General features: G+C 69.8%; 53 protein-coding genes and 5 tRNA genes (1 of these 58 running past the window's edge). 18 read left to right on the top strand and 40 right to left on the bottom strand.

What is annotated here, in order from left to right; translation table 11 throughout:
- The 5 genes in view from F787_RS15425 to F787_RS0104235 are tightly spaced (at most 57 nt apart) and all read left to right on the top strand, a layout consistent with a single transcriptional unit that may run on beyond the window.
- Positions 1–125 carry the 3' end of a sterol desaturase family protein gene (locus F787_RS15425; protein ID WP_051246001.1) on the top strand. Its footprint begins 787 nt before the window's first position, so only the last 125 of its 912 coding nucleotides appear in the window; the start codon falls outside the window, past its left edge; its stop codon occupies positions 123–125.
- On the top strand, positions 125–1129 hold the full coding sequence (locus tag F787_RS15420) for a VTT domain-containing protein (RefSeq protein WP_051245999.1): 1005 nt from the start codon (positions 125–127) through the stop codon (positions 1127–1129). Before F787_RS15425 ends, F787_RS15420 begins: the two co-directional genes overlap by 1 nt.
- 18 nt (positions 1130–1147) lie before the next feature.
- Positions 1148–1870, top strand: a complete 723-nt coding sequence (locus F787_RS0104245; RefSeq protein WP_042805647.1) for a DUF1499 domain-containing protein — start codon at positions 1148–1150, stop codon at positions 1868–1870.
- A 57-nt stretch (positions 1871–1927) separates the two neighbouring features.
- Complete coding sequence (locus tag F787_RS0104240) at positions 1928–2656, top strand: TIGR04283 family arsenosugar biosynthesis glycosyltransferase (RefSeq protein WP_028491401.1); 729 nt, start codon at positions 1928–1930, stop codon at positions 2654–2656.
- Positions 2649–3284 carry a TIGR04282 family arsenosugar biosynthesis glycosyltransferase gene (locus F787_RS0104235; protein ID WP_028491400.1) on the top strand — a complete coding sequence of 212 codons (636 nt, stop codon included), beginning with the start codon at positions 2649–2651 and terminating at the stop codon, positions 3282–3284. Before F787_RS0104240 ends, F787_RS0104235 begins: the two co-directional genes overlap by 8 nt.
- A gap of 24 nt (positions 3285–3308) precedes the next feature.
- Here F787_RS0104235 and F787_RS0104230 read toward each other — a convergent pair whose 3' ends face one another.
- The 6 genes from F787_RS0104230 to F787_RS0104205 form a co-directional block, all read right to left on the bottom strand.
- On the bottom strand, positions 3309–3722 hold the full coding sequence (locus F787_RS0104230) for a DUF86 domain-containing protein (RefSeq protein ID WP_028491399.1): 414 nt from the start codon (positions 3720–3722) through the stop codon (positions 3309–3311).
- Positions 3709–4128, bottom strand: a complete 420-nt coding sequence (locus F787_RS0104225; RefSeq protein ID WP_018870330.1) for a nucleotidyltransferase domain-containing protein — start codon at positions 4126–4128, stop codon at positions 3709–3711. The genes F787_RS0104230 and F787_RS0104225 overlap by 14 nt, the downstream gene beginning before the upstream one ends.
- Before the next feature lie 194 nt (positions 4129–4322).
- A tRNA-Lys gene (locus F787_RS0104220) sits at positions 4323–4398 on the bottom strand.
- 27 nt (positions 4399–4425) lie between these two features.
- Positions 4426–4501: transfer RNA gene (locus F787_RS0104215), tRNA-His, on the bottom strand.
- Between the two features lie 43 nt (positions 4502–4544).
- Positions 4545–4621, bottom strand: a tRNA-Arg gene (locus F787_RS0104210).
- A 46-nt stretch (positions 4622–4667) separates the two neighbouring features.
- Positions 4668–4744, bottom strand: a tRNA-Pro gene (locus tag F787_RS0104205).
- A 175-nt stretch (positions 4745–4919) separates the two neighbouring features.
- On the opposite strand from F787_RS0104205, the gene folD reads away from it, so the two are divergent.
- Positions 4920–5783: a bifunctional methylenetetrahydrofolate dehydrogenase/methenyltetrahydrofolate cyclohydrolase FolD gene (folD, locus tag F787_RS0104200; RefSeq protein ID WP_018946862.1), complete on the top strand. Its 864-nt coding sequence runs from the start codon at positions 4920–4922 to the stop codon at positions 5781–5783.
- Positions 5784–5808: 25 nt separating this feature from the next.
- Here folD and gltX read toward each other — a convergent pair whose 3' ends face one another.
- A complete protein-coding gene (gene gltX, locus F787_RS0104195) occupies positions 5809–7251 on the bottom strand; it encodes a glutamate--tRNA ligase (RefSeq protein ID WP_028491398.1) in 1443 nt (480 codons plus the stop codon).
- Positions 7252–7724: 473 nt separating this feature from the next.
- On the opposite strand from gltX, the gene F787_RS0104190 reads away from it, so the two are divergent.
- Together F787_RS0104190 and F787_RS0104185 are read left to right on the top strand one after the other, a co-directional pair.
- Positions 7725–8237, top strand: coding sequence for a peptidylprolyl isomerase (locus tag F787_RS0104190; RefSeq protein ID WP_026300818.1), 513 nt, complete (start codon positions 7725–7727; stop codon positions 8235–8237).
- Positions 8238–8241: 4 nt separating this feature from the next.
- On the top strand, positions 8242–8997 hold the full coding sequence (locus F787_RS0104185; protein WP_028491397.1) for a UDP-2,3-diacylglucosamine diphosphatase: 756 nt from the start codon (positions 8242–8244) through the stop codon (positions 8995–8997).
- Positions 8998–9026: 29 nt separating this feature from the next.
- Here the strand turns inward: F787_RS0104185 and F787_RS0104180 are convergent, their stop codons facing one another.
- From F787_RS0104180 to rnr, 11 genes are all read right to left on the bottom strand, one after another.
- Positions 9027–9857, bottom strand: coding sequence for a ferritin-like domain-containing protein (locus F787_RS0104180; RefSeq protein WP_028491396.1), 831 nt, complete (start codon positions 9855–9857; stop codon positions 9027–9029).
- A gap of 19 nt (positions 9858–9876) precedes the next feature.
- On the bottom strand, positions 9877–12375 hold the full coding sequence (locus tag F787_RS0104175; RefSeq protein ID WP_028491395.1) for a heavy metal translocating P-type ATPase: 2499 nt from the start codon (positions 12373–12375) through the stop codon (positions 9877–9879).
- Positions 12376–12573: 198 nt separating this feature from the next.
- The gene (locus tag F787_RS0104170; RefSeq protein ID WP_018870337.1) at positions 12574–13767 is read right to left on the bottom strand and encodes an O-succinylhomoserine sulfhydrylase; all 1194 of its coding nucleotides are present in this window, start codon (positions 13765–13767) and stop codon (positions 12574–12576) included.
- Between the two features lie 55 nt (positions 13768–13822).
- Complete coding sequence (gene alr / locus F787_RS0104165; protein WP_028491394.1) at positions 13823–14929, bottom strand: alanine racemase; 1107 nt, start codon at positions 14927–14929, stop codon at positions 13823–13825.
- A 7-nt stretch (positions 14930–14936) separates the two neighbouring features.
- Complete coding sequence (locus F787_RS0104160; protein WP_231373393.1) at positions 14937–17546, bottom strand: replicative DNA helicase; 2610 nt, start codon at positions 17544–17546, stop codon at positions 14937–14939.
- A 94-nt stretch (positions 17547–17640) separates the two neighbouring features.
- Positions 17641–18090: a 50S ribosomal protein L9 gene (gene rplI / locus F787_RS0104155; protein ID WP_018870340.1), complete on the bottom strand. Its 450-nt coding sequence runs from the start codon at positions 18088–18090 to the stop codon at positions 17641–17643.
- Between the two features lie 94 nt (positions 18091–18184).
- Complete coding sequence (locus F787_RS0104150) at positions 18185–19123, bottom strand: hypothetical protein (RefSeq protein ID WP_018870341.1); 939 nt, start codon at positions 19121–19123, stop codon at positions 18185–18187.
- Positions 19124–19175: 52 nt separating this feature from the next.
- Positions 19176–19400, bottom strand: a complete 225-nt coding sequence (rpsR, locus tag F787_RS0104145) for a 30S ribosomal protein S18 (protein WP_018870342.1) — start codon at positions 19398–19400, stop codon at positions 19176–19178.
- A gap of 38 nt (positions 19401–19438) precedes the next feature.
- Positions 19439–19837, bottom strand: coding sequence for a 30S ribosomal protein S6 (gene rpsF, locus F787_RS0104140; RefSeq protein ID WP_018870343.1), 399 nt, complete (start codon positions 19835–19837; stop codon positions 19439–19441).
- A gap of 84 nt (positions 19838–19921) precedes the next feature.
- On the bottom strand, positions 19922–20704 hold the full coding sequence (rlmB, locus tag F787_RS0104135; RefSeq protein WP_018870344.1) for a 23S rRNA (guanosine(2251)-2'-O)-methyltransferase RlmB: 783 nt from the start codon (positions 20702–20704) through the stop codon (positions 19922–19924).
- Positions 20705–20786: 82 nt separating this feature from the next.
- Complete coding sequence (gene rnr, locus F787_RS0104130; protein WP_028491392.1) at positions 20787–23543, bottom strand: ribonuclease R; 2757 nt, start codon at positions 23541–23543, stop codon at positions 20787–20789.
- A 211-nt stretch (positions 23544–23754) separates the two neighbouring features.
- On the opposite strand from rnr, the gene F787_RS0104125 reads away from it, so the two are divergent.
- Positions 23755–23841: transfer RNA gene (locus F787_RS0104125), tRNA-Leu, on the top strand.
- A 140-nt stretch (positions 23842–23981) separates the two neighbouring features.
- Here the strand turns inward: F787_RS0104125 and F787_RS0104120 are convergent.
- The 12 genes from F787_RS0104120 to F787_RS0104065 all read right to left on the bottom strand — a co-directional run bounded on the left by F787_RS0104120 (position 23982) and on the right by F787_RS0104065 (position 38764).
- On the bottom strand, positions 23982–25277 hold the full coding sequence (locus tag F787_RS0104120; RefSeq protein ID WP_018870346.1) for an adenylosuccinate synthase: 1296 nt from the start codon (positions 25275–25277) through the stop codon (positions 23982–23984).
- Positions 25277–26467, bottom strand: coding sequence for an ATP phosphoribosyltransferase regulatory subunit (locus F787_RS0104115; RefSeq protein ID WP_028491391.1), 1191 nt, complete (start codon positions 26465–26467; stop codon positions 25277–25279). The genes F787_RS0104120 and F787_RS0104115 overlap by 1 nt, the downstream gene beginning before the upstream one ends.
- A gap of 129 nt (positions 26468–26596) precedes the next feature.
- Entirely contained in the window at positions 26597–27496 is a 900-nt protein-coding gene (gene hflC, locus F787_RS0104110) for a protease modulator HflC (RefSeq protein ID WP_019569614.1), read from the bottom strand.
- Positions 27496–28710, bottom strand: coding sequence for an FtsH protease activity modulator HflK (gene hflK, locus F787_RS0104105; RefSeq protein ID WP_019021772.1), 1215 nt, complete (start codon positions 28708–28710; stop codon positions 27496–27498). The genes hflC and hflK overlap by 1 nt, the downstream gene beginning before the upstream one ends.
- Before the next feature lie 175 nt (positions 28711–28885).
- Positions 28886–30319: an MBL fold metallo-hydrolase gene (locus F787_RS0104100; protein WP_028491390.1), complete on the bottom strand. Its 1434-nt coding sequence runs from the start codon at positions 30317–30319 to the stop codon at positions 28886–28888.
- Positions 30320–30480: 161 nt separating this feature from the next.
- Positions 30481–31854 (bottom strand): ribosome rescue GTPase HflX, encoded by a 1374-nt coding sequence (gene hflX / locus F787_RS0104095; RefSeq protein ID WP_028491389.1) that lies wholly within the window; start codon positions 31852–31854, stop codon positions 30481–30483.
- A gap of 53 nt (positions 31855–31907) precedes the next feature.
- Complete coding sequence (hfq, locus tag F787_RS0104090; RefSeq protein ID WP_018870352.1) at positions 31908–32171, bottom strand: RNA chaperone Hfq; 264 nt, start codon at positions 32169–32171, stop codon at positions 31908–31910.
- Positions 32172–32243: 72 nt separating this feature from the next.
- The gene (miaA, locus tag F787_RS0104085) at positions 32244–33179 is read right to left on the bottom strand and encodes a tRNA (adenosine(37)-N6)-dimethylallyltransferase MiaA (protein ID WP_028491388.1); all 936 of its coding nucleotides are present in this window, start codon (positions 33177–33179) and stop codon (positions 32244–32246) included.
- Positions 33179–35077, bottom strand: coding sequence for a DNA mismatch repair endonuclease MutL (gene mutL / locus F787_RS0104080; protein WP_028491387.1), 1899 nt, complete (start codon positions 35075–35077; stop codon positions 33179–33181). Before mutL ends, miaA begins: the two co-directional genes overlap by 1 nt.
- Positions 35078–35170: 93 nt before the next feature.
- Positions 35171–36577: an N-acetylmuramoyl-L-alanine amidase gene (locus F787_RS0104075; RefSeq protein WP_369773213.1), complete on the bottom strand. Its 1407-nt coding sequence runs from the start codon at positions 36575–36577 to the stop codon at positions 35171–35173.
- Positions 36578–36741: 164 nt separating this feature from the next.
- Entirely contained in the window at positions 36742–37242 is a 501-nt protein-coding gene (gene tsaE / locus F787_RS0104070; protein ID WP_051245997.1) for a tRNA (adenosine(37)-N6)-threonylcarbamoyltransferase complex ATPase subunit type 1 TsaE, read from the bottom strand.
- Positions 37232–38764, bottom strand: coding sequence for a bifunctional ADP-dependent NAD(P)H-hydrate dehydratase/NAD(P)H-hydrate epimerase (locus F787_RS0104065; protein WP_028491385.1), 1533 nt, complete (start codon positions 38762–38764; stop codon positions 37232–37234). Before F787_RS0104065 ends, tsaE begins: the two co-directional genes overlap by 11 nt.
- Between F787_RS0104065 and queG the strand changes: the two genes are divergently transcribed.
- Positions 38763–40010, top strand: a complete 1248-nt coding sequence (gene queG / locus F787_RS0104060; protein ID WP_028491384.1) for a tRNA epoxyqueuosine(34) reductase QueG — start codon at positions 38763–38765, stop codon at positions 40008–40010. The two genes, F787_RS0104065 and queG, sit on opposite strands and share 2 nt — an antisense overlap.
- On the opposite strand, the gene pgeF is transcribed toward queG, so the two are convergent.
- Together pgeF and rluD are read right to left on the bottom strand one after the other, a co-directional pair.
- The gene (gene pgeF / locus F787_RS0104055; protein ID WP_042805642.1) at positions 40007–40798 is read right to left on the bottom strand and encodes a peptidoglycan editing factor PgeF; all 792 of its coding nucleotides are present in this window, start codon (positions 40796–40798) and stop codon (positions 40007–40009) included. The two genes, queG and pgeF, sit on opposite strands and share 4 nt — an antisense overlap.
- Positions 40795–41757, bottom strand: a complete 963-nt coding sequence (gene rluD, locus F787_RS0104050) for a 23S rRNA pseudouridine(1911/1915/1917) synthase RluD (protein ID WP_028491382.1) — start codon at positions 41755–41757, stop codon at positions 40795–40797. The genes pgeF and rluD overlap by 4 nt, the downstream gene beginning before the upstream one ends.
- 30 nt (positions 41758–41787) lie before the next feature.
- Here rluD and F787_RS0104045 point away from each other — a divergent pair, with 30 nt between their 5' ends.
- Positions 41788–42690, top strand: a complete 903-nt coding sequence (locus F787_RS0104045; RefSeq protein WP_019591095.1) for an outer membrane protein assembly factor BamD — start codon at positions 41788–41790, stop codon at positions 42688–42690.
- Positions 42691–42718: 28 nt separating this feature from the next.
- On the opposite strand, the gene F787_RS0104040 is transcribed toward F787_RS0104045, so the two are convergent.
- The 4 genes from F787_RS0104040 to sucC all read right to left on the bottom strand — a co-directional run bounded on the left by F787_RS0104040 (position 42719) and on the right by sucC (position 46886).
- Positions 42719–43057, bottom strand: a complete 339-nt coding sequence (locus F787_RS0104040) for a P-II family nitrogen regulator (protein WP_018870362.1) — start codon at positions 43055–43057, stop codon at positions 42719–42721.
- 70 nt (positions 43058–43127) lie between these two features.
- The gene (locus tag F787_RS0104035; RefSeq protein WP_028491381.1) at positions 43128–44831 is read right to left on the bottom strand and encodes an NAD+ synthase; all 1704 of its coding nucleotides are present in this window, start codon (positions 44829–44831) and stop codon (positions 43128–43130) included.
- 16 nt (positions 44832–44847) lie between these two features.
- On the bottom strand, positions 44848–45729 hold the full coding sequence (gene sucD / locus F787_RS0104030; RefSeq protein ID WP_018935809.1) for a succinate--CoA ligase subunit alpha: 882 nt from the start codon (positions 45727–45729) through the stop codon (positions 44848–44850).
- Positions 45726–46886: an ADP-forming succinate--CoA ligase subunit beta gene (gene sucC / locus F787_RS0104025; protein ID WP_028491380.1), complete on the bottom strand. Its 1161-nt coding sequence runs from the start codon at positions 46884–46886 to the stop codon at positions 45726–45728. The genes sucD and sucC overlap by 4 nt, the downstream gene beginning before the upstream one ends.
- A gap of 112 nt (positions 46887–46998) precedes the next feature.
- Here sucC and F787_RS0104020 point away from each other — a divergent pair, with 112 nt between their 5' ends.
- A complete protein-coding gene (locus F787_RS0104020; protein WP_028491379.1) occupies positions 46999–47691 on the top strand; it encodes an HAD family phosphatase in 693 nt (230 codons plus the stop codon).
- Between the two features lie 25 nt (positions 47692–47716).
- Here the strand turns inward: F787_RS0104020 and F787_RS0104015 are convergent, their stop codons facing one another.
- Positions 47717–48169 carry a hypothetical protein gene (locus tag F787_RS0104015; RefSeq protein ID WP_018870367.1) on the bottom strand — a complete coding sequence of 151 codons (453 nt, stop codon included), beginning with the start codon at positions 48167–48169 and terminating at the stop codon, positions 47717–47719.
- Positions 48170–48245: 76 nt separating this feature from the next.
- Here F787_RS0104015 and thiD point away from each other — a divergent pair, with 76 nt between their 5' ends.
- From thiD to F787_RS0103990, 5 genes are all read left to right on the top strand, one after another.
- Positions 48246–49037: a bifunctional hydroxymethylpyrimidine kinase/phosphomethylpyrimidine kinase gene (gene thiD, locus F787_RS0104010; protein WP_028491378.1), complete on the top strand. Its 792-nt coding sequence runs from the start codon at positions 48246–48248 to the stop codon at positions 49035–49037.
- Positions 49030–49686: a thiamine phosphate synthase gene (gene thiE, locus F787_RS0104005; RefSeq protein ID WP_028491377.1), complete on the top strand. Its 657-nt coding sequence runs from the start codon at positions 49030–49032 to the stop codon at positions 49684–49686. The genes thiD and thiE overlap by 8 nt, the downstream gene beginning before the upstream one ends.
- 117 nt (positions 49687–49803) lie before the next feature.
- Positions 49804–51087 (top strand): glutamate-1-semialdehyde 2,1-aminomutase, encoded by a 1284-nt coding sequence (gene hemL, locus F787_RS0104000; protein ID WP_028491376.1) that lies wholly within the window; start codon positions 49804–49806, stop codon positions 51085–51087.
- Between the two features lie 27 nt (positions 51088–51114).
- A complete protein-coding gene (locus F787_RS0103995; protein WP_028491375.1) occupies positions 51115–51654 on the top strand; it encodes a hypothetical protein in 540 nt (179 codons plus the stop codon).
- A 22-nt stretch (positions 51655–51676) separates the two neighbouring features.
- The gene (locus F787_RS0103990) at positions 51677–52501 is read left to right on the top strand and encodes a sulfite exporter TauE/SafE family protein (RefSeq protein ID WP_081694078.1); all 825 of its coding nucleotides are present in this window, start codon (positions 51677–51679) and stop codon (positions 52499–52501) included.
- A 134-nt stretch (positions 52502–52635) separates the two neighbouring features.
- Here F787_RS0103990 and F787_RS0103985 read toward each other — a convergent pair whose 3' ends face one another.
- From F787_RS0103985 to F787_RS0103975, 3 genes are all read right to left on the bottom strand, one after another.
- Positions 52636–53541: a copper resistance D family protein gene (locus tag F787_RS0103985; protein WP_028491373.1), complete on the bottom strand. Its 906-nt coding sequence runs from the start codon at positions 53539–53541 to the stop codon at positions 52636–52638.
- 3 nt (positions 53542–53544) lie between these two features.
- Positions 53545–53913 carry a copper resistance CopC family protein gene (locus tag F787_RS0103980; RefSeq protein ID WP_028491372.1) on the bottom strand — a complete coding sequence of 123 codons (369 nt, stop codon included), beginning with the start codon at positions 53911–53913 and terminating at the stop codon, positions 53545–53547.
- A gap of 107 nt (positions 53914–54020) precedes the next feature.
- Complete coding sequence (locus F787_RS0103975; protein ID WP_028491371.1) at positions 54021–55436, bottom strand: multicopper oxidase family protein; 1416 nt, start codon at positions 55434–55436, stop codon at positions 54021–54023.
- Between the two features lie 14 nt (positions 55437–55450).
- Here F787_RS0103975 and F787_RS17310 point away from each other — a divergent pair.
- Positions 55451–55745: hypothetical protein (locus tag F787_RS17310; protein ID WP_304412510.1), on the top strand; the 295-nt coding region annotated here is incomplete at its 3' end.

The raw sequence follows: 55745 nt of genomic DNA, 5'->3' as shown, positions 1-55745 counted from the left end.
CGTTCGTTGGTCCCGCCGACAGCTACCCGCTGAACCGTCGCCCGGAAACTCCCGAGGAGGGCGAGGAGATGGTCCGTCGCGCCACCGCTGCGGAGCGTGCCCCCAACCCTCGCGAGGAGCAGTGATGCGAACCGGAACCTGGCTGCGCGTAATCGGGGGACTGGCCCTGGTGACGGCCATCGCCATCGCCATCCAGTTCCGCGAGCACCTGGACCCGGCCGCACTGGAGGCATGGATCGGCGGCTTCGGAGTGACCGCCCCGCTGGTGTTCATCGGGGTCTATGCCCTGGCCTCGATCCTGTTCCTGCCCGGAATGGTGATGACGCTGGCCGGCGGGGCGCTGTTCGGCCCGGTCTGGGGAACCCTGATCAACCTGGTCGGGGCCACCCTCGGGGCCACGCTGGCCTTTCTGATCGCCCGCTATCTGGGCGCCGACTGGGTCACCCGCCGGCTCGGCGGACGCATGAAGCAGGTGGTGTCCGGGGTGGAGGCCGAAGGCTGGCGCTTTGTCGCCTTCGTCCGCCTGGTGCCCCTGTTCCCCTACAACGTCCTGAACTACGCCCTGGGGCTGACCCGGATACGCCTGCTCGCCTATGCACTGGCGACCTTCATCTGCATGGCCCCGGGTGCGCTGGCCTACACCTACGTGGGCTATGCCGGGCGCCAGGCCATCGCGGGCGGCGAGGCCGCGATCCAGACCGGCCTGATCGCCCTCGGCCTGCTGGCTCTGGTGGCCTTCCTGCCACGGCTGGTCAAGCGTCTGCGCGGCCCCTCGGAATGGCTGACGGTCGCCGAACTCGCCGAGCGCCTGCGCGCCGACCACCCACCCCTGGTGGTGGACGTGCGCTCGCCGGAGGAATTCACCGGCGAACTGGGCCATATCGAGGGCGCGGTCAACATCCCCCTGGACCAGCTCGAGGACCGGCTCGGCCAATTGCCCGACGACCGGCCACTGGCCCTGGTCTGCCGCACCGACAAGCGCTCGAAGAATGCCGCACGCCTGCTGCGTGCGAATGGCTTCGGCGATGTCGCCGTGGTGCGCAAGGGCATGACCGCATGGGTTGAGGCCGAAGCCCCGGCCGAGGCGGGAGCGGCCACCGCGCCGCGACAGAACCACCGCACCACCTGAACTCCGGAGGATACCGACATGACATCCAGCAACCGCAACCCGATCTCCATTCTCGCCGTGGTCACCCTGCTGCTGGCGCTGGCCGCAGTGGCGACACTGATCACCGCAGCCGTCGGCACCCGCGCGGACTGGTGGCACTTCACCACCGGCCTGGACGTGGCCACCTGGGCCATCTACCTCGCGATCGCCGCAACCCTCGCGGGCCTCGGCGGGTTCTACACTGCCCGTCCCGCCGGCTGTCGCAGCGGCATCAGCCTCGTGATCGCCGGTCTGGTTCTGTCCGTCCCCCTGGTAGGGGCCGGCGCCCACTTCGAATATGCAGCCGGCGCCTACCCCCCGATCAACGACGTCACCACCGATCCGGACGACCCGCCCACGTTCTGGGAAGTCCCCGATCCGCAGACCTACCCGGGTGGCGAGACGGCCGAGCTGCAGCGCGAGGGGTACCCTGATCTGGGGCCGCTGTTGCTCGACCACGCCCCGGACACGGTGTTTGAACGCGCCGAGGTGCTGGCGGAAGAACGCGGCTGGGAGATCGTCTCGGCCATGAACGGCGAACTGGAGGCCATCGACACCACCTTCCTGTTCGGCTTCGAGGACTACGTGATGGTCCGTGTCCTGCCCGAAGGCGACGGGGCGCGCGTGGACATGCGTTCCTACTCGCGCCTGGGCCAGATCGACCGGGGCGTCAATGCCACGCGCATCCGATCCTTCCTGGACGACCTCGAACGCGCACTCTGAGCGCGCGCGTGGCGGGGCCTGATGCCTCGCCACGGCCTCCGGTCGTAGAATACCGACATGCATGCCACCCACTCGCGCGAACCAGCCGCCGCCGCGCCCGCGCTCAGCATCATCATCCCCGCCCTGAACGAGGCGGCCACCCTGCCGGCACTGCTCGCCGACCTGCAGGAATGGCCCGATTCCGAGCGCCTGGTGGTGGACGGCGGGTCACGCGACACCACTTCCGAGCATGCACGAGAGGGTGGCGTCACGATCCTGGATTCCGCCCCCGGCCGCGCCGTGCAGATGAACCTCGGGGCCCGCGCCGCGCGGGGAGAATGGCTGCTGTTCCTGCACGCGGATTCCCGCCTGCCGGATACGAGGGCAGCCCTTGATGCGATCCGCACGCTGCAGCAACAGGGCGGCACCTGGGGGTGTTTCCGGATCGCCCTGTCCGGGCGACACCCGGCGTTCCGCGTCATCGAGCGCATGATGAACCTGCGGGTCTGCAGCACCGGCATGGTCACCGGCGACCATGGACTCCTGGTCCGGGCCGATACCTTCCATGCCCTTGGCGGCTTTCCCGAAATCCCGTTGATGGAGGACCTGGCCCTCGCCCGGAAACTGCGTGCCGGAGTCGGTCGCCCGCACTGCCTTCCGGCACGTCTGGTCACCTCGTCACGGCGCTGGGAGGAAGGCGGGATCCTGCGCACCGTGTGGCTGATGTGGCGCCTGCGGCTGGCCTGGTGGGGCGGTGCCGACCCGACCACCCTGGCTGCGCGCTACCGCATTCACCGCGATGTCTGACTCCTGCCGTGTCGCAATCTTCGCGCGCACACCGGAACCCGGCCGGGTCAAGACCCGTCTGATCCCGGCCCTGGGCGCACGCGGGGCCTGCCAGCTGCACCAGCGCATGCTGACCCGGATCGCGGAGCAGGCTCGCACGGCATTTCCCGACGCAACCGTGGAGCTCTGGGCCACCCCGGACCCCGGGCACCCGTTCCTGCTGGAACTCGCCCGGCGCCTGGACCTCAAGCTGCGCCGCCAGGCGCCGCGCCACGGCCGGACCGATCACCTGGGCGAGCGCATGGCGGCAGCCCTGGCATCGGGCCCGTATCCGGCGATGGTGATCGGCAGCGATGCCCCGCAGCTCGATGCCGATCAACTGGCCCGGCTGGCCCGGGACCTGAAACGGCCCGACTGCGACACTACCCTCGTACCGGCGCTGGACGGAGGCTATGTCGCCCTGGCCACATCCGGTCCGGTGGCCCTGTTCGAGGGAATCGCATGGGGTACGGACGCGGTGCTGAAACAGACACTGGAGCGCGGCCGTCAGCAAGGAATTCGCATCCGGCTCGCACCGGCTCAGCCGGACATCGACCGGCCGGAGGACCTGCACCATTGCCCTGCCGATCTGTTACGGACCTCCGACTGAGCACACATGTGCAGGCATCGGCGCTCAGAGGAAACCCGCGAATGTCCGCTGCAGGGCACGGATGTCGGCGAGATCATTCTGGAGGACCCGGTACACCTGCCTGCGATCCAGCTGCATGTAGGCGTGGACCAGGATGTTTCGGAAACCGATCATCCGCAACCATTTTTCTTCCAGCGCACTGTCAATGTACCCGTGTTCGCGGAACAGACGGGGGATGTCCCGCCCCTGGTTCACCGAGCCCAGACCATTGTCCGCGATCACGTGGCTGCCCATGTCCAGCAGCGCCTCCAGCGCAAGCTGGAGGAAGCGCTCGGCGCTACCGTAATGCTCCGGTTCAGCGAGGAACTCCTCCTCGTCGTACCGTGCAATCCGCTCCAGGACGGCGAGGTTTTCCGAGATGGCCTCGAGTCGCCTGCGGATAACCTCAGGCCTGACCATCGAGCAGCCTTTCCTTCAGGGCCTCGCGCTGGACACGGAGGTAGGGTTCGAAATCGAAGTATTCACGCAACGCAAGCGAGTAGTAACTGCCCCGATCGAAGTCGGGCCCGGCATGCAACAGGCAGTTCGGCCGTACGGCCTCGAAACGCAATGCCGGATCCGCGCCATCGAGCAGCACCAGATCCACCGCATCCAGCCCTTCCCGCGCCAGATCCGTCAGGATGTCCAGGCGGCGCGGCTCGATCGCCCCGGCGGGGCCGACCAGCGCAAGATCGATGTCACTGCCCTCCCGCGCCCGACCCTCCGCACGAGAGCCGAACAGAAAGACCGCTTCCACTTCACGGTAGCGCGCGAATACCCTTTTCACCCGCTCGGCGATCGTCTCGATTGTCAGGGCAGCCGTCATTGATCGTGCTCCAAACCGGAGTATCCATCAATGTAGCACGGCGCGATCCGGGTCCGGGGCCGTACGCCGGCGGGTACGCGCGAGGGTGCATTCATGGCGCGGCCTCGCGGCCAGTGGCCGCCGGGGCGTTCACGTTCTCCCCGTCCGGGAGCTGCCAGACAGCTCGGGCCAGGATGCAGAAATAAAGACAAGGATGGTGGGCCGTGAAGGAATCGAACCTTCAACCAATGGATTAAGAGTCCACTGCTCTACCAATTGAGCTAACGGCCCCCGGTACGGACGAGTACAAACGAGGGATGGGGTGACCGATGGGACTCGAACCCACGACAACCGGAGTCACAATCCGGGACTCTACCAACTGAGCTACGGTCACCACCGTATTGTTTCACTGCTTCGGCCATTGCCGATCCGGGCTCTGGCGCGCCCGGCAGGACTCGAACCTGCAACCGCCGGCTTAGAAGGCCGGTGCTCTATCCGGTTGAGCTACGAGCGCGTTTGCCGCCGGGCATCCGGGTTGTTCCAGCCGGTTGCGTCCGCCATGGTCGGGGTAGAGGGATTTGAACCCCCGACATCCTGCTCCCAAAGCAGGCGCGCTACCAGACTGCGCTATACCCCGTCGAGCCGTTCCCGCAATGGGTCCTGCACAGCGAGTGCGAAATCGTAGCGCCGGGAGGCCCCCGGGTCAAGCCATGGCCCGCGTCGCAGCCCCCGGGGATCGTGTCCGACCTTCCTTGAGGCCCCGGCTGTGCCATGGGATCATCGCGTTCAGCCCTCCTGCCGGACGAGACCGAATGACAGCCCAGACCATCGACGGACGCGCCATCGCGCAGACCCACCGCGCCCGCATCGCCACCGAGATCGAATCCATGACCTCGCGCGATCTGCGCCCGCCGGGTCTCGCTGTGGTCCTGGTGGGGGCCGATCCGGCTTCGCAGGTGTACGTGCGCAACAAGCGCAAGGCCTGTGAACAGGTCGGCGTGGTCTCGCACTCCTACGACCTGCCGTCGGGCACGCCGCAGACCGATCTGCTGGCGCTGATCGACCAGCTCAACGCCGACCGCACCATCGACGGGATCCTGGTCCAGCTGCCGCTGCCGGAGCACATCGACCCGGAGACCATCATCGAGCGCATCTCCCCGGCCAAGGACGTGGACGGCTTCCACCCCTACAACGTCGGGCGGCTGGTGGCGCGCATCCCGCGCCTGCGGCCCTGCACGCCCTGGGGCGTCATCCAGCTGCTGCGGCATATCGAGGAGCCGTTCAAGGGGCGCACGGCCTGCATCATCGGCGCCTCCAACATAGTTGGCCGGCCAATGGCGCTGGAACTGCTGCTGGCCGGCGCCACGCCGACCATCTGTCACCGGTTCACCCCGGATACCGCGGCCATCGCCCGCCAGTCCGACATCCTGGTGGCGGCGGTTGGCAAGCCCGGGCTGGTCAAGGCCGACTGGGTCAAACCGGGGGCCACGGTCATCGACATCGGCATCAACCGGCGCGATGACGGCACGCTGTGCGGCGACGTGGAATTCGACGGCGCGGCGGAGCGCGCGGACTGGATCACCCCGGTCCCCGGCGGCGTGGGCCCGATGACGGTCGCCATGCTGCTGGACAACACCCTGCGGGCGCGCGCGTTCGGCACCCACGAGGCGGCCTGAACGGCCACCCCGCCGACCCGGCGGATCAGTCGGCGGCCGCGGCCGCCACGTCGCGCGCGGCCTGCAGCCGGACCCGGGTGCGCTCCGGGCCCAGATATTCGCGGATGCGCGGCAGCTCCGGCCCGAAGGTCTGCCCGGACAGCGCCGCGCGCAGCGGCATGAACAGGCCGCGCCCCTTGCGACCCGTGGCCGCCCCTGCCGCCTTCGCCACCTCGGGGAAGTCCGTACTGGTATCCAGCGCCTCCAGGGCGGCCTCGAACAGGGCCGGCCCGGCGCCCGCGATCTCGTCGCGGGCCGCGTCGCTCAGCGGCGCCGGATCCTCCGCAAAGGCCGCTACCCAGCACCGCGCATCTTCCACCGATGCGATGTTGTCGCGCGCCAGCGCGATCCAGGCCGCACGCGTCGCTTCCGGCAGCGGGTCCAGCACGCCCAGCCCCGCGAGATGCGCCTGCAGATCCGTGTCCGACAGCGCGCGCAGGGCCTCGGCCTGCCAGTGTTCCAGCTGGCGCGGGTCGTGGCGCGCGGCGGAATGGCCGATGCGCCCCGGGTCAAACCCCTGCGCCAGCCCCTCCAGCGACAGCAGCCCCTCCTCCTCGTAGCGATGACCCAGCCGCGCGAGGTGGTTGAGGATCGCCAGCGGCAGCACCCCGGCTTCGCGCAGCTCGCGGATGCTGGCCGAACCGTTGCGCTTGGACAGCGGGGCCCCGTCATCGCCGTTGACCAGCGGCAGGTGGTGATACCCGGGCGCCGGCAGTTCCAGCGCCTCCAGCAACAGCAACTGGCGCGGGGTATTGGCGATGTGATCCTCGCCGCGCACCACGTCGGTCACCCCCATCAGGGCATCGTCCACCGCGTTGGAGAAGAAGAACGCCGGCGTGCCGTCCGAACGCCGGATCACGAAGTCGCCGATCTCGTCGGTGCGAAACTTCACCGCGCCGCGCACTCCGTCCTCGAAGCGCACCGTACGCCCCAGCGGCACGCGGAAACGCAGGGTCGGGCGCTGCCCCTCGGCCTCGCGGCGTCGCGCCTCCTCCGGGTCCAGTCCGGCACAGGTGCCGGGGTAACGCGGCGGCTTGCCCTGGGCACGCATGCGCTTGCGCCCGCGCTCGAGTTCTTCCGGCGTGCAGAAACAGGGATACGCCAGACCGGCCTCGATCAGCCGGTCGTAGTAGGCCTGGTAGAGCCCCGTACGCTGTGACTGGGCATAGGGGCCGGCGTCGCCGGCGGCCGCGCCGTACCCCTCGTCCCAGTCCAGCCCCAGCCACTGCAGATCCTGCTGCAGCGCCTCGACGAACTCCGCACGCGAGCGTTCCGCATCGGTGTCCTCGATACGCAGCAGGAAATGCCCGCCGCGCGCCCGCGCCAGCAGGGCGCTGAACAGCGCGGTACGCAGATTGCCAAGGTGCAGAAGCCCGGTGGGACTGGGCGCGAAACGGGTGCGGGTCACGGTTGTCGTCATGGCGCGCATGGTAGCCGAGCGACCCCGGTGCGACCAGCACCACCCGTCTCGAGGGGCGCTCGCGCCAGGCCATTCGTGCCCCGGTCATCGCGAGTCGCTAACCCCTCGCCCTCGTCATCAGCGAGGAACCGCAGCTCTCCCCCCGTCATTGCGAGGAGCCGAAGGCGACGCGGCAATCGGCCGGGGCTGGCTTGCGCGCAGGATCAGGTGGCTGCGGATGGAGATCGCCACGTCGCTGCGCGACTCGCGATGACGAGGGCGAGGGCTTTGCGACTCGCGATGACGAGGGGGGAGAGCTTCGGGACTCGCGATGACGGGAGGCGGGCAGCGGGACGCGGGACGCGGGCCGACTGGAACCGGCGGGGGTCCCCGGTTACCATGCCGGCTCCTGATTCCGGAGTGTCGTCATGCCCCGTCCTGTTCCGCTGGCCGGCATCGCCGCGGCCCTCCTGATCCTCGTCCTCAGCTTTCCGGGAGCCCTCATGGCCGAATCCAGCCCCAAGGTCGCGCTTGAAACCACGCACGGCCGCATCGTCCTGCAACTCGACGCCGAAGCCGCGCCGGAGACCGTCGCCAACTTCCTGCAATACGTCGACGACGGCTTTTACGACGGCACGCTGTTCCATCGCGTGATCCCCGGCTTCATGGTCCAGGGCGGTGGCATGGACAAGGACATGCGCCAGAAGCCCACGCGCGACCCGATCCGCAACGAGGCGGACAACGGCCTGAAGAACAAGGTCGGCGCGGTCTCCATGGCCCGCACCCAGGACCCGCATTCGGCCACCGCGCAGTTCTTCATCAATGTCAACGACAACGACTTCCTCAACCACACCGCTCCCAACCCGCAGGGCTGGGGTTACACGGCGTTCGGGGAAGTGATCGAAGGCATGGACGTCGTGCGCACCATCGAGGGCGTGCCCACCGGCCGTTCCGGCATGCATCAGGACGTACCGCAGGAACCCGTGGTCCTGGAAAGCGCCCGCCGCGCCGACTGATCCCGTGAGCGAGACCTCGCCCGCCCTGGTCATCTCCGACCTGCACCTGGAGCGCGAACCCGGCCCGACGCTGAGCGCCGCGCTGACGTTCCTTGACGGCCCGGCGCGGGCCGCCTCGGCCCTGTACATCCTGGGCGACCTGTTCGAGTACTGGGTCGGCGACGACGCCTCGCATCCGGCGGCAGAGCAACTGGCGGCGGCGCTCTCCGCGCTGGAGGCGCCGGTCATGTTCATCCATGGCAACCGCGACTTCCTCGTGGGCCCGGACTACGCCGCCCGCGCCGGCATGACACTCGCCCCCGAGCCGCTGCACGCCACGCTGCCCTGCGGCCCGGCCCTCCTGATGCACGGCGACTCCCTGTGCACCGACGACAGCGAACACATGGCCTTTCGCCAGATGGTGCGCAGCGAGGCCTGGCAACGGGATTTCCTCGGCCAGCCACTGGAACAGCGCATCGCGCGGGCCGAAACCATGCGCGAGGCCAGCCGTCACAACGGGCAGATGAAGGCCGCCGCGATCACCGACGTGAATGGCGAAGCCGTGGCCGCGACCTTTCGCGACGGCGACGTGCCGCTGCTGATCCACGGACACACCCACCGCCCCGCGATCCACGACCTGGAGATCGCCGGCCAGCCGCGTCAGCGCTGCGTGCTGCCGGCCTGGGACGAGCACCCCGGCTTCCTGGAGCTCGGCCCGGAAGGCCCGGTCCTGCGCCAGCTGGACGAAACGCCCTACCCCGCACACCTGCTCCACGCCTGAGACTGTCGCGGGGTTACCCCGGGGCTGCTTCAGCGCCGACCCTGCTCCTCCAGCGCCCCCATCTCCGACTCGGTGAACCCCGCCGCCAGGCGGGCCTCGTGCGCGAACGGCGGGCGGACCCGCCCCGGCATGTGTTCGGCCAGCAGCTCGAGGAACAGCGGTTCGGGATCGAGCCCGCGTGCATCAGCCAGTGCGCGGAACCAGCGCGTGCCGATCGCCACGTGGGCGACCTCCTCGCGCTGGATGATCTCCAGCAGCGCCACGGTCGCGTGATCGCCCGCCGCCGTCAGGCGCTCGATCATGCCGGGCGTCACATCCAGCCCGCGCGCCTCCAGCACGCGCGGAACCAGCGCCATGCGCACCATCACGTCGTGGTCGGTCGCCAGCGCCGCCTCCCACAGGCCGTTATGGGCCGGCAGGTCGCCGTAGTCCGCACCCAGCTCGTGCAGGCGCGCCCGCAGCAGCCGGAAGTGCCGCGCCTCCTCCGCCGCGACCTGCAGCCAGTCGCTGACGAACGGCGCCGGCATGTCGCGAAAGCGATACACGGCATCCAGGGCCAGATTGATCGCGTTGAACTCGATATGCGCGACCGCGTGCACCAGCGCCACCCGCCCGGCCGTGGTGTGCAGCCCGCGCCGAGGAAGATCCTTCGGGTGCACCAGCACCGGCCGTTCCGGACGCCCGGGCACCTCCAACCGTTCCGGCCCGGAACTGGCGAGCGCCTTCAGCTCATCGGCCCACCAGGCGTCCATCAGCGCCAGCACGCGCTCGCACTTGGCCTCGGGATCGCTCTCGCGCAGCGCCGTTTCGGCCACACGGTAGAGATCGGGACCCCCGGGATTGTTGATCGGCTGACTCATGGCGGCCAAGGATACTCGTTCAGCGCTCGTCGGTCGGCATGCTGCGGCGCAGCAGGATGGAGTTGCCGATGACCGAGAGCGAGCTGGCGGTCATCGCGATCACCCCGATCATCGGGTGCAGCAGACCGACCGCGGCGATCGGGATCGCCGCGGAGTTGTAGCCCCACGCCCAGAACAGGTTCTGGACGATCTTGCGGAACGTCATACGCGAGAGCTGTACGGCCTCGACCACCCTGGTCAGCTCGCCGCGCACCAGGGTCACGTCGGCGGCCTCGATGGCCACGTCCGCCCCGGCCCCGATGGCGATGCCGACATTGGCCTGCTGCAGGGCCGGGGCATCGTTGATGCCGTCGCCCACCATCGCCACGTGGTCGCCGTACTCGGCCTGCAGTTCGCGGATCGCCTCGACCTTGCCCTCCGGCAGTACGCCGGCGCGGACCTCGTCGATCCCCACCTGCGCGGCCACCGCGTTGGCGGTACGCTCATTGTCGCCGGTGACCATCACGCAGCGGATGCCGAGGCTGTGCAACTTTTCGACGGCGGCCCGCGACTCCTCCTTGAGGGTGTCGGCGACCGCGACGATGCCGGCCGGTTGATCGCCGATGGCCACCAGCATCGCGGTCTTGCCGGCATCCTCGAGCCGCCGCAGCGATTCCAGCAGGCCGGACGGATCCACACCCTGCTCCTCCAGCAGCCGCTGGCTGCCGACCAGGATGCGTTCGTCACCCAGCCGCGCCTCCACTCCACGTGCGGTGTGCGATTGAAACCGGTCGACCTCGGCGACCGTCAGCCCCCGGTCGCGCGCGCCCTGCACGATGGCCTCGGCCAGCGGGTGCGCGGAGCCGGCCTCCACGGCCGCGGCCGCTTGCAGCACACGAGCGTCATCGAAGCCCTCGGCGGCGACCACGTCGGTCAGTGCCGGCTGCCCGCGGGTGAGGGTCCCGGTCTTGTCGAGCACGATCACGCGGATGTCCTTCAGCGTCTGGATCGCGGAGCCCGAGCGGACCAGCACCCCGCGCTCGGCCCCCATGCCGGAGCCGACCATCAGGGCGGTGGGTGTGGCCAGCCCCAGCGCGCAGGGGCAGGCGATGACCAGCACGGCGATGGCCGCGAGGATGGCCAGCACGATGGGCGGGCGCTCGGCGTCGACCCAGGGCAGGAAGCCCTCGCCCCAGATCAGGATCGGCTGCAGCGCCCCGGAGAACGCCAGCCAGGCCGCGAACGCCGCCAGCGCGATCACCAGCACCGCCGGCACGAAGCGCGCGGTGATGCGGTCCGCCAGCTCCTGCACCGGCACCCGCGAGCCCTGGGCCTCGTTCACCAGGCGGATCACCTGCGACAGGAAGGTGTCGGCCCCCACGCGGGTCGCGCGCACCTTCAGCCGGCCCTGCTGGTTCAGGGTCGCGCCGAGCACGGTATCGCCCTCGCCCTTGTCCACCGGCACCGACTCGCCGGTGGCGATGGATTCGTCCACCGTGCTCTCACCGGCGACCACCTCGCCATCGGTGGGGATCTTCTCGCCGGGGCGCACGATCATCACCTCGCCCACCTGCAGCGATTTCACCGGCACCTCGACCTCCTCGCCGTCGCGCTCGACCCGGGCCGTCTTCGCGCCCAGATCCAGCAGCTTGCGGATCGCGGAGGAGGCCTCGCCCTTGGCGCGGTACTCCAGGTACCGCCCGAGCATGTGGAAGGCCATGATGGTCGCGGCCATCTCGATGAACGAGGTCATCGGGTAGACGAAGCCGATCAGCCCCAGCAGGTAGGGCGGCAGCGAGCCCATGGAGATCAGCACGTCCATGTTCAGACTGCCGCTTTTCAGCGCGCGCCAGGACGAACGGTGGGTGGCCGCACCCCCGGCCATGAACACCACCGGGAAGGCCAGCACGGCGATGATCAGCAGATAGCCGGGGATCGGCTGCCAGAACATGTGGACCATCATCAGGACCATGATCGCGATGGTCGGGATCATCGCGATCCACAGCCGGCGCCAGGCCTGCTTCAGGTAGGCGGCGTCAATCTCGGCGTCGTCCGCCTCGCTGCCGGCCTCCTCGGTCTCCACCGCCGCCACGTCATAACCGGCGCCCTCGACCGCGGCGCGCAGGGCCTCGGCGTCGGGGCCTCCGGGACCGGTTTCCACGGTCACACGGTGGTCACCGATGTTGGTGCGCACCGCCTGGATGCCGTCCAGCTTCTCGATCGCACCGCGCACGATCCCCGCGCAGTGATCCGACCCCATGCCGGGCACCACCAGACGCACCGTACCCGTGGCGCCCGTTTCACCCTCGACCCGGGCGACGTCGTAGCCGGCCCCCTCCACGGCAGCCCGCAACCCCTGCGGGTCCACCTGCTCGGGGTCATATCCCACGGTCACCCGGTGGCGGGCGATATTGGTCCCCACCGAGGCCACGCCCGGGGTCTTCTCCAGCGCCGCGCGGACAATCCCCGCGCAGTGGTCCGACCCCATACCGGGGACGATCACCACTGCCTCACGCCACTGCGGGGACTCGTGCACCATCGGGTCGCTCCTGAGCGGTCACTGCACCACGTTTATCAAACCGGATGCCCCGGCCGCGCTCCTCCCCGTGTTGTAGTCCCCCGGCGGGCGAGTTGCCAACCGACTGACCACCCGCCATACCGGCTACCCCACGGCGACAACGAGCAGCCAGAGCCAGAATCGAGCTCGCCGCCATACCCCGGGGCGAGATGAATGGGGTCAGAGGGCGTCGAGCCCGCGGGCCAGGTCGCGCTGGATGTCGGCGACCGACTCCAGCCCCACCGCGACCCGCACCAGGGCCTCGGTGATGCCCTGGGCCTCGCGCTTGTCCGGGTCCACGCGACCGTGAGTAGTGGTGGCCGGATGGGTGATGGTGGTCTTGGCATCGCCCAGGTTCGCGGTGATCGACAGGAACCTCGTGGCGTCGATCACCGACCAGGCGGCCTCGCGCCCGCCGGCGACCTCGAAGCTCAGCACGCCGCCGAAGCCGCTTTGCTGGCGCTTCGCGATCGCATGCTGCGGGTGGGATTCGAGCCCCGGGTAATGCACCGCCGTGACCTTCGGGTGGGCCTGCAGCCACTGCGCCAGGGCCAGGGCATTGTCGCTGTGGGCACGCATGCGCAGGGCCAGGGTCTCCAGCCCCTTCAGGAACACCCAGGCGTTGAACGGCGACAGCGTCGGCCCGGCCGTGCGCAGGAAGCCGTAGACGTCCTTGCCGACGCGCTCGGCGTCGCCCACCACCGCGCCGCCCAGGCAGCGGCCCTGGCCGTCGAGGAACTTGGTCGCCGAGTGAATGATGAGGTCGGCCCCCAGATCCAGTGGACGCTGCAGGATCGGCGTACAGAAGCAGTTGTCCACCGCCAGCAGCGCGTCATGACGATGCGCGATCGCCGCCAGCGCGGCGATGTCCACCACCTCGCCGAGCGGGTTGGAGGGCGTCTCGCAGAAGTACAGCCGGGTGTTGGACTGGGTAGCGGCCTCCCAGGCCTCGAGGTTCGACAGCTCGACGTAGGTCACCTCCACGCCGAAGCGGGCGAGGTAGTTGTTGAACAGCACCGTGGTGGTGCCGAACACCGAGCGCGAGCAGACCACGTGATCGCCGGCCTTCAGCAGTCCCATCATGGTCGCCAGGATCGCGGACATGCCGGAGGCGGTGGCCACACAGGCCTCGCCTCCCTCCAGCGCCGCGAGCCGCTCCTGGAAGGTCCTCACCGTGGGGTTGGTGAAGCGCGAATAGATGTTGCCGGGGACCTCGCCCGAGAACCGGGCGGCGGCCTCCGCCGCGCTGTCGAACACGAAGCTGGAGGTCGGGAAGATCGCCTCGGAGTGTTCCTGCTCCGGGGTCCGACGGTAGCCATGGCGGATGGCGACGGTATCGGGGTCGTAGTCGGCGGGATCGAATTCTTCGTGCATCGGGGCTTCCTGGCTCGCGTGAACGGGCCAGTTTACGGATGCCCGCCGGCACTCGCTACGCTGGCCGCAGACGCCCGGCCACCCGCGTGAGCAGCTCGTAGCCGATCGTGCCGGCAGCACGCGCCACGCGCTCCACCGGCAGGCCCTCGCCCCACAGTGTCGCGAGATCGCCCACCCCGGCCGCGGGCACGCCGGAGAGATCCACCGCGAGCATGTCCATCGAGACCCGCCCGACCAGCGGGCAGAGCTGACCGCGTACCCGCACCGGCGTGCCGGTGGGGGCGTGGCGCGGGTAACCGTCCGCATAGCCCATGGCCACGATGCCAATGCGCTCGCCGCCATGCGCGGTCCAGGTGGCGCCGTAGCCCACCCCGTCACCGGGCGCCGGATGCTGGATCCCGATGATCGGGGCCTGCACGGTCATCACCGGGCGCAGGTCGGCATCCGGACCCTCAGGCGGCGCTTCCGTCGGAACCGAGGCCGGGTGACAGCCGTAGAGCATGATGCCCGGGCGGGCGCGGAAGACCTCGTCCGCCTCATGACCGGCCCCGCGCGCCCAGCCGGCGAACAGCGACGCCGAGTTGGCCACCGAACGCGCCCCGTCGCGCCCCGCGACGGCCGTGGCGAAGGCGGACAGTTGCGCGGCGTTGTGGTCATCCGCCGGCTCGTCGGCACAGGCCATGTGGGTCATCCAGTGCAGGCCGCGCCCGCCGTGACCGGCCGCCCGCAGGGCACGTTCCACGGCATCGGCTTGGGCCGGGGCGAATCCCAGTCGATTCATCCCGGTGTTGAGCTTGATCCAGACCTCGGGCAGGACCACGCTGGCGGCGTCCAGCGCATCCAGCTGCGCCGGAGCATGCACCGCCGGCTGCAGCGCGAGCTCCGCACAACGGCGAAAGCCGGCGGCGTCCCGCCCGCCCTGCAGCACCAGCAGCGGGCCATCGAATCCGCTCCGCCGCAGGACCTCGGCCTCCTCCACCGCGGACACGGCCAGCCCGTCGGCCACTTCGCCCAGTGACTGCGCCGCCCACTCGAGACCATGGCCATAGCCCTCCGCCTTGATCACGGGCCACATCGCGGTCTCCGGGGCGAGCCCGCGGGCCACCTCCAGGTTGTGGCGCAGGGCTCCGGAATCGAGCTGGATGCTGGCCGCCCGTTGCATGTCGTGACTAGCCCTCCGGGCCCACCTCGCCGTACACGTCCGGGGCGTAGTTCTCGAAGCGGGTGAACTGGCCACGGAAGGTCAGCCGCACGGTGCCGATCGGCCCGTTACGCTGCTTGCCGATGATGATCTCGGCGGTGCCCTTGTCCGGCGATTCTTCGTTATAGACCTCGTCGCGATAAACGAACGCGATGATGTCTGCATCCTGTTCAATCGCTCCCGAGTTGTGGCTAACGATGCCGTCCGCCAGCCAGCAGGCATTTCCGGGGACGGTCAGGTCGAAGACCTCTTCCTCCCCCTCCTCCTCGACGGACACCACCCGATCCCAGAACAGATCGTCGGAGGCCAGTTCGTCCAGCCAGGGATCGTCAAGGATCTCGGCATAACTCGACAGGGTCTGGCGCGACGGAGCAAAGCCGAAATGGGCGTTGCCACCGTACGCAGTGCCCCGGGAGGCCGCCATGTGGCGATGGCTGACCCCCTGTTGCCACATCCGTTGGCGAACATGGTCGAAGACTTCCTGCGGCAGCGTGTCCGTGTTGGTTCCGCCGCCGGAACGCTCCAGGGAGCTGAGCATCCGGCGGGCGATCCCTTCCTGCTCGCCCACGGCGCCGATCTCGCGCAGGAACGTCTGCTGTTGCTCGCCCCCCGAGATGTCTACCGTAAACCATCCCTCACTGTTCGCGGCCACCACATGGCGTATCCGGGCCACGATACCGAATCGCAGCAGCAGTGCCGCAACATCCTGTGCCAGACGTTCGCTGGCGGTGGAAAAATAGATGCGATGGCGTCCGCTGCTGGCGGTCGTGATGCTGCCGTCGGTCGCCCACAGATGGCGCAGGAACAGCGCCAGCGGTTCCCGGGGTTGCCGGTAGATCCCTTCGGGAACGTGTTTCTCGCGGGAACGCTGGCCGAAGACGCCGAGCCCCTTCAGCCATGCGCCCACCCCTGCCGGGTGCCAGCGATTGCCGTTGCCGCGAATCACCAGTTGGTGCCACTTTCCGCGACCCGGGTATCGCATGACCTCCGAGCCCATGGCGCGCGCCGCGGCAGCCACGGTTTCACTGTTGTGTTCGCTCGCGGTGGTGTAACGCAGGGGCTGCCCCTTGACGTAACTGCCATCGCCCAGGAGGTGGGCCAGAAGAATCAGCTCATGTTCCGGCCAGGCCCCGGCGTCTACCGGCTCGGGGATCCGCCGTGCCATCGCCAGACGGTCGCCCGGGGCCAGTTCCCGAACCTGCTTCCAGTCGTACAGCGCCCGCAGACGATGGTCCGGGGTGCAGCGGATACTGCGACCACTGGCCAGACGCACCCGCACGACGGGGCGGGTCCCGACCGACCAGACCAGGTCGGTATGGGCCGGTTCCATCCGGCTGCCGGAACCCACCGAGACCACCGCCGGCGTCGCACCCACCAGGTCCCGAATCGGAACATGGCGGCCATCCGCAAGTACGACCCGGGTATCTCCGGTCACGCATTCGCGCAGGTCCGACATCACCGGGCGCTTGTTCGGGCGCTGTTCCAGCGAACGGTTGAGCTGTGACAGCGCGATCACCGGGACCTCCAGCTCCTTGGCCAGGGCCTTGAGCGAGCGCGAGATCTCGGAGATCTCGTGGGCGCGGTTATCCCCGGAGCCCGGGTACTGCATCAGCTGGAGGTAGTCGACCACGATGAGCTTGAGGCCCTTGTGCTCGCGCATCAGGCGCCGCGCACGGGCGCGCAGCTCGGTGGGCGTCAGCGCCGGGGTGTCGTCGACGAACAGCGGCGCCCCGGAGAGCATCTGCACGGCGCTGGTCAGGCGCGGCCAGTCGCCGTCGTCCAGGCGCCCGGAACGCAGCTTCTGCTGGTTGATCCGGCCCATGGAGGACAGCAGGCGCATCGCGATCTGCTCGCCCGGCATCTCCATGGAGAAGATCGCCACCGGTTCCTGATTCTTCATCGCCACATATTCGGCGATGTTCATCGCGAAACTGGTCTTGCCCATCGACGGGCGTCCCGCAACGATCACCAGATCGGAAGGATTGAGCCCCGAGGTGAGCTCGTCCAGGTCCTGATAACCGGTCGCGATGCCGGTGATCGGGCTGGTGCTCTCGTAGAGGAACTCGATCTGCTCGACCGCGGACGCCAGCAGGGGCTTCATCCCGCGAAAGCCCTGGGCCCCGCGCGCGCCCAGCTCGGCAATGCGGAACACCTTCTGTTCCGCCTCGTCCAGCAGCTGCTTGGAATCGCGCCCCTCGGGCACGAATGCCGAATCGGCGATCTCGGTGCCAACCGTGATCAGCGAGCGCAGAATGGAGCGTTCGCGGACGATGTCCGCATAGGCCACGATGTTCGCGGCCGAAGGGGTGTCACTGGCGAGCTGGCCAAGATAGGCCATGCCGCCGGCGGCTTCCAGTTCGGCGGTGCGTTCCAGCTGTTCGGAAACCGTCACCACGTCGAACGGAGCATTGCGCTCCGCCAGCTGCCCGATCGCCCGGTACAGCACGCGGTGGTCATGGCGATAAAAGTCGTCCGCGGTAATGCGGTCAGCGACCCGGTCCCAGGCCCCGTTGTCGAGCATCAGACCGCCGAGGACGGACTGTTCCGCCTCCTCGGAATGCGGCGGGACGCGCGGCATGTCGGTCATCGCCATGCCGTGCCCCCGCCGCCATCATGCGGGCCCGCGGCGGCAGCGGCCCGCCCGGCGGTCCGCCCGTCCGCCATCGGGAGCCTCACTCCTCGGGGGTGACGGTGACGCGGATCTCCGCGTCGACACCCGAGTACAGGTGAACGCCCACCTCGAACTCGCCGGTCGCCCGCAGCGGCCCCTCGGGCATGCGCACTTCCTTTTTCTCCACTTCCACACCCTTCGCGGTCAGCGCGTCGGCGATGTCGGCCGGGCTCACCGAACCGAACAGCTTGCCTTCGGCGCCGACCTTGGCCCGGATCTCCAGATCCATGCCGTCGAGCTTTTCGCGACGGGCTTCGGCGGCCGCCACGGCCTCGGCCGCGGCCTTTTCCAGCTCGGCACGGCGCGCCTCGAACTCGGCGATGTTCTCCGCGGTGGCGAAGGCCGCCTTGCCCTGCGGCAGGAGGTAGTTGCGCGCAAAACCGGGGCGCACGCGGACACGATCGCCCAGCCCGCCCAGGTTGTCGATCTTTTCCAGCAGAATGACTTCCATCTTGGTCTTCCCGTCAACGATTGAACCAGCGACCCGAGGTCGGGCCGTATTCTACACCGTGTGCCGCGCCGGCCGAACCGCGCGCGTCACACGCTCAGGATTCCGGGGGATCGTCGCCGGCATCGCGCTCGCGACCGATCCCCATGCGCCGGCGGATATCCGCCCACGCGTCGATGACCCCGATGGTGGCCAGCAGCAGGAACATCTGCGGCAACGCCAGGGCCATCAAAATGTACATGCCCACCAGCCAGAACACGCTCATGCCCTGGCCATGCGTCAGCGCATGCATCAGGGCGATCCCCTGGAGGAAGAACAGCACCCCCAGGATGAACGCCAGCTCCATCGCCAGCGGCGACGGCACCAGCTGCCCCACCGCGAGCAGCACAACCGCGGCGGCGCTGACGCCCGGCCCCAGCTGCAGGGCGCGGAATTCCGCGCCGAAGGCCCCGGGGTTGTACAGCGCCGCCTGCCAGTAGCGGGCGATCAGCATCGCCAGGGTCACGCTCAGCAGCACGATGCCGGCCAGCAGCCCGGCCAGGTAGGGCGCAAGGTCGGCCAGCACCGCCTCGAGCTCTTCGCGCGCGGCCGCCTCGCCGGTCTCCACCAGCGGCGCCAGCAACTCCATGCCGGCCCGCACCCAGAAGGCCTCGGCATCCGGCACCAGGGCGTGCATCAGCAACACCCCGGCACCGGCAACCAGCGCCCCGGCCTTGAGGGTGATGCGCCAGGACACCGTGCGCCGCAACAGCTCGGCCAGCAGGGCCACCGGAAGCCACTGGATGACACCGGCCAGCAGCACCGCCGGTCCCGGTGTTCCGGGGCTCAGACCCCACAGGGCCGCGCCCAGCAGGGCGGAGGCGATCGCGAGGACGACCAGGGCCTGAGTCAGCCCCAGGCGCAGCCCGACCAGGGCCACCAGGGCACTGCTGACGATGGATACCGGCGGCAGGAACAGCCCGGCAATACCAAAGCCGGCGACCGCACCCACGGCGCGGCCCCGGCTCTTCATCGCGAATTCGGCGAGGATCTGCATGACCGTTGCACTCCGCCCGGCGGGCGGCGATCAGGCAGCGTTCAGGCGCCGATCAATGCGTATCGCTGTACGGAAGCAGCGCGAGAAAACGCGCGCGCTTGACCGCCGTGGACAGCTGACGCTGGTACTTGGCGCTGGTGCCGGTGACGCGGCTGGGCACGATCTTGCCGGTCTCGGTGATGTAATTCTTCAGCAGGTTCAGGTCCTTGTAATCGATGTACTCGATACCTTCGGCGGTGAACCGGCAGAACTTGCGACGACGCGGGAAACGGGCCATGTCCGATCTCCTTCAGTAAACGGGGGTGGGGTTCGGGATCACTCGTCGGCGGGGGCTTCGGCCGACTCGTCCGCGGAGGCGTCCTCGCGGCGGCGGCTGCCCTTGCCTTCTTCTTCCTCGCGGCCCTTGGCCAGCGGGGACGCTTCGGTGATCGCACGATCCATGCGGATGGACAGGTGACGCAGCACCGCATCGTTGAAGCGGAAGGCGCTGTCGAGCTCTTCCATCGCGGCCTCGTCGGCCTCGATGTTCATCAGCACGTAGTGGGCCTTGACCAGCTTCTGGATGGGGTAGGCGAGCTGCCGGCGGCCCCAGTCCTCCAGACGGTGGACCGTGCCGCTGTGGCCTTCCACCAGACCCTTGTAGCGCTCGATCATCGCCGGGACCTGCTCGCTCTGGTCGGGATGGACCAGAAACACGACTTCATAGTGACGCATATCCAACTCCTTGCGGGTAACAGCCTCCCGGTGCGCCGGTGAGGCAAGGAACCGCCCGAACGACGGGCGGAAAGGCGCAATACGTTAACCGATGTTGCCCGCGGTCACAACACGGCGCTGGCGCCGGACTTCGAACAGCGACACGCCGGTGGCGACCGAAACGTTCAGGCTCTCCACGGTGCCGGCCATGGGTATGTGCGCCAGATGATCGCAGGCCTCGCGGGTCAGGCGTCGCAGGCCCTCGCCCTCGGCGCCCATGACGATCGCGGTGGGCGGGCGCAGATCGACGTCATACAGGACCTCCTGCGCCTCGCCGTCCAGCCCCGTGGCCCACATGCCGGACTCCTTCAGCGCGGCGAGGGTGCGGGCGAGATTGCCCACGCTCACCACCGGCACGGTCTCCGCCGCGCCGGAGGCCACCTTGATCGCCGCCGGGGTCAATGGAGCACTGTGGTGGCGCGGGACGACCAGGGCCCCGGCGCCTGCGGCGTCCGCCGTGCGCAGGCAGGCGCCGAGGTTGTGCGGATCGGTGACGCCATCCAGCACCAGCACCAGATCCAGGCCGGCCTCCACGCGTTGGCGCAGCTCGCGCTCGTCCACCACCGGGCGGGGCGTACAGTGCACGATCACGCCCTGGTGCTGAAATCCGGGGTGCTGCTGGTCCAGGCGCTCGCGGGCCACCCGCTCCACCGCCACTCCCCGCGTACCGGCGCGCTCCAGGATGCGCTGCAGGGATGCATCCACCTCGCCGCGCGCGAGCTGCAGGCTCTTGATCCGCTCCGGAGCACGCTCGAGCAGCGATGCCACCGCATGGATCCCGCCGAAGGCCTCGCCCCGGGAGCGCCCCTTTCCGCCGCTACGGCTCATCCCGCACGTCCCCGCATTTTCGGTCGCGGTACGGACAGAACGCCCGCAACGGCACCCGCAACGTCGGACATCCGTGCATCGATCAGGAAGAAGATGTCGGGCGCCGGCGACGGCTCCGACGCCGTCCCGGCTTGTCCCCGGTTTCGCCGTCTCCGGAGCCGCCCGGGCCGGAGGCATCCGCGTCAGGGATGGTGTTGCCATCCTTGTCCGGAACGGCCTCGGGCTCCGGAAGCCGCTCGTTGCCCGGCTCCGGAGCATCTGCGGGGTCCTCTTCGGAGGCAGCACCCCCGCCGGGCCCGTCGGCACCCTGCGCGGCGGCGTCACCCTCCTCCGCGGAAGGCTTGCTGCGCCGACGGCCGCGCCGCCGGCCCTTCTTCTTCGGTGCGTCGTCACCGGCGGGCTCCGGCGCCGATTCCGGGGCCGATTCTGCCGCTGCGTGTTCGCCTTCGCTGTCGGCGGGTGCGGAATCGTCGGACACCGGGCCCGCATCCGGGCCAGCAGCCGGGCCCCCGCCCGTCTCCGCATCGCCTCCTCTGGCGCGACGCTTGCGACGGGCGTTGTCGCGGGCGCTGCCACGCTTCTTCCCGCCGGCACCGGGACCTCCGCCCGGGCCCTTGCGACCGGCCGGGCGCCCGGCCGGTGCAGCCTTCTCCGCGGGCTTCGACTCACCGGCCAGGGCCAGATCGATCTTGCGGTCATCCAGACTCACCCGCACCAGCTGTACCTGGAGCTCGTCACCGATGCGGAACACGCGGCCGGCGCGCTCGCCCGTGAGGGTGTGGCGCTTGGGATCGAAGTGGTAGAAGTCGTTGTCGAGGCTGGAGACATGCACCAGGCCCTCGATGTACACCCCCTGGATCTCCACGAACAGGCCGAACCCGGTCACGCCCGAGACGATGCCGGTAAACACATCCCCGACCTTGTCCTGCATGTACTCGGCCTTCAGCCAGGCCTCGACGTCCCGGGTGGCGTCTTCGGCGCGGCGTTCGGCCATCGAGCAGTGCTCGCCGAGGCCCTCCATGCGCTGATGGGTATAGGGGAAGCCCTTGTTGCTGCCGTTGCGCAGCACGTGGCGAATGCCCCGATGGACCAGCAGGTCCGGATAGCGCCGGATCGGCGAGGTGAAATGCGCGTAGTCATCCAGCGCCAGGCCGAAATGCCCGCCGAGGTCGGGTGAATAGACCGCCTGCGACAGCGAACGCAGCAGGACCGTCTGGATCAGTTTCTGGTCCGTGCGCTGCTTCGCCGCCTTGAGGACCTCGGTGTAGTCCCGCGGGGTCGGCTCGTCGCCTCCGCCCAGGGACAGACCCGCGCCATTGAGGAATTCACGCAGCTCCTCGACCTTCTCTGTGGGCGGCTGATCGTGGTTGCGATAAAGCGCCGGGACCTTGTGCTTCTTGAGGAAGCGCGCCGCGGCCACGTTGGCCATGATCATGCATTCCTCGACCAGGCGGTGGGCATCGGTGCGCTCCACCGGCACGATGCGCTCGATCTTGCGGTCCTCGCCGAACACGATCTGTGTCTCGGTGGAATCGAAATCGATCGCACCACGGCGGTTGCGCGCCGCGTGCAGCGCCTTGAACACCCGGTGCAGTTCCTCCACGTGCGGCAGCACCTGCGCGTTCTGCTCGCGCAGGCCCTCATCGCCCGCGAGCATTGCGGCCACATCGTCATAGATCAGCCGGGCATGCGAGCGAATCACGCCCTCGTGGAACCGGTAGCTCTTCAGCGCCCCGCGGGCACCGATCTCCATCTCGCAGACCATGCTCAGGCGGTCGACGTCCGGATTCAGCGAGCACAGCCCGTTGGACAGCGCCTCGGGCAGCATCGGGATCACCTGCTCGGGGAAATACGCCGAGGTCGCGCGATTGACCGCCTCGCGATCCAGCGCGGAATCCGGCTCGACGTAGTGCGACACATCGGCGATCGCGACCCACAGCCGCCAGCCCTTGCCTTCGGGCTCGCAATACAGGGCATCGTCAAAGTCCCGCGCATCGCTGCCGTCGATGGTCACGAACGGCTTGTCGCGCAGATCCAGCCGCCCCTTCTTCGCCTTTTCCGGTACCGAATCACCCAGCTTGTCCGCCGCTTCGGTGACCTCGTCCGGCCATTCGAACGGCAGACCCTGGGCACGGATCGCGATGTCGATCTCCATCCCCGGTGCCATGTGCTCGCCCAGGACCTCCACCACGTCACCGCGCAGACGCGACTTGCGCGAAGCCATCTCGCGGATGCGCACGACCACGATCTGGTCGTCCTGCGCCTCGCCCAGACCGTCCGGCGGTACCAGGATCTCGTGGGTGATGCGCTTGTTGTCCGGGGTCAGCAGGCCCACGCCGTCCTCGATGCGCAGACGCCCGACCACCTGGGTGGTGTTGCGCTCCAGCACCTCGACGATGCCGCCCTCACGACGCCCGCGCCGGTCCACGCCCATGACGCGCGCCACCGCGCGGTCCCCGTGGAACACCCCCCGCATCTGCTTCGGCGACAGGAACAGGTCGTCATCCTGCTCGTCCGGCACCAGGAAACCAAAGCCGTCGGGATGGCCGATCACGCGCCCGCGGATCAGGTCTTCCTGATTGACCGGGAGGTAGGCACCCCGACGGTTGCACAGCGCCTGACCGTCACGCTCCATCGCCTTGAGCCGCCGCCTCAGGGCCTCCAGCCGTTCCTCGTCCTCGATGCCGAGACGCCCGGCGATTTCCTCGAAGGACAGCGGGTTCCCCTCGAGCTGCAGCAGGTCGAGGATGTACTCGCGGCTGGGGATGGGGTTGTCGTACTTCTGCGCCTCGCGTTCGAGGTTGGGGTCGACCTGCGGCTTGCTGCGTTTTCCTGGCATTCAGTGAACTCTTTCTTCTGGTGTTGTGCCGCGCACCCGAGGTGCCCGCGGCAGTGACAGGCCGGAGCCGGCCCGGTGCCCATTATGGCCCCGATGCGGCGCGGGCGCATTTCTTTCATCTGCGGAGCTCGCAGGGTTTGACAGATCCGCCAGCGCGGATTACCTTACGCGTTCCTGAAGCGCAGGCCCCCTCACAGGGCCGACCTCAAGTGCCGAGGTGGCGGAAATGGTAGACGCGCTAGCTTCAGGTGCTAGTGGGGGTAACCCCGTGGAGGTTCAAGTCCTCTCCTCGGCACCATTTTTATTCGCTTCCCGCTTCGTGCCCGAAGCAATCCTCAGATCCCGCGTCCGCAATCGCTCGCATGGCAATGGCCTGCGGGGCGTCTTTGCATGTGCGGTCGCCACCCGGCCCGCAACCGGACCGGACGGCCACCCCCGTCAGCCCCGGAACGGGTCGCGCATCACCAGCGTCTCGTCACGGTCCGGTCCGGTGGAAATCATGTCGATCGGAACACCCACCACCTCGGACAGGCGCTCCAGGTAGGCGCGCGCATTGGCGGGAAGCTGCGCATACTCCCGCACCCCGACAGTGGATTCCTGCCAGCCCGGCATCTCCTCGTAGACCGGCGTACACGAATCGTAGGCCTCCGCCCCCGCGGGCGGGATCTCCACGCGACGGCCGTCAACGTCGTAACCGGTGCAGATCTGGACCGTCTCCAGACCGTCGAGCACGTCCAGCTTGGTCATGCACAGACCACTGATGCTGTTCACCGCGACCGCGCGCCGCAGCGCCACCGCATCGAACCACCCGCAGCGGCGCGCACGCCCGGTGGTGGAACCGAATTCGTTGCCGCGGCGCGCGAGGTGTTCCCCCATGTTGTCGAACAGCTCGGTGGGAAAGGGTCCGGCCCCGACCCGCGTGGTGTATGCCTTGGTGATCCCCAGCACATAATCCAGATCGCGCGGGCCCACCCCCGAACCGGTGGAGGCGCCGCCGGCGGTCGTGCTGGAGGAGGTCACGAACGGATAGGTCCCGTGATCGATGTCCAGCAGCGTACCCTGTGCCCCCTCGAACATCACGTCGCGGCCCGCCGCACGCAGTTCGTGCAGACGGCCGGCGACGTCGGTCACCATCGGCTTGAGGCGCTCGGCATGCTCGAGGCACTGCTCCAGCACCTGCTGATGATCCACCGTCGCAGCCCCGAAATAATGTTTCAGGGCAAAGTTGTGGTAATCCATCACCTCGCCGAGCTTGGCCGCCAGACGCTCGCGATGGAACAGGTCATCCAGGCGCAGTCCGCGCCGCGCGACCTTGTCCTCGTAGGCGGGACCGATGCCGCGGCCCGTGGTACCGATGGCCGCCTTGCCGCGCGCCTTCTCGCGCGCATGATCCAGCGCCACGTGGTATGGCAGGATCAGCTGGCAGGAGTCCGACAGCCGCAGGCGATCGGTCACCGGCACGCCGCGGGCCTCGAGCTCGTCCATCTCCTTGAGCAGGGCTTCCGGCGACAGCACCACGCCGTTGCCGATCATGCACTCCACCCCTTCACGCAGGATGCCCGAGGGGATCAGGTGCAGCACCGTCTTCTCGCCATCGATCACCAGCGTGTGGCCGGCGTTGTGCCCGCCCTGGAAGCGCACTACCGCCGCGGCATCCTCGGTCAGTCGGTCGACGATCTTGCCCTTGCCCTCGTCACCCCACTGACTGCCCAGTACGACTACGAAACGTCCCATCAGTGCTCCACCACCGTCCATTGTTCATTGCGGTACTCCAGGCGCGCGACCCCATCCGCCACCGGTGTCTCGCCGCGCAGCTCGCGGACCACCCGCACGCCGCGCCCGCGCAGCTCGCGCACCGCGGCCTCGAGCTCCGGATCGGTTCCGGCGGGCGCGAGCACGCATTCACGCGGCCGCGCCGGATCGCCGCCGGCGTCGCCGTGCCGGACCAGCTCGCGCAGGTCGGTACTGAAACCGGTGGCCGAGCGCGCCCGCCCGAAAACGCGGCCGATCTCGTTGTAGCGCCCGCCCCGGGCGATGGCCTGTCCCGACCCGGGGATAAAGGCAGCGAAGACCAGACCGGTGTGATAGGCATAGCCACGCAACTCCGCAACGTCCACGTGCAGATCCACGTCGGTATCCAGCGCCTGCAGCGCATCCACCACCGCCGCAAGGTGATCCAGGGCCGCATGCACCTCTGCGGGCGCCCTGCCCAGCGCGGCGCGCGCGCTCGCCAGGACCTCGGGTCCGCCATTGAGATCCGGCAGGGCACGCAGGGCGTCGGCCAGATCGGGGTCGAGGCCCGCCTCACGCCATTGCGCCAGGGTCTGTTCGATTTCGGGGATGCTCTTGCGCTGCAGCTGATCGAAGAAGGCGCGCTCCTGCTCCGGCTCCAGACGCGCGGCCCGGGCAAGACTGCGGAAGATCCCGACGTGCCCCAGATCCATGCTCGGGCGGCGCACACCGCAGACCTCCAGGGTGGCCAGCATCAGACGGATGATCTCGACATCGGAATCCAGACCGTCGTGTCCGAAAAGCTCGGCCCCGGCCTGCAGCGGACTGCGAGACCCCGACCATTCGTCGGCACGCGCACGCAGCGTCGTGCCGACATAGCACAGCCGGTTGGCCCCCTCCACATGCTGGCGGTGGGCGTCGATGCGCGCGACCTGCGGCGTCAGATCCGCACGCACACCCATCAAACGACCGGTCAGCTGATCGGTCAGCTTGAACGTCTGCAGATCCAGCTCGTGGCCGGCACCGGTCAGCAACGACTCCAGGTATTCCGCCAGCGGCGGCATCACATGGTCGTAGCCCCAGACATCGAAATGGTCGAGCACACGCCGCCGCAGGCCCTCCAGGCGCCGTGCCGAATCCGGCAGCGCCTCTTCGAGTCCGTCCGGCAGCAGCCAGCGATTGATTTCCGTCATGTCATCCTTGCCTGCACGGCCTGACCCGTCCGCAGGCGGGCTGGCCAGAAGAAGGGCCCGCGGTGCGGGCCCGGCTTGTGGTTGGCAGAGCCTGTCCGCACCGGCCCCGCAGCGGGGCCGGCCGCACGATCACTCGGCGGGCTGCGGCAGCTGCGGGGCCCGGGACGGACGCTCGCCGCCCGGAGCGTTGAAGAACTGGAAGAACTCCGAGTTCGGTTCCAGCACGAACGTGCTGTTCTCGCCCTGCAGGCTGTTGCGGTAGGCGATCAGGCTGCGATAGAAGCGGAAGAACTCTTCATCTTCGCCGAAGGAGGTACCCAGGATCTCGGTGGCCCGGGCATCGCCCGCCCCGCGGATCTCCTCGGAGTCACGGTACGCGTTCGCCAGGATCACCGTGCGATCGCGGTCGGCACGCGAACGAATCCGCTCGGCCTCCTCCTGCCCCCGGGCGCGGAAGTCCTGCGCCACACGTTCGCGCTCGGCCCGCATCCGGTCGAACACCGACTCGGACACCTCGTCCGGCAGGTCCATGCGACGGATGCGCACATCCACCAGATCGACCCCCAGCTCCAGCGCCGTCTCCAGGGCGGCCTGGCGCACCGCGCCCATGATAGTCAGGCGCTCGCCGGCAACCACGTCCTGCAGCTCGTAGCGGGCGAATTCGTTACGCATCCCGTCCCGCAGGATCTGCGACAGGCGTTCCTCGGCCAGTCGCTCGTCACCACGGGTCGCGCGGTAGAACTGACCGACATCGTTGATCCGCCACTTGGCGTAGAAATCCACGATGATGTTCTTCGCCTCGCTGGTCAGGAACCGGTCCGGCGGGATGTTCAGGGTCATGATCCGGGCATCGAACTTCTCGACGTTCTGGATCAGCGGGAACTTGAAATGCAGCCCCGGCTCCTGGTCCACCTCGCGCAGTTCCCCCAGGGCGAACTTGATCACGCGCTCGCGCTCGTCAACGGTGTAGGTCGACAGGGCCACGACGATCCCGATGACCACCACGGCAATTCCGGCAATACGCAGCATCAGCGAACCTCCCGCGAGCGCAGGCTCTCGGTATCACGGGTCATGGAACCACTTCCGGTGGTTCCGGAGGCACCCCCGAGGGCGCCGCGTCCGGTATCCAGCGGACGCGGCGTCGGCGCATCACCCGAATTGCGGGTGCCCGGCTGACCGGAGAACATCTCGCCCAGCGGCAGCATCATCAGATTGCCGCTGGCGCCCACGTCCAGCATCAGCTTGCGCGAATCCTGGAGCACGGCTTCCACCGCCTCGAGATAGAGGCGATCACGCGTGACCTCGGGGGCCTGCTGGTACTCGGCCAGCAACTGATCGAAACGGGACGCATCACCTTCCGCCCGGGCCACGACCTGATCGCGATAGCCCTCGGCTTCCTCGATGATACGGGCCGCCTGACCGCGCGCCCGCGGGATCACGCCGTTGGCGTAGGCCTCGGCCTCGTTGCGGAAGCGGACCTCGTCCTCGCGTGCACGGATGGCATCGGCAAAGGCTTCCTGCACCGCCTCCGGCGGCTGGGCCTGCTGCATGGAGACCGCGGTCACCACGATCCCGGCGCCGTAGGCATCAAGGTTCTCCTGCATCACCGTGCGGGTGGACTGGGCGATCTCGCCGCGGCCCTCGCCGAGGATGAATTCAAGATTGCCCTTGCCGACCCGTTCACGGATGGCCGACTCCATGACCTGATGCACGGTGGCATCCGGGTTGCGGACATTGAACAGGAAATCGACCAGGTCGAGGATGCGGTACTGCACCGCGATGTCGACATCGATGATGTTCTCGTCGCCGGTGAGCATCAGCGCGCGGCTCTCGATGGTCCGCACGTTGTCCACGTTCTCGATCTCGATCCGCTCGATGGGATACGGCAGGTGCCAGCCCGGCCCCGGACTCTTGACCTCCTGGAACGCGCCGAAGCGCAGCACCACGCCGCGCTCGCCTTCGGAGACGATGTGGAAGCCGGAGGCGATCCAGACCACCAGGGCGATGATCAGGCCGAGGCTGATCAGCGCCTGGGAGCCGCGCCCCATGCCGCCGCCGCCCAGGCCGCTTCCGCCCTGGTTGCCGCCACCAAAGATGCCGCTGAGCTGCCGCGACAGCTTGCGCAGCATCTCCTCCAGATCCGGCGGCTGCTGGCCGCCTCCGCCACCGCCGCTGCCGCCGCGGTTACCGCCTCCCCCGCTCCAGGGGTCGCGGTTGTTGTTTCCCGGTTCGTTCCAGGGCATGAATCAGGGACTCCGTCGATCGCTCGGGATGTGCCGAGAAGGCACAGGGAGCGGACATTCTAGGGGGGCACCCGGGGGCGGGCAAGCGCACCCCTGCGGGAGTCAGGTTGAGGGAAGGGCGATCCGCGGACGATCGCGGGCCCCGCGGGGCCCGCGACTCGCCGGGGCGGACGGGTCAGGCCGCGTCGCGCCGCCCGGAAGGAGAGGCTTCTCCGACGCCGGCCGCTTCCCAGGCGCCCATTCCGCCGACCACGTTCATCACGTGGCGATAGCCCAGGCGCTGCAGGATGGAAGCCGCGACCGTCGAACGATAACCGCTGCCGCAGACCACGGCCACCGGCTCTTCCGGATCGACACCCGGGACGCCCTCACGGGTCTCCGCCACGGGGCGATGCACCGCCGCGTCGACGTGCCCCGCGGCGTACTCGGCCGGGGTACGCACGTCCACCAGTCGGGCCTCGCCGCGTGCCACGCGGTCCGCGGCTCCGCGGGCATCGACCTGGGCCAGGGTATCCAGCGGCAGGCCGGCGCCCGCCCAGGCGGCCATGCCGCCGCGCACGTAGCCGTCGATGTAGTCGCGCCCGGTGCGGACCATGCTGCGCACGGCCTGCTCGATCACTGCGGGGTCACCGCTGCCGTCGATCAGGATCACCGGGTGGTCATCCGGCGTGACCCAGCCCGCCCAGTTGGCGAACGGGCCGCGGATGCCGATGCCCAGAGCCCCCGGCACGTGGCCGCCCCCGAACGCCAGCGGATCGCGCAGGTCGATCACCGTGACCTCGCCGGCTTCCACGCGCCGCGCCACCTCGTCGGGTTCGATGGACTGCATGCCCGGCAGCGGGATGACGTCCTTCGGGCCCTCGGAGTTGATGCCCTTGTTGCGCGGATAGAAATCCGGGATCTCCGGCAGTCCGTGCAGCAGCTTCTCCACGAAGGCGTCCTCGCTCAGCGACGGATCCAGATAGGGGTTGGTCGCCCGCTCGTAACCCAGGGTGGAGACGGGACGCCCGGCCATGCCCGCGCCGCAGGCGGAACCGGCCCCGTGCCCCGGGTGGACCTCCACGCCGTCGGGCAGGTCGGCCAGCTTGTCGCGCACACTGGCGAACATCTGCCGCGCCAGCGCGCGCTTGGCCTCCTCGCCCAGCAGGTCGGGCCGGCCCAGCGAGCCGACGAACAGGAAGTCGCCGGTGATCAGTGCGATCGGCTCATCACGCGACCGTGCCCCGTCGAACACCACGAACATCAGATGTTCCGGCGTATGCCCGGGAGTGTGACGGACCTCGATGCGCACGTTGCCAATGTCGATGCGGTCCCCTTCGTGCAGATCCTCGTGCGGGAACTGCACCCGGAAATGCTCGCCGGCGTCGTGACCGGAGACCATCAGCCGCGCCCCGGTCTTGTCCGCCAGCTCGCGGGCGCCCGAAGCAAAGTCGGCGTGGATGTGGGTATCCATCACGTACGCGATGCGATAGCCATGGTCCCGCGCATAGTCCAGGTAGACATCCACGTCGCGCTGCGGGTCGATCACGGCGATCTCGCCGCTGCCCTGGCAGCCGACCACGAAGGAATGCTGTGACAGTCCGGGATCCACGAAACGTTCAAAGATCATCGTTCTACCTCCTTTCCCTGCAGCCATTGCAGGCGTTGCCCATTTCTTGACTAATTTGGTCAGTTATTAGGGCAAAAGTTCCCTGAAGGAGGTTCTGATAGAAAACGTAAATAATACTCCCCGTGCCGCGTGGCTGCCCGGGAACCCGTCAGGGGGCGCGATCAGGCACCGGAGCCCGGTGCCGACTCGCGCGCGCCGGAGGCTTGCGCGCCCTCGGCGTCCTCGGGTTCCTCGCCCGGCCCCAGGAAGGCCGTTTCCGGATCCAGCCCCGCCTCGCGGAACAGGTCTTGAAAGCGCCGCTCCGGCAGCTGCACCCGCAGGCGGATCGCACCCTCATCACCGGTCTGCTCGGCCTCCACGGCGTTCTCGTCGTACAGCCGACCGCGCAGCCGCCCGGCGGACGGCGGCACCTCGACCCAGCCACGGCGCATGGATTCGGTGAAGGACTCGGCCAGGCGCTGGTACAGCCGCTCCACCCCTTCGCCGGTTTGCGCCGACAGCCAGAAGGCCTCCTCGCCCTCGCCACCGGCAAAGCGCTCCGCCGCCGCGTCGTCGCGCTCCGGCAGGGTGTCGATCTTGTTGTAGATCCGCCAGCAGGGCACGTCCTCGGCGCCGATCTCCGCGAGCACGTCCTCCACCTGGGCGATGTGCCGCTCGCGCTCCGGATCGGCGGCATCGATCACGTGCAGAAGCAGCGCCGCCTCGCGGGTCTCGGTCAGGGTCGCCTTGAAGGCCGCCACCAGTTCGTGCGGCAGGTCGCGCACGAACCCGACGGTGTCCGCGAGGATCACCGACTGGTGCGGCGCCAGATCCAGCCGGCGCAGGGTCGGATCCAGGGTCGCGAACAGCTGGTCGGCCTGGTAAACGTCGGAATCGGTGAGGCGGTTGAACAGGGTCGACTTGCCGGCATTGGTGTAGCCCACCAGCGAGACGGTCGGCACCTCGTTGCGCAGGCGCGCCTGGCGCCCCTGCTCGCGCGTGCGCTCGACCTTTTCCAGTCGCCGCTCGATATGCTTGATGCGCGCCGCCAGCAGCCGGCGGTCGGTCTCCAGCTGGGTCTCGCCGGGACCGCGCAGGCCGATCCCGCCCTTCTGCCGTTCCAGGTGGGTCCAGCCACGCACCAGCCGGGTGGACATGTGACGCAGCTGCGCCAGCTCCACCTGCAGCTTGCCCTCGTGAGAACGCGCGCGCTGGGCAAAAATGTCGAGGATCAGCCCGGCGCGGTCCAGCACGCGACACTGCAGGTGCTGTTCCAGGTTGCGCTCCTGACTGGGCGACAGCTCGTGGTTGAAGATGACCAGGTCGGCCCCGTGCGCCGCCACCTGATCGCGAATGGCGTCCGCCTTGCCGGACCCCACGAACAGGCGCGAGTCGGGACGGTGCCGCGAGCCGGATTCCACGGCCACCACTTCGGCCCCGGCCGAACGCACCAGCTCCTCGAATTCCTGCAGCTGAACCTCGAGATCGGTCGCACCGCCGATGGCCATGGCCACCAGCACCGCCCGGTCGCCACCGGTCTGCGGACGCTCAAACAACGCGCGACCACCCCCGATTCGGGACCGGGCCACCCCGGAGGTGTACGACGCCCCTATTCATCCGCGGCCTCTCCGCCGCTGGCCGCGGCGCTGTCTTCATCCAGCGGCATGCGCACCTGCCGCGCGGGCACGATGGTGGAGATCGCGTGCTTGTAGACCATCTGCGAAACCGTCGAGCGCAGCAGGACCACGAACTGATCGAACGACTCGATCTGCCCCTGCAGCTTGATGCCGTTCACGAGATAGATCGACACCGGAATCCGGTCGCGGCGCAGCGCGTTGAGAAAGGGTTCCTGCAGCATTTGCCCTTTGGCCATCGGTACATTCCCTGGTTGCATTCGTCGGGGCCCGCGCCGCGGGCCGAAACCTGTAAAAAGAGTAGCATATCGTCAGCGTGATGCCGTCTCGCGCAGGGCCGCCAGGGCCTGCTCCGGGTCGACGGTTTCCGCCGGCAACCGCGCGTGCAGCGGGAAGCGCCGCAGGCCGGTCAGCTGGCGCTTGGCCAGCTGCCGCGTTGCGGCGATCGCCCGGCTGCGGAACGTGGCGAAATCGACCTCGCCGGCCAGCCATTCCCAGCCCTGGCGGTAGCCCACCGCCCGCTGCGAAGGGTGCTCCGAGGTCAGTCCGGGGCGCGCGCGCAGGGCCCGCAGCTCCTCCACGAACCCCGCCTCCAGCATGGCATCGAAGCGTTCGGCAATCCGCGCGCGCAGACGTTCCCGATCTTCCGGCCACAACGCCAGTGCGCACCAGCCCGCCGGCAGCCGCGCCTCGCCCCCCTGCTGGAAGCTCGACAACGGGCGCCCCGTGGCCTCGAACACCTCCAGCGCCCGCAGGATGCGCTGCGGATCGTTGGGATGGATGCGCCCGGCGGCCGCCGGGTCCACCGCCTCCAGGGCCTCGTGCAGGGCCCGGGCGCCTTCCGTCTCCAGCCGGGCGCGCACCGCGGCGCGCACCGCTTCCGGCACCGGCGGCATGGGGTCGATCCCCTCCAGCAGCGCCCGCAGGTACAGCAGGGTCCCGCCCGCCAGCAGCGCCACGCGCCCGCGCGCATGGATCGCGCGGATGCAGGCACGGGCATCCGCGGCGAAGGCCGCCGCGTTATAGGTCTCCTCCGGATCCCGGATGTCCAGCAGGTGATGCGGCACCCGCGCCCGCTCGTGCGCATCCGGCTTGGCGGTACCGATGTCCATGCCGCGGTACACCTGCGCCGAATCCACGGTCACGATCTCGGCGTCCAGCCGCTGCGCGAGCTCCAGCGCCAGCCCGGTCTTGCCGGTGGCGGTGGGCCCGGCGAGCAGGACCACCGGCGGTTGCGGGACGTCCATCAGCGCCCGCGCATGAACAGCCCGTCGAGGGCGGCGTGATCCAGCTCCACCCAGGTCGGCCGGCCATGGTTGCACTGGCCGCTGCGCTCGGTGGCCTCCATGTCGCGCAGCAGCTGATTCATCTCGGGCACGGTCAGCCGGCGCCCCGACCGCACCGAACCGTGACAGGCCATGGTGCTCAGCACCTCGTTGGCCGCCACCTCGGTGCGCTGGCTGTGACCGCTTTCGGCCAGATCCCCCAGCACGTCGCGCAGCAGCGCCGGTGCATCGCGGCCCCGCAGCAGCGCCGGCGCCGCACGCAACCGCAGCCGTTCGCGCCCGCAACGGTCCACTTCGAAGCCCAGCCCGGCCAGCGTATCCGCCTGCTCCTCGGCGCGGTCGGCCTCGGCCGGGGTAACTTCCACCTCCTCCGGCACCAGCAGCGGCTGGGCGGTCACGCGTTCACGCTCCCATTCGCGCTTGAGCCGCTCATAGGTGATGCGCTCGTGTGCGGCATGCATGTCCACCAGCACCAGCCCGCGGGCGTTCTCCGCGAGCACGAAGGTATCCGCGACCTGGCCGATAGCGAATCCCAGCGGGGGCATCTCCGCAGCGTCCGCACCCTCGCCGGGAGCGGTTTCCGCCCCGGGGTAATCCGGTGCCGCACGCTCGCCCACGGCGGTGGAACCGGCGCCTGCCGGCGGCCGGAATGCGGCCCAGGCCGCGGCAAACCCGTCACCCCGCCCGGGATCCGCGCGCCCCCCGGCACGGGATCCGCCCCCGGAGAGCGGAGCGGGGCTCCCGCTACCGCGCGCCGAATGGTCGCCCGGCGGCACTCCGTCAAGCAGCCCCGGCCGCGCATGCGGAGGGGCCTCCGGGCGCGGCGCGCCCGCCGGGGCGGCACCGGCCTCCGCGCCCTGACCGGCCTTCGCCTGCCCCAATGCGGCATGCAGCGCATGGAAGATGAAATCGTGGACCATCCGCGACTCGCGGAAGCGCACCTCCTGCTTGGTCGGATGCGCGTTCACGTCCACCTGCGCCGGATCCAGCTCCAGCTCGAGCACGAACATCGGATGGCGCCCGTGGTAGAGCACGTCCTGATAGGCCTTGCGCACGGCCGCCGTCAGTACCCGATCGCGGATCGCACGGCCGTTGACGAAGAAATACTGCTGGTCGGCCTGAGCCCGGGAACGCGCCGGGGATCCCAGCCAGCCGGACAGCACCAGCCCGGAACGCTGCTCGTCCACCGGGAGCGCATCCGCCAGAAATGCCTCGCCCAGCAGGGCCCGCACGCGCGCCGCGGGGTCACCGGGTGCCGCCGGCAGGTCCAGCGTCACCCGATCGTTGTGCCGCAGCACGAAGGCGACCTCGGGGTGCGCCGCGGCCAGGGTGCGCAGCACGGACTCGCAATGGCCGTACTCGGTGCGTTCGGTGCGCACGAATCGCCGCCGCGCCGGCACGTTGAAGAACAGGTCGCGCACCTCGACCGTCGTGCCCGGCGGATGCGACGCCGGCATCACCTCGCCGAAGACATCGGAACCGTCCCCGGAAAGCTGCCAGGCGTTACGCTCGCCGGGCACCGCCGAGGTCAGGGTCAGGCGCGCCACCGAGGACACCGATGGCAGCGCCTCGCCGCGGAAACCCAGGCTGTGCAGGGCCTCCAGGTCATCCATGCTGCGGATCTTGCTGGTGGCATGGCGCGACAGCGCCAGCGGCAGTTCTTCCCGCGCGATGCCACAGCCGTCGTCGGTCACCCGGATCAGGCGGGTCCCGCCCTGCTCCAGACGCACCTCGATGCGCGAGGCCCCGGCATCCAGCGCGTTTTCGACCAGCTCCTTGACCACCGAGGCCGGTCGCTCGATGACCTCGCCGGCGGCGATCTGGCTGATCAGCTGATTGGAGAGTTTCTGGATGCCCACGTCACGTCCCGGGAAAGCACTGAAACGCAGGGTAAGGAAACACCGGCGAATGTGCACGTGCGTGCTCGCCGAATCCCGTATTCGGACCGGGATTCAACTGCCGCGGGAAGGGACCTCGAGGACCTGACCGGTATAGATGGTGTCACCGTTGACGCCGTTGACCGCGCGCAGCTCGGACAGGGACACGCTGTACTGCTCCGCGATCCCGGACAGGGTCTCGCCGGGGCGAATGATGTGCTGCTCGGTATCCTTGCCGCCATCGGCAATCAGCGTGCCCGGACGCGCGTGGGTGGAGAAGTACGCCCGCAGACCGGTCAGCAGGGCTTCGGCCAGCGACTGCTGATAGCTGGAGCTGCGCAGGCGACGTTCGTCCTGCGGATTGGAAATGAAGCCGGACTCGACCAGGATGGACGGCACATCCGGCGAACGCAGCACGGCGAAATTGGCCCGTTCGACCTTCGGCCGCCGCACCTTGCCGACCCGGTCCAGCTCGTCGATCATCCGCTCGGCTAGGGTGGAACTGGCCTCGAGGCTGCCGCTCTGGGCCAGATCCAGCAGCACGTTGCTGAGGGAATCATCACGGCCGTTCATCGGCACCCCGCCCAGGCGCATGTCGGCCTGATTCTCGCGCTCGGCAAGGAAGCGTGCGGCCTCGCTGGATGCCCCGCCCTCCGACAGCATGTACACCGAGGACCCGTTCACGCTGGGGTCCGGGAAGGCATCCGCGTGGATCGACATGAACACGTCGGCCTCCGCGTCCCGGGCGCGCTTGACGCGCTCGCGCAGGGGCAGGAAATAGTCGCCGGTGCGGATCATCACCGCCTCCATGCCCCATTCATCCTCGACCAGGTCCGCAAGCCGCTGCGACACTTCCAGCGCCACGTCCTTCTCGCGCGTGCCGTTGGGACCGATGGCGCCGGGATCATGCCCGCCGTGGCCGGCATCGATGGCCACGATCACGTCGCGCAGATCCTCCTGCGAGCGACCGCGACGCGGTTCGCGCTCCTCGCCCGCTTCCACCCGCGTGCCCGCCGAGCCGCTGCGCGTCAGGTCCAGCACCAGCCGGTGCGGGGCGCCCTGAGCCGGCATCAGCTGGAAGCTGCGCGGGCTCACGGCCTCGCGCAGATCCAGGACCACGCGCAGATCGGAACCGTTGCGCGGCGCATGGCGCACGCCGTCGATCACCGAACGCGGGTGATCATTGACCTCCAGGCTGGCATCGGTGCTGGCGTTCGTCAGATCCACCACCAGCCGTTCCGGCGACTGCAGGCGAAACACCTCGTACTCGGCCTCGCCCTCCATGTCGAAGACCAGACGCGTGGTTTCTCCGTCCACCGACATGCGCAGGCGCTCGACGCGCGCCCCGGCCGCCGCCGGGAGGGGCAGCGTCGCCAGACCCAGTGCACCCAGGGCGCGCAGGATCTGGCGGCGATTCGGATCGATGTCGGAACGGTGATGGCCCACGCACACACCCCGGCTGGTCAGGGACTCCACTCTCATTGTGGACAGATCCTCTGAAAAAGCAACCCGGAATGTCGCGAATTTTTAGGAAGATACCGAAGTTTCTGCGTGTACCCTCACAACCTGCGACCTCGCTCCCCACATCTCTCCGGGCGCCACCACCCACTACATGTGGTGTGCCGAAAAAACCGCCAGCCCCAGATCTATTCCTGCCCCGGCGCCGCCGCCAGCGCGGCGCGGCCGGCCTCGGCGGCCGGCCCTTCCAGCCACAGCCGGCGTCCGTACTCCGGCCCGTCCGGATGTTCCTCGAGGTGGATGCGCAGATCCGGCTCCGGCAGCCAGCCGCAACCGCGCTCCGGCCACTCGACCAGCCACAGCACCCCGGCCCCGTGCGCCTCGCGCACGCCGAGGTACTCCAGCTCCTCCGGGTCCCCCAGACGGTAGAGATCGAAATGCAGTACCCGCCGGGAATCCAGCTCGTACGGTTCGACCAGGGTATAGGTCGGACTGCGCACCGTCCCCGCGTGCCCCAGGGCCCGCAGCAGGCCGCGCACCCAGGTGGTCTTTCCCGCGCCCAGGTCGCCCTCCAGATAGACCGTGCGCAGCCCCGGCACCGTCGCCAGCGCGGCACCCGCCGCCTCGGTGGCGGCCGCATCCGGCAGCTCCACCGGGGCTCCGTCGAAGACCGCCCGGTCAGAGGCCATCGTCGCCCCCCGAGGCGGCCGGCAGGGCCGCGATCAGATCCCCCGCCAGCATGCCGACAGTGCCCCCCAGTCGCCGCGCCGCGACGCGCCCGGCCGCCGCGTGCCAGCCGGCGCCGGTGCGCGCCGCCACACGCGCACCCGCACCCTGTCCGCGCAACGCCGCGATCACGCCGGTCAGCGCATCCCCACAGCCGGGGGTGGCCATCCCCGGATGGCCGTCGGTGACACAGTCGTACGGTCCGTCATCGGTGTCGGCGATCAGCGTCCCCGCCCCCTTGAGCAGCACGGTGCCGCCAAACCGCACGACCAGCTCCCGCAGTCGCCCCGGTCGGTCGACCTCCACCGCCGCGGCATCCAGGTTCAGCAGACGCCCGGCCTCGCCGGGATGCGGCGTCAGGACCCAGTCGTTGCTGCGTCGCGGGGTCTGCGCCAGCAGGTTGAGGGCATCGGCATCCACCACCAGCGGGCGGCCGGAATCGGCCGCCGCCAGCCACAGCTCACGCCCCCACGGACCCTGATCCAGCCCTGGCCCGATGGCCACCGCGTCCGCCCGCTCCAGCCAGCGCAGCAGCTCCGGGCCTTCGCTCACCCCGCGCACCATGATCTCGGGGCGGTCACTGCACACGAAGGCCGCATGTTCGGGATGCGTCAGCAGGGTCACGCGCCCGGCTCCGGCACGCAGCGCCGCGGTGGCCGCCAGCCGCCCGGCTCCGGCGAACCCGGGAGCCCCGCCGACGATCATCACGTGGCCCGCATCACCCTTGTGGGCCCCGGGCCGCCGCCGCGGCAGACCCGCCCGCCAGTGCCCGGGACCAATGCGCCACGCCGCCGGTGCGAAGCTCTCCGCCAGCGAATGCGGGAGATCGAGTGTGGCCACGCTGACCGTGCCCGCGCAGTCCACCGCAGCCCCGGTATGCAGTCCGGGCTTGTCGGCAATGAACGTCAGGGTGCGCGTGGCCCGCACCGCACCGCCGCGCAAGGCCCCGCTGTCGGTATCCACCCCCGAGGGCGCATCCGCCGCCAGCACCGCCCGCTCGGCACGGTTCAGCCGCTCGATCACCTCGCCGTAGACATCGGTCAGCGGACGCTGCAGACCGATACCGAACAGCGCATCCACCCACACCTCCGCGGTGGCGGGATCGAACGTCTCCAGCGGGTGGATTTCGCCCCCGCTTTCCTCCCACAGACGCCGGGCCCGCTGCCCGTCCGACTCCTCCCGCGCCCGCGAGGACCCCGCGTGCAGCACGACCTCCAGTCCGGCCGCCCGCGCGCGGCGGGCCAGCACGAAACCGTCGCCGCCGTTGTTGCCGGGCCCGCAGAGCACCCCGACGCGGGTCACCTCCGGCCAGTGTTCGCGCAGATGCTCGAGCAGCGCCGCCCCGGCCCGGTCCATCAGCTCGCCCGGCGCCATCCCGGGCAGGGCCATGGCGGTGGCATCCAGCTCGCGCATGCGCGTGGTGTCAAACAGCCGCTCACCGGGCGCGGGGCTGGCCGGGGACGGGGGTGCGGGGGCATCATTCATGTCCGTTCCTCTCCTTGCTGGCCTGTCGATCGTGCCTGAGCATCCCGACCCGCGCCAATGCGCCGAACTTGCCGACCGCATCCGTCGGTGGGGGCGCGAACTCGGCTTCGCGGAACTGCGCATCGGCCCGGCGCGGGTCCCCGAGGCCGATCGCGGGCACCTGGACGCCTGGCTGGAGCGCGGCTCCCACGGCGACATGCAATGGATGGCCGACCGCGCGCCGCTGCGCCGCGACCCCGGCGCGCTGCTGCCCGGGGTGCAGCGCATCGTCAGCGTGCGCATGGATTACTTCCCGCCACGCACCCGCCGTCCGGCTGACCAGCTGGCGGATCCCGAGGGCGCCTATGTCTCGCGCTATGCCCTGGGCCGTGACTACCACAAGCTGCTGCGCAAGCGACTTACCGAACTCGGCCGCCGGATCGAGGCCGAGGCACCGCACGGCTACCGCGCCTTCACCGACAGCGCGCCAGTGCTGGAGAAGGCCCTGGCGCAGCAGGCGGGGCTTGGCTGGATCGGCAAGAACACCAACCTGCTGGCCCGCGGGACCGGCTCGTGGTTCTTCCTCGGTGAACTGTTCACCGATCTGCCGCTGCCGCTCGACCCCGGCCCGGGCGAGGACCACTGCGGGAGCTGTCGCGCCTGCCTGGACGTGTGCCCCACGCAGGCCTTCCGCGGCCCGCACGACCTCGACGCCCGGCGCTGCATCTCCTATCTCACCATCGAGCTGAAAGGCTCGATCCCGGAAGACCTGCGGCCGCTGATCGGCAACCGCATCTACGGCTGTGACGACTGCCAGCTGGTCTGCCCCTGGAACCGCTTCGCCGAGGTCGCGGCCGAACCGGACTTTGTCACCCGCCATGGCCTCGACAGCGCCTCGCTGGTCGAGCTGTTCGCCTGGGACGAGGCGACCTTCCTCGAGCGCACCGCCGGCATGGCGATCCGCCGCATCGGCCACGAACAATGGCTGCGCAACCTGGCCGTGGCGCTCGGCAACGGACCGGCCACCGATCAGGCGCGCGAGGCCCTGGCCGCGCGCGCCGACCACCCGTCACCACTGGTGCGCGAACACGTGGCCTGGGCCCGGGCACGCCTGGACGAACGGGCCGCCGGCCGGCTCGCCGAACCGCCGGCCGTCCCGGTGAAGGCGCTCACTCGCGCGCCGGTGGATCCGGCCGCACGGCCCGCCAGCATCCCCGCCCCGGAGGGCGGCACCGGACCGCCCCCCGAGGACCCGACGAGCTCCTAAAGGTCGGGCCGAATCCAGACCAGGCTCGCGAGGCGTCCGGTGGTGCCATCACGACGATAGGAGAAGAACCGGTCCGGGTCGCTGAAGGTGCACTCGCCACCGCCATGCACGGCCACGCCGGCCTGTGCCAGGCGATCGCGCGCCAGCGCCGCCAGGTCCGCCAGCCAGTGCCCGCTGCGTGCGGCCGGCTTGAAAGCGCTGGTCATGTGCGGCTGCACCGCCAGGAACCGTTCGCGCACCTCCGCGCCCACCTCGAAGGCGTCGGGGCCGATGGCCGGCCCCAGCCAGGCCTGCCAGTCCGCCTGCGGACGGGCCTCGCGCAGCGCCGCCAGCGTGGCCTCCAGGACCCCGTCCACCAGCCCGCGCCAGCCGGCATGCGCGGCAGCCACCGCCTCGCCGCCGGCACCGGCGAACAGCACCGGCAGGCAGTCGGCGGTCTGCACCGCGCAGACCCGGCCGGGCCGGGTGGTCATCACCGCATCGGCCTCCACCGGCGCGTCGGCGGCGGCCAGTTCTTCCGCGCGCACCACCCGCGTGCCATGCACCTGCGCCGGCCAGTGCAGCTCGGCACCGGGCACGCCCCGCGCGGCCACCGCCTGCGCCAGACGGTGCCGGTTCCCGGCCACTCGCTGCGGATCGTCCCCGGTATGCAGCGCGAGATTCAGACTGGCCCATACGCCCTCGCTGACCCCGCCGGCACGGGTGGTCTGCAGGGCCCCGACCGCGGGGGCGACGGGCCAGTCGGGCGTAATCAGGGCCGCGTCCGGCAGCGCACCAGCGGCGTTCATGCCTGCGACTCCGCGTTCGCGGCATCCGCGCGCAACACCTCCAGCAGCGAGGCGAAATCCGCGGGCAGCGGCGCCTCGAAGGCCTGCGGCTCGCCCGTGGCGGGGTGACGGAATTCCAGGCGCGCGGCGTGCAGCGCCTGACGCCGGAATCCATTCACGACCTCCCGGGCCGACTCGTCCATCCCGCGCACCGGCCGCGGCCGGCCGCCGTACACCGGGTCGCCCACCAGCGGGTGACGCAGATGCGCCATGTGCACGCGGATCTGGTGGGTGCGCCCGGTCTCCAGACGCGCGTTAAGCAGGGTATGCCCGCGGAAACGCTCGGCGACCCGATAATGCGTGGTCGCGGGCTTGCCCGAAGGGTTCACCGCCATGCGCTTGCGGTCCACCGGATGCCGGCCCACGGGCGCGTCCACCGTGCCCCCGGCGATCACCCGGCCGTGAACCAGCGCGCGGTATTCGCGGTGCACGCTGCGCTCCTGCAGCTGACGCACCAGGGCGGTCTGCGCCTGCGCGTTGCGCGCGACCACCATCAGGCCGGTGGTGTCCTTGTCCAGGCGGTGCACGACCCCGGCGCGCGGCAGCACGCCGACGTCGGGCGCGTGGTGCAGCAACGCGTTGACCAGGGTCCCCTGACGGTGACCCGCGGCCGGATGCACCACCAGCCCCGCCGGCTTGTCGATCACCAGCACGTCGGCATCCTCGTACAGGATGTCCAGCTCGATGGCTTCCGGGGCGTCCTCCAGCGACGGCGTCTCCGGCGGCGCCAGCTCCACCGTCTCGCCGCCGCGCACCGGCGTGCGCGGGCGTGGCTGCTCCCCGTCCACCCGCAGATCGCCAGCCTTCAGCCACTGCACCAGCTGGCTGCGCGAATACTCGGGAAACGCGCGCGCCAGGGCCGCATCCAGGCGCTGCCCGGCCTCTTCCTCGGGCAGGGTTGCCCGGCGTGGTTCGCTCATGCCCTCACCCTCCGGAGGCAGGCCGCGTCAATGTTCGTCAATGGTGTAGAATCCGGATTTCATCCGCGCACAACGGTTCGCAACGAGGTTTCCGTGCTCCCAGTTTCCGCCCTGCCACGCCTGTTCGTCATCCTGATTGTGGCCCTGCTCCTGGCCGGCTGCGAAGGCTGGCGCGCCGATCCCACGGCCGGCTGGTCGGCCAGTCAGCTCTACAGCGAGGCCAAATCCGCCCTGGACAGCGGCAACTACAGTCAGGCCGTGGAATACTACGAGCTGCTGGAGGCCCGCTATCCGTTCGGACGCTTTGCCCAACAGGCGCAGATCGAGATCCCCTACGCGTATTACAAGGCCGGCGAACCGGAACCCGCGCTCGCCGCGGTGGACCGCTTCGAGCAGCTCAACCCGCGTCATCCGAACCTCGATTACGCCTACTACCTGCGCGGCCTGATCAACTTCAACCGCGACCAGGGCTTCCTCAGCAACGTGTTCCCGATGGATCCCACCGAGATGGACCAGGGCCCGCTGATGGACGCCTACGAGGACTTCGACCGGCTGATCCGCACCTTCCCGGACAGCCCGTACAGCGCCGACGCGCATCCGCGCATGGTGTTCATCCTCAACACCCTGGCCGCCAACGAGCTGCGCATCGCCGAATTCTACATGGAGCGCACCGCCTGGGTGGCCGCCGCCGAACGCGCGCGCCACGTGCTGGCGACCTACCCCAACGCCGACGTGACACCGCAGGCGCTGTCGGTGCTGTACCACTCCTATCGCGAGCTGGGTCTGGATGACCACGCCGACGCGACCCTGAGCGTGCTGGAACTGAACGATGCCGAGGCCGCGGTGGCGGTGCGCGGCGGCGAGCACCTGTCGGTGGAAGTGGAACGCGGCGGCCTGTGGCGCGCCTTCGAGCGCCTGCCGTTCTTCAACTGAACGGCGGCGCCCCGCGACAGACGGCCCGTCAGAGGGCCTCGCTGCCCTCCTCTCCGGTGCGGATGCGCACCACACGATCCATGTCGGAGACGAAGATCTTGCCGTCTCCGATCTTGCCGGTGCGCGAAGCCTTCACGATCGCGTCGATGCAGGCGTCCACGCGGTCATCGTCCACCACCAGCTCCAGCTTCACCTTGGGCAGGAAGTCGACCACGTACTCGGCCCCGCGGTAGAGCTCGGTGTGGCCCTTCTGCCGGCCGAACCCCTGGACCTCGGTGGCGGTCATCCCGGCGATGCCCATCTCGGTCAGGGCCTCGCGGACGTCTTCCAGCTTGAACGGCTTGATGATCGCCTCGATCTTCTTCATGCGAATCCCCCGGTCTGCGCCCGCGTCCGCGGGCGAATCGTGTGCGGTTGAGTGTACCAGACCACCGGCCTCATTCCGGACGGTAGCCGGAGGTGATGGGATAGCGGCGATCGCGGCCGAAGGCCCGCGGGCTGACCCGCACCCCGGGTGCGCCCTGGCGCCGCTTGTACTCGGCCCGCAGCACCATGCGCGCGGCCCGCTCGACGACCTCGCGCGGATGCCCCCGGGCCACGATGTCGGCCACCGAGGCCTCCTCTTCCACGAAGGCCTCCAGGATCGCGTCCAGCACGGGATAGGGCGGCAACGAGTCGGTATCCTCCTGCCCCGGCGCCAGCTCGGCGCTGGGCGGGCGTTCGATCACGCGCGCGGGAATCGCCTCGCCAAGGGTGTTGCGCCAGCGCGCCAGGCGCCAGACCCACTGCTTGGACACATCCTTCAGCGGGGCGAAGCCACCGTTCATGTCGCCGTACAGCGTGGCATACCCGACCGCCAGCTCGCTCTTGTTGCCGGTGGCCAGCAGCATGCGGCCGGTGCGGTTGGACAGGCCCATCAGGACCACCCCGCGCGAGCGGGACTGCAGGTTCTCCTCGGTCACGTCACCGGGCGCCGGCGGCACCGACGCCAGCGCACCGTCGAGCCCGCCGAGAAACGCCTGCACCATCGGCTCGATCGCCACCTCGTGGTAATCCAGCCCCAGGGTTTCGGCCTGGGCGCGGGCATCCTCGACCGACATCGACGCGGTATAGCGATAGGGCATCATCACCGCGGTGACCCGCTCCGGGCCCAGGGCATCGGTGGCCAGGGCCGCCGTCAGCCCGGAGTCGATGCCGCCGGACAGCCCCAGGATGACCCCGGGGAAGCCGTTCTTGTTGACGTAGTCACGGATGCCGGTGACCAGCGCGGCGTAGAGATCCGCGACTTCCGCATCCGCGGCGTGCGCGGAGCTGTCGGCCTCGGATACCGCCGCCGGCGCGGGCGGCAGCGGCGACACCCCTTCGGGCGCCACGGCCACGGGCCGGGGCCGTCCGGCGTCACCGGCCTCCAGCTCGACCAGCGCCAGCCCCTCCTGCCAGGGGTCGAGCAGGGCCTGCGGCGAGCCCTCGGGACCGGGGTGCAGAAAGCTGCGGCCATCGAACACCAGTTCGTCCTGGCCGCCCACCTGGTTGACGTAGAGCACCGGGCAACCGGTCTCGGCGACCCGCTCGGCCACCACCGCGGCACGCTCCGCCGGCTTGCCGCGATGGAACGGGGAGGCATTCAGATTGAGCAGCACGTCGGCCCCGGCGATGCGGGCATGCGCCGCCGGGGCCGGCTGCCAGATGTCCTCGCAGACCGTGACGCCCAGGCGCCAGCCACCCAGCTGGACCACGCAGGGCTCGTGCCCGGCATGGAAGTAGCGCACCTCGTCGAACACCGAGTAGTTGGGCAGGATGTGCTTGGCGTAGCTCGCGTGGATCGCACCGTTGCGCAGCCACACCGCGGCATTGGCCAGGCCTTCCTCAGTGCGCCGCGGGGCGCCCACCAGCAGGTCGATGCCGATGCTCACATCGGCCAGCCGCTCGAGCGCCGCGTCCACCGCATCCAGGAACGCGGGCCGCAGCAGCAGATCCTCGGGCGGATACCCGGTCAGCGCCAGCTCGGGGAACACCACCAGATGGGCCCCGGCCGCACGCGCCTGCTGCACGAACTCGCGCATCCGCCGCTCATTGGACTCCAGCGCCCCCACCACGGGGTTGAACTGGGCCAGGGCGATGCGTGGCGCTTGGGCAGTCATGTTCGAAGTGCGGGGATCAGCGACCGGAGACGCCAAGGGCCTGCTGCATGGCCTGGCCCAGTTCCGCCGGGCTCTCGGCCACCACGGCACCGGCGCCACGCAGGGCGTCCATCTTCTGCGCGGCGGTCCCCTGCCCGCCGGCGATGATCGCTCCGGCATGCCCCATGCGCCGCCCCGGCGGGGCCGTGGCCCCGGCGATGTAGGCGGCCACCGGCTTGTCGAATTCCTCACGGATGTAGCGCGCCGCGCGTTCCTCGGCGTCACCGCCGATTTCGCCGACCATCAGTACGCCGTCGGTCTCGGGGTCGTCGCGGAACATCCGCAGGCAGTCGACGAAATCCAGCCCCTGGATGGGATCGCCGCCGATGCCCACGCAGGTGCTCTGCCCCAGCCCCAGCGCGGTGGTCTGGTGCACGGCCTCGTAGGTCAGCGTGCCCGAGCGCGAGATGATCCCGATGCGTCCGCGGCTGTGGATGTAGCCGGGCATGATCCCCACCTTGCAGGCCTCCGGGGTGATGATCCCCGGGCAGTTGGGGCCGATCAGGCGGGTGCCGGTGTCGGCCAGCATCTGCTTGACCCGCACCATGTCCTGCACCGGGATGCCCTCGGTGATGCACACCGCCAGTTCGATCCCGGCATCGGCCGCCTCGCAGATGGCATCGGCGGCGAACGGTGCCGGCACGTAGATCATGCTGACCGTGGCGCCGGTGGCCGCCACCGCATCGGCCACGGTGTCGAACACCGGGCGATCGAGATGGCTCTGCCCGCCCTTGCCCGGGGTCACCCCGCCCACCAGGCGGGTGCCGTAGGCGATGGCCTGCTCGGAGTGGAAGCTGCCCTGCTTGCCGGTGAAGCCCTGGCAGATCACCCGGGTGTCGCGGTCGACCAGGATACTCATGCGGCGGCCTCCACCACGGCGCGCGCGGCCGCGTCCAGATCGGCGGCCGGGATCACGTCCAGGCCGGAATTCGCCAGGGCCTCGCGGCCCTGCTCGGCGTTGGTCCCCTCCAGACGCACCACTACCGGCACGTCCACCTGCACCTCGCGGATCGCGGCGATGATCCCCTCGGCGATCAGGTCGCAGCGCACGATGCCGCCGAAGATGTTCACCAGCACCGCCTGCACCGAGTCATCGGACAGGATCAGCTTGAAGGCGGCGGTCACCCGTTCCACGGTGGTTCCGCCGCCCACGTCGAGGAAGTTGGCCGGCTCGCCGCCGTGGTGCTGGATCAGGTCCATGGTCGCCATCGCCAGACCGGCGCCATTGACCATGCAGCCGATGGAGCCGTCCAGCGGGATGTAGTTGAGGTCGTGCTCGCGGGCGCGCTCCTCGGAGGGGTCGCGCTGGTTCGGATCGCGCAGCTCGACCAGCGCCGCCTGCCGGTAGGCGGCAGAGTCGTCCAGACTCAGCTTGGCATCCAGGGCCAGCAGCTCGCCGTCCCCGGTCTGCACCAGCGGGTTGATCTCCAGCAGCTGGGCATCCGTGCGGGTGAACAGGGCATGGGTGTTGGTCGCCAGCTGGGCCATCGCCTTCGCGGCCGCGCCCTCCAGCCCCAGGGCCGCGGCGATGCGCCGGCCGTGGAACGGCATGATCCCGGTCGCCGGGTGCACCGGCAGGGTCAGGATCGCCTCCGGGCGCTCGGCGGCCAGGGTCTCGATGTCCATGCCGCCCTCGGCGGAGACCACGAAGGTCAGGCACTCCCGCGAGCGATCAACCAGCAGGGCAAAGTAGAACTCGCGTGCGATGTCGGCCGCCGGTTCCAGCAGCACCCGCTCCACCGGCTGCCCCTCGGGCGCGTTCTGGTCAGTCACCAGACGCGTGCCGAGCATGCCGGCCGCCGCGTCCCGAGCGGCCTCGGCGTCCTCCACCAAGGTCACCCCGCCGGCCTTGCCGCGACCGCCGCTGTGCACCTGCGCCTTGACCAGCGCACGCCCCCCTCCCAGCTCGCGCCAGGCGTGCGCGGCAGCGTCCGCCGTGTCGACGACCCGGCCCTCGGGCACCGGGATCCCGGCGTCGCGAAACGCCGCCTTGGCCTGAAATTCGTGCAGATTCATGGCGGCGAGGATAGCGGCGCGCCACCGTGGCGACAACTGCCGGGACCCGCAGCGGGCGGGTGGCCGGATCGGGTAGACTGCGCGGCTTCACGCATACCCGCGACGATGCCGCATGACCCTGGCCCTGTTCGATCTCGACAATACCCTGCTCGCCGGCGACAGCGATCACGCCTGGAACGAGACCCTGATCGCCCGCGGGGCGGTGGACCGCGAGTCCTTCGCCGCGGGGAACGATCGGTTCTACGAGCAATACCTGGCCGGCACGCTGGACATCTTCGAGTTCTGCCGCTTCGCCTTCGCCCCGCTGGCGGAGCAGCCCCGCGAGCGGCTGGAGGCCTGGCGCGAGGCCTTCATGCAGGAGGTCATCGAGCCGATGATCGCACCGGCCGCCCATGCGTTGCTGCAGCACCATCGCGAGGCCGGCGACGAGCTGGTGATCATCACCGCGACCAACCAGTTCGTCACCGCTCCGATCGCGCAGCACCTGGGGGTGCCGAATCTGCTGGCCACCATCGCGGAGGAGCGCGACGGTCGCTTCACCGGCGAGGTCGCCGGCACGCCCTGCTTCCAGCATGGCAAGGTGGATCGTCTGCACGCCTTCCTCGCCGACCACCACGACGATCCCGACGCGGTGATGGCGCAGGCCTGTTTCTACAGCGATTCGCGCAACGACATCCCGCTGCTGGAACGGGTGGGCCGGCCGGTGGCCGTGGACCCGGACCCGACCCTGGACGCACACGCCCGGGAACAGGGGTGGGAACGCCTGACCCTGCGGGCCGGGGCGCAGCCGGTCGCACTGGACTGAGGCCGCCGCCCGCCCGGGCAGGCCGTCAGGCCGGGTTGAACACGCCGTCCAGCGCGGCCAGACGCTGGCCCGCCGGGGTCAGGGCGCGGCCGGCCTCGTTCATCGCCGCGCGCCAGCCGGCGATCAGCTCGGGCAGGGCCTCGACCACCTGACGGCGCCGCAGCCGCCCGGTGCCGGACATCGGCCACATCGGCCGGTAGTCGCAGTTGTCGGCCGCATCGCAGACCATCACGCCCCATTCGCACCGGGTCACGTCGTGCTCGTGTTCGCGCACCACGATGCGGTAGGCCCCTTCGGCGTTCATGTCCGCCATGCCCACCCCGGGCCCGACGTGCTCCACCTGCAGTTCGGCGGCGATCGCGTTCAGCTCCGCCTCCAGCGCCTGCAGGGCGTTGTCCGCCGCGGCGGTCAGCCCCGACTCTCCGCGCGCCACCGCCAGCAGCGGCTGCGCCTGTTCCACATCGAACTCCGTGCTCATGCTGCGTACACTCCCCTGCTGAAATGGCATGCCCCGGGCCGCGGGGCGCGCGAACCATAGCACGGGAGACCGCGAGATGACCCATCCCCCCATCGCCCTGACCATTGCCGGTTCGGACCCCGGGGGCGGCGCCGGCCTGCAGGCGGACCTGACGACCTTCACCCGGCTGGGGGTGCACGGGGCCACGGCGGTTACCGCCATCACCGTGCAGGACACCCGCAACGTGATCGACTTCAGCGTGCTGCCGGCCGCCCGGCTGCGCGCGCAGATCGAGGCCACGCTGGCGGACCTGGACGTGGGCGCGATCAAGATCGGCATGCTTGGCTCGGTGGAGAACGTGGAAACCGCCGCCGCGCTGCTGGGCGCGCACCCGCATATCCCGGCGGTGCTCGACCCGGTGATGGTCGCCGGCGGCGGGGGCGAACTGGCGACCGAGGCGGTGATCGACGCGACCCGCGAGATCCTGCTCCCGCGCGCCACCCTGATCACCCCCAACGGTCCGGAGGCGCACGCCCTGGCCGGGCACGACACCCCGGAGCACCAGGGCCCCGCCCTGCGCGAACGCGGCGCGCGCAACGTGCTGATCACCGGTGGCCACGAGGGCGGCGAGGACGAGCCGATCCGGAACCGGCTGTTCCGCGAGGACGGCCACCAGCGGATGTTCGAACTGCCGCGCCACCCGGCCGGTTTCCACGGTTCCGGCTGCACCCTGGCCGCCGCCATCGCCGCCTTCCTCGCCCGCGGGCGCGACCTGGAACCGGCGGTGATCGAGGCACAGAACTTCATGAACCACGCCGTGCAGACCGGCTACGCCCCCGGACAGGGCCAGCACGTGCCCAACCGCCTGTGCCCGGCCAGCCATGACTGAACCTGTAACCGAGCGCGCGCCCCTGCGCGGGCTGTACTTCGTCACGCCCGCCCCGCCGCCCGGGGCCGATCCGCTGCCGGCCCACACCGACGCGGCCGCCGCCGCACTGGCCGGCGGGGCCTGCTGCGTCCAGCTGCGCGACAAATACCTGGAAGGGGAAGCACAGGAGACCGTGGCACGGGCGCTCGCCCGGCTCTGCCACGACCACGGGGCGTATTTCATCGTCAACGACGACGTGGAGCTCGCCGCGCGCATCGGCGCCGACGGGGTGCACCTGGGGCGCGACGACCCCGACCCGGCCGGCGCCCGCGCCCGTCTGGGGGACGCGGCGGTGATCGGCGTTTCCTGCTACAACGAGCTGGCGCGCGCGCGGGCGGCGCAGGCGGCCGGGGCCGATTACGTCGCCTTCGGCTCGATGTTTCCGTCACCGACCAAGCCGGAGGCGGTACGGGCCACGCCGGAACTGATCCGCCAGGCCCGGCGCGAACTCGCCGTGGCGATCTGCGCGATCGGCGGCATTACCGCGGACAACGCCGCGCAGGTGGTGGCCGCCGGCGCCGACATGGTCGCGGTGATCCAGGGCATCAGCGCCGCCCCCGACCCCGAGGCCGCCGCCCGCCGCATCGCCGCGCTTTTCCGCACGGCTTAGTCCCGGGCATACACCTCTTTGCACCGCCGCCGCCCCGTCGCTAAGGTTGCGGGGTTGCACGGTCGGGGCTGCGGCCCCGACCCCGCTCCCAACTCCCATTGCAGACAGGACACCGCCATGCAGGAAACGCTTCGCCTCTTTGAAGCCGCCAGGAACCGGATCCCCGGCGGCGTGAACTCCCCGGTGCGCGCCTTCAAGGGCGTCGGCGGGACCCCCATCTTCATGGACCGCGCCAACGGCGCCTACATGTGGGATGCCGACGGCAAGCGCTACATCGACTACATCGGCTCCTGGGGTCCGATGGTCGCCGGGCACGCCCACCCCGAGGTGATCGAGGCCGTGCGCGAGGCCTGCAACAACGGCCTGTCCTTCGGCTGCCCGACGCGGCTGGAAAGCGAGATGGCCGAGAAGATGTGCGAGCTGGTCCCGTCCATGGACATGGTGCGCATGACCAACTCGGGCTCCGAGGCCACCATGAGCGCGATCCGCCTGGCGCGCGGCTATACCGGCCGCGACCGCATCGTGAAGTTCGAGGGCAACTACCATGGCCACGGCGATTCCCTGCTGGTGAAGGCCGGCTCCGGCGCCCTGACCCTCGGCCAGCCGAGCTCGCCCGGCGTGCCGGCCGAACTGGCGGCGCTGACCAGCACGCTCAGCTACAACGACCCCGAGGGCGTGCGCGAGTTCTTCCGCGAGAAGGGCGAGGAGGTCGCCTGCATCATCGTCGAACCGATCGCCGGGAACATGAACTGCATCCCGCCGGTGCCGGGCTTCCTCGAGACCCTGCGCGAGGTGTGCGACGAATACGGCACGGTGCTGATCTTCGACGAGGTGATGACCGGTTTCCGCGTGTCCGCGAACTGCGCCCAGGGCTATCTGGGCGTCACCCCGGACCTGACCACCCTGGGCAAGATCATCGGCGGCGGCATGCCGGTGGGCGCCTTCGGCGGCCGCCGCGAGATCATGGAGCAGCTGTCCCCGCTGGGGCCGATCTATCAGGCCGGTACCCTGTCCGGGAACCCGATCGCGATGACCGCCGGGATCCGCACCCTGGACATCCTCAGCCGCCCGGGCTTCCATCAGGACCTGGAGGAACGCACGCGCAAGGTCGTCGCGGGCTTCGAGGAGGCCGCGCGCGAGGCCGGCGTGGCCCTGACCACCAATCAGGTCCCGGGCATGTTCGGGCTGTTCTTCAGCGAGGAGAAGGTCACCGATTTCGCCGGCACCACCGCCAGCGACACCGCGGCCTTCGGACGCTTCTTCCACGCGATGCTGGAAGAGGGGATCTATCTCGCGCCCTCGGCCTTCGAGGCCGGCTTCATGTCCAGCGCGCACTCCGACGCGGACATCGAGGCCACCGTCGAGGCCGCACGCAAGTGCTTCAAGGCGCTGGACGCCTGACCGTCACGCCCCGGCGGGTCGGCACCGATGCGCGGACCTGTCGCCCTGAGCGTGGCCGGGCTGGCCCTTCTGGCGCTGGCCTGGGTCGCGCTGAGCGGGGCCTTTCAGGGCCTGGCCGAAGACTTCGAGGGTCCGGGCAGCACCGAGGTGGAGATCCCGCGCGCCGGTGACTATCGCCTGTGGCTGTACACCCGGACCTACCTCGACGGGACCTTCCGCGAGTTCCCCGAGCAACTTCCGGACGGAACCCGGGTCGTCGCCCGGACGCCGGACGGGGACAAAGCCATCCGGCTGCAGTCATCGCGGGCCACCCTGACGTACACCTCCGGGCAGACCGAACGGGTGGCCCTGGGACGATTCCATTTCCCGGAACCGGGGACGTACACGATCCTCGTCGAAGGGATGGAAGACGCGCATGCCTTCACCCTCCGCGAGGTGCGCTTCCTCGAGCACGCCCGGCGTGCCGCCCTGTTCGGGATCCCCGGCGTGGTGATGTTCCTCGCGGGTATCGTCTGGGGCATCGTGGTCGCCACTTCCGGACGCCGCGACGAGGAACCCGGTTCGTGACGCCCGCTGACGCCCCCCGGCCATGCACCTGATCGACGCGCTGGCGGCCACGCCCGCCGGGCTGGCCGTGCTGTTCGTGGTCCTGGGCCTGATCACCGGCATCCCGGCCGGGCTGTTCGGGATCGGTGGCGGGCTGGTGCTGGTGCCGGTGTTCGTCGCGGTCTTCACCGTACTGGGCTTTCCCGAGGCGGGGCTGGTGCAGCTGGCGGTGGGCTCGTCACTGGGGGCGATCATCCCCACCGCGCTGCTGTCGGCGCGGGCCCACCACCGCCGTGGCGGGGTGGACGGCGAAGCCGTGCGCCGGCTGCTGCCGGGGATCATCGGCGGAGCCCTGCTGGGTGCCGGCCTGGCCACCCAGCTCGACAGCGACCACCTCGGGCGGATCTTCGGCGCCTTCGAGGTCGCGATCGGTCTCTGGATGCTGCTCAACGTTCAACCGCCTCGCAAGCCAGTCCCGCGCCGCGGCGTGTGGCTGGGCGGGGGCGGCATCATTGGTGCGGTGTCCGCACTGATCGGGATCGGCGGCGGCACCCTGACCACCCCCTTCCTGGTCAGCCAGGGGCTGGAACTGCGCCGCGCCATCGGTTCGGCCGCGGCCCTCGGAGTGCCCATCTCCATCGGCGCAACCCTGGTGTTTGCCCTGCCGCAATGGACCGCGACCACCCCGGCCACCCCGGAATGGAGCCTGGGGTATCTCTACCTGCCGGCCATCGCCGGGGTGGTCGCGGGTACCGCCATCAGCGTGCGCGCCGGGGTCTGGCTGGCGCACCATCTGCCGGTCGCGGTGCTGCGCCGTGGCTTCGCCGGGGTGCTGATCCTCGCCGGCCTGCTGATGCTCCTGCGCTGACTCCGGCCCGGCGGTGCGGGGATCCGCAACCGCAGGGGGCGGCGCTCCCGCGCCGCATCGCGCAGGGGGCTGCGCTCCCACAAGGGGTGGGGCACCCCGGACTGCAGGAGGCCAGCCCTCTGGCCGACCGGGACTCAGCCGTTCGGCGAGGTGATGCCCGTGAGGATCGCGGTCACCCCCAGCACGGCCGCGACCAGCACGCCTTCAACCGCGATGCTGCGCCGCAGGCGCCGGGGTGCCGTGGTGTCACCGCGTGAGAATGCCGGCACCAAACGCCACTTGTTCAGCGCGGCCAGCAGCAGGAGCAGCGCCACCAGCAGCACCTTGGCGAGCAGGAACTGTCCCCAGGCGGTAGTAAACAGGGGTGTCACGCCGCCCGCCAGCAACACCGCGAGAACCGCGCCCGCAAGCACCAGCAGGCCCACCACAAACAATGCGATACGCCCGAAACGTTCGAGGATGCGGGCGGCCGCCGGATCCGCTGCGGGTTGTCCCGCCAGGCGATAAAGCGGCCACAGCGAACCAATCCAGAACGCGGCCGCCAGCAGGTGCAGGATCAGCAGGCCGCCCAGCAGCACGCGCGGTTCGCCGGCCGTATGCCCGACCTGCACGAAGGCAAGCATCACCAGCAGGACGCCACCCAGACTCAGACCGTACCCCACCCCCGGCAAACGCCGGGCATCCAGCAGGATCGCCTGCACCAGCAGCAGGCCGCTCACGGCCAGCACCAGCCGGGTTCCCTGCGCCCCGTCGAACACCATCCCCAGCATCGCCGGATCAAACGCGGCGGACACATTCCCGCCCCCGAGATACCCCGCCTGCAATGGCCACTTGACCAGGACCAGCGCGATCGCGGCCCAGGCCGCGATCGCACCCGTACGGCTGGCCGCCCGGCGCGCCGGATCGGGCAGATCCGGAAACGCCAGACGGAACAGCACCGCCCCGGCCGCCAGCAGGGCGCCGGCATGGAACCCGGCCGCCACCAGGATCATGGCGACCGTCCAGGCATCCACCCCGGCCAGCGCGGACAGCCAGGCCACGCCTCAGTTCTCCACGGTAAAGCGGAAGGTCCCGGACATCATGTGGCCATCACGGGCCAGACCGCGCCAGCGCACCTCGTAGCGCCCCGGTTCCAGGTCGCCGGCCGGACGCACATGGTATTCCTCGGTGGGGTCATTCCCCGGCCCGCCTTCCAGCGATACCCGGCCCTGCGGCCCGACCACGTCGAACTGGGTGATGCGCATCGCGCCATCGAAGTGGATCCCGATCTCCTCGGGGGTGCCCTCAACCGTGGAACCATCCTCGGGAACCTGGCCCATCTGACCCTCGTGGGCGGTCAACGGGGCAGCGAAAGCCAGCAGCAGGGCCGCAAGGCCGGACAGCAGGGTATTGCGCGTGATCATCGTCATGATTTCATCCTTTTCGTTGTTCGGGTGCAGTCGTGTCGTGTCAGCGTCCGCCGGCCACGGGCCACCGGGGGACGCCTTGCAGCGTCCCCGGCTGCCCGCGCCGGTGGAACTCAGTGGTTGTGGCCGTCGTGGCCGCCGTGTCCTCCATGCCCCCCGTGCCCACCATGGGCATCACGATCGGGGGTCGGGAGCTTGTCGGAGTCGGCATCCGCCAGCTTGCCGCGACGTACGGGGCTGCCGAATTCGGGGTCGTCGCTCACCTTGTGGGCCACCTCCCCGTCCGGGTGCCAGTACCACCCCGGGTCGCGGAAATCCCCGGGCTCGAGGTCGTCGCGCACCTTGATCAGGGTGAACATCCCGCCCATGCCGATGTTGCCGAACGGGCCGTGGCCCATGCCCATCGCCAGGGTGTTTTCCGGGCCCGGCATGTGGCCACCGTCGGTGTGGTCCTGGTGATCCGCCATGCCGTGCTCGCCCATGGCCATGTAGCCCGGCAGGATGCTGCGGATCTCTTCTTCTATGCCGGACTGATCCACCCCCAGGGGATTGGCGATGCCATGCCCCATCGGGTTCATGGTGTGGTGGGTCATGTGGCAGTGGAACGCCCAGTCGCCCGGCGGTGCGATGAACTCGATATCCCGGGTCTGGCCGACCGCGACGATCTCGGTGGTCTCCTTGCGCCACTGCTCGCGCGGCCAGCGCCCGCCATCGGAACCGGTGACCTCGAACGACACCCCGTGCACGTGCATCGGGTGGTTCCACATCGACAGGTTGCCCATGCGGATGCGCACGCGCTCGCCGGTCTTCGCCACCAGCGAGTCGATGGCCGGGAACACCTTCGAGTTCATCGACCACAGGTCGAAGTCGACCATGATCGACGGATCCGGCGTGCGCGTGCCCGGGTGCAGGCCCCAGTTGTGCAGCAGGATCGCGTAGTCGCGGTCCACCGGCTCGATCTCGCCGTCCTTCGGGTGGATGATGAACATCCCCATCATCCCCATCGCCATCTGCACCATCTCGTCGGCATGCGGGTGATACATGTGCGTGCCGTGCTGGTTCAGCTCGAACTCGTAGACGAAGGTCTCGCCCGGATGGATCGGCGGCTGGGTCACGCCCTTCACCCCGTCCATGCCCGAGGGCAGGTGGATGCCGTGCCAGTGCACCGAAGTGTATTCCGGCAGGCGATTGGTCACGTAGATGCGGACCCGGTCGCCCTCCACCGCCTCGATGGTCGGCCCCGGGGTGGTGCCGTTGTAGCCCCAGCACTTCGCCACCGAGCCGGGCGCGAACTCGTGCTCGATCTCCTCGGCGACCAGGTGGAACTCCTTCACCCCGTTGTTCATTTCATACGGCAGGGTCCAGCCGTTCGGCGTGTGCACCGGCATGTAGCCCTGTTCGGTGCGCTCGCCGGGCGTGGCGTCGCCCTCGTTGTGGTGCTCGTGACCCGTTTCGGCCATCACCCGGGTCAGGGTGGTTGCCGGCAGCATTGCCGCGCCGGCGGCCAGCAGGAAATTACGCCGTTTCATCAGTGATGCCCTCCGTGACCGTTGTCGCCGTGGTCACCGTGATCGCCATGGTCGTGATCCTCGTGATCTCCGTGATCTCCGTGATCTCCGTGGTCCCCGTGGTCCCCGTGGTCCCCGTGGTCCCCGTGGTCCCCGTGGTCCCCGTGGTCCCCGTGGTCACCGTGGTCACCGTGGTCACCGTGGTCACCGTGGTCACCGTGGTCGTGGTCCATCGCGGACGGATCATGTTCGAGACCGTCGGTTTCAAGGTACCCCTCGTCACCCGGCGCCCCGCCCGGCAGTTCACCGGCCACGGTAAAGGTCAGATCC

The sequence above is a fragment of the Thioalkalivibrio sp. ALE19 genome, from assembly GCF_000428605.1.
GTDB lineage: Bacteria > Pseudomonadota > Gammaproteobacteria > Ectothiorhodospirales > Ectothiorhodospiraceae > Thioalkalivibrio.
Note: the sequence above shows the minus strand (reverse complement) of the source record. Positions and strands in the feature narration are given on the sequence as shown.

What these genes read in the sequence shown, in the direction of transcription:
- F787_RS0104115 (WP_028491391.1), bottom strand. Translation starts at nt 26,467, where the DNA reads ATGACGGAAATCAATCGCTGGCTGCTGCCGGACGGACTCGAAGAGGCG.
- rnr (WP_028491392.1), bottom strand. Translation starts at nt 23,543, where the DNA reads ATGCCAGGAAAACGCAGCAAGCCGCAGGTCGACCCCAACCTCGAACGC.
- F787_RS0104040 (WP_018870362.1), bottom strand. Translation starts at nt 43,057, where the DNA reads ATGAAGAAGATCGAGGCGATCATCAAGCCGTTCAAGCTGGAAGACGTC.
- F787_RS0104175 (WP_028491395.1), bottom strand. Translation starts at nt 12,375, where the DNA reads ATGGTGCACGAGTCCCCGCAGTGGCGTGAGGCAGTGGTGATCGTCCCC.
- alr (WP_028491394.1), bottom strand. Translation starts at nt 14,929, where the DNA reads ATGCAACGGGCGGCCAGCATCCAGCTCGATTCCGGAGCCCTGCGCCAC.
- F787_RS0104180 (WP_028491396.1), bottom strand. Translation starts at nt 9,857, where the DNA reads ATGAGTCAGCCGATCAACAATCCCGGGGGTCCCGATCTCTACCGTGTG.
- F787_RS0104170 (WP_018870337.1), bottom strand. Translation starts at nt 13,767, where the DNA reads ATGCACGAAGAATTCGATCCCGCCGACTACGACCCCGATACCGTCGCC.
- F787_RS15420 (WP_051245999.1), top strand. Translation starts at nt 125, where the DNA reads ATGCGAACCGGAACCTGGCTGCGCGTAATCGGGGGACTGGCCCTGGTG.
- queG (WP_028491384.1), top strand. Translation starts at nt 38,763, where the DNA reads ATGTCCGTTCCTCTCCTTGCTGGCCTGTCGATCGTGCCTGAGCATCCC.
- thiD (WP_028491378.1), top strand. Translation starts at nt 48,246, where the DNA reads ATGACCCATCCCCCCATCGCCCTGACCATTGCCGGTTCGGACCCCGGG.
- rluD (WP_028491382.1), bottom strand. Translation starts at nt 41,757, where the DNA reads ATGAGCGAACCACGCCGGGCAACCCTGCCCGAGGAAGAGGCCGGGCAG.
- pgeF (WP_042805642.1), bottom strand. Translation starts at nt 40,798, where the DNA reads ATGAACGCCGCTGGTGCGCTGCCGGACGCGGCCCTGATTACGCCCGAC.
- F787_RS0104075 (WP_369773213.1), bottom strand. Translation starts at nt 36,577, where the DNA reads ATGAGAGTGGAGTCCCTGACCAGCCGGGGTGTGTGCGTGGGCCATCAC.
- rpsF (WP_018870343.1), bottom strand. Translation starts at nt 19,837, where the DNA reads ATGCGTCACTATGAAGTCGTGTTTCTGGTCCATCCCGACCAGAGCGAG.
- gltX (WP_028491398.1), bottom strand. Translation starts at nt 7,251, where the DNA reads ATGCGCGCCATGACGACAACCGTGACCCGCACCCGTTTCGCGCCCAGT.
- thiE (WP_028491377.1), top strand. Translation starts at nt 49,030, where the DNA reads ATGACTGAACCTGTAACCGAGCGCGCGCCCCTGCGCGGGCTGTACTTC.
- F787_RS0104045 (WP_019591095.1), top strand. Translation starts at nt 41,788, where the DNA reads ATGTTCGTCAATGGTGTAGAATCCGGATTTCATCCGCGCACAACGGTT.
- F787_RS0103995 (WP_028491375.1), top strand. Translation starts at nt 51,115, where the DNA reads ATGCGCGGACCTGTCGCCCTGAGCGTGGCCGGGCTGGCCCTTCTGGCG.
- F787_RS0104065 (WP_028491385.1), bottom strand. Translation starts at nt 38,764, where the DNA reads ATGAATGATGCCCCCGCACCCCCGTCCCCGGCCAGCCCCGCGCCCGGT.
- F787_RS0104245 (WP_042805647.1), top strand. Translation starts at nt 1,148, where the DNA reads ATGACATCCAGCAACCGCAACCCGATCTCCATTCTCGCCGTGGTCACC.
- miaA (WP_028491388.1), bottom strand. Translation starts at nt 33,179, where the DNA reads ATGGACGTCCCGCAACCGCCGGTGGTCCTGCTCGCCGGGCCCACCGCC.
- rplI (WP_018870340.1), bottom strand. Translation starts at nt 18,090, where the DNA reads ATGGAAGTCATTCTGCTGGAAAAGATCGACAACCTGGGCGGGCTGGGC.
- sucC (WP_028491380.1), bottom strand. Translation starts at nt 46,886, where the DNA reads ATGAATCTGCACGAATTTCAGGCCAAGGCGGCGTTTCGCGACGCCGGG.
- F787_RS0103990 (WP_081694078.1), top strand. Translation starts at nt 51,677, where the DNA reads ATGCACCTGATCGACGCGCTGGCGGCCACGCCCGCCGGGCTGGCCGTG.
- F787_RS0103975 (WP_028491371.1), bottom strand. Translation starts at nt 55,436, where the DNA reads ATGAAACGGCGTAATTTCCTGCTGGCCGCCGGCGCGGCAATGCTGCCG.
- F787_RS0104015 (WP_018870367.1), bottom strand. Translation starts at nt 48,169, where the DNA reads ATGAGCACGGAGTTCGATGTGGAACAGGCGCAGCCGCTGCTGGCGGTG.
- F787_RS0104235 (WP_028491400.1), top strand. Translation starts at nt 2,649, where the DNA reads ATGTCTGACTCCTGCCGTGTCGCAATCTTCGCGCGCACACCGGAACCC.
- rlmB (WP_018870344.1), bottom strand. Translation starts at nt 20,704, where the DNA reads ATGAGCCGTAGCGGCGGAAAGGGGCGCTCCCGGGGCGAGGCCTTCGGC.
- F787_RS0104100 (WP_028491390.1), bottom strand. Translation starts at nt 30,319, where the DNA reads ATGATCTTTGAACGTTTCGTGGATCCCGGACTGTCACAGCATTCCTTC.
- F787_RS0104020 (WP_028491379.1), top strand. Translation starts at nt 46,999, where the DNA reads ATGACCCTGGCCCTGTTCGATCTCGACAATACCCTGCTCGCCGGCGAC.
- sucD (WP_018935809.1), bottom strand. Translation starts at nt 45,729, where the DNA reads ATGAGTATCCTGGTCGACCGCGACACCCGGGTGATCTGCCAGGGCTTC.
- folD (WP_018946862.1), top strand. Translation starts at nt 4,920, where the DNA reads ATGACAGCCCAGACCATCGACGGACGCGCCATCGCGCAGACCCACCGC.
- hfq (WP_018870352.1), bottom strand. Translation starts at nt 32,171, where the DNA reads ATGGCCAAAGGGCAAATGCTGCAGGAACCCTTTCTCAACGCGCTGCGC.
- hflK (WP_019021772.1), bottom strand. Translation starts at nt 28,710, where the DNA reads ATGCCCTGGAACGAACCGGGAAACAACAACCGCGACCCCTGGAGCGGG.
- F787_RS0104240 (WP_028491401.1), top strand. Translation starts at nt 1,928, where the DNA reads ATGCATGCCACCCACTCGCGCGAACCAGCCGCCGCCGCGCCCGCGCTC.
- F787_RS0104035 (WP_028491381.1), bottom strand. Translation starts at nt 44,831, where the DNA reads ATGACTGCCCAAGCGCCACGCATCGCCCTGGCCCAGTTCAACCCCGTG.
- hflC (WP_019569614.1), bottom strand. Translation starts at nt 27,496, where the DNA reads ATGCTGCGTATTGCCGGAATTGCCGTGGTGGTCATCGGGATCGTCGTG.
- F787_RS0104225 (WP_018870330.1), bottom strand. Translation starts at nt 4,128, where the DNA reads ATGACGGCTGCCCTGACAATCGAGACGATCGCCGAGCGGGTGAAAAGG.
- F787_RS0104230 (WP_028491399.1), bottom strand. Translation starts at nt 3,722, where the DNA reads ATGGTCAGGCCTGAGGTTATCCGCAGGCGACTCGAGGCCATCTCGGAA.
- hemL (WP_028491376.1), top strand. Translation starts at nt 49,804, where the DNA reads ATGCAGGAAACGCTTCGCCTCTTTGAAGCCGCCAGGAACCGGATCCCC.
- F787_RS0104160 (WP_231373393.1), bottom strand. Translation starts at nt 17,546, where the DNA reads ATGCCGCGCGTCCCGCCGCATTCCGAGGAGGCGGAACAGTCCGTCCTC.
- F787_RS0104150 (WP_018870341.1), bottom strand. Translation starts at nt 19,123, where the DNA reads ATGCAGATCCTCGCCGAATTCGCGATGAAGAGCCGGGGCCGCGCCGTG.
- tsaE (WP_051245997.1), bottom strand. Translation starts at nt 37,242, where the DNA reads ATGGCCTCTGACCGGGCGGTCTTCGACGGAGCCCCGGTGGAGCTGCCG.
- rpsR (WP_018870342.1), bottom strand. Translation starts at nt 19,400, where the DNA reads ATGGCCCGTTTCCCGCGTCGTCGCAAGTTCTGCCGGTTCACCGCCGAA.
- F787_RS0104190 (WP_026300818.1), top strand. Translation starts at nt 7,725, where the DNA reads ATGGCCGAATCCAGCCCCAAGGTCGCGCTTGAAACCACGCACGGCCGC.
- F787_RS0104120 (WP_018870346.1), bottom strand. Translation starts at nt 25,277, where the DNA reads ATGGGACGTTTCGTAGTCGTACTGGGCAGTCAGTGGGGTGACGAGGGC.